This is a genomic window from Pararobbsia silviterrae, from assembly GCF_003628125.1.
Lineage (GTDB): Bacteria > Pseudomonadota > Gammaproteobacteria > Burkholderiales > Burkholderiaceae > Pararobbsia > Pararobbsia silviterrae.
The window spans coordinates 57,672-115,342 of the sequence record NZ_RBZU01000011.1 but is presented as its reverse complement, the minus strand read 5'-3'; the positions used below and the strand labels follow the sequence as shown (position 1 = coordinate 115,342).

Here is a 57,671-nt window from a genome sequence, read left to right as displayed (position 1 = left end):
CATCGCGCGCGGCCGCGCCGGCCTTCGACGCCGCGCGCCGATCGGTGGCCTCGCCCGGCACGCCGCGCTCGGCGCGGCTGCCGATGAACTGGCGCGCGATCGCGTTATCGGGATTCAGGTGGATGTGCTTGTAGATCGACAGCGCGAACAGCGGCCCCGCGACGATCGCGATCGGAATGCCGATCAGCAGCCCGAACGCGATCGTCTTGCCGATATCGGCATGAAACGCCTGGACCGCGAGCAGCGCCGCCGGGTGCGGCGGAATCAGGCCGTGCACGATCGACAGCCCCGCGATCATCGGCACGCCGATCAGCACCATCGACTTGCCCGTGCGCTGCGCGAGATTGAACGCGATCGGGATCAGCAGCACGAAGCCGACCTCGAAAAACACGGGCAGACCGACGATGATCGCGATGCACATCATCGCCCAGTGCACGTGCTCCTCGCCGAATAGGCCGATCAGCGTCGTCGCGATGCGCTCCGCGCCGCCCGACTCGGCCATCATCTTGCCGAGCATCGTGCCCAGGCCGATGACGAGCGCGATATGCCCGAGCGTGCCGCCCACGCCCGTCTCGAAGGCCTTGACGATCTTCTCCATCGGCATGCCCGCGGCGACCGCGAGCGCGAGCGAGACGACGAGCAGAACGATGAAGGGATTGATCTTGAAACGCGCGATCAGAACGATCAGCGCGACGATGGCGACGAGCGCCTCGATGAGCAACGGGGTCCCGTGTACGGCGCCCATGCGTGTCTCCTAGGGTCGCGGACGCGGAACGTCCGCCTTGTTATTGTCAGACCTTCAGTGGACCTGCCTAGACCTTCAGTGACCTGCTTTGACCTGCTCCTTCCTTGACACACCGCGCGGGAGCGCATGCGCGCCATTCGCACCATGCGCGCGCACCGGACGTCTCCGTGTCCGGCGCGCCACGCCATGCGAGACCGTCAGGCGGCCTTTTGCGCGTGGTGATGCGCGAGCTGGCTCGCGCCGCGCGCGAGGCGCGTGACTTCGGCCCAGTCCTTCGCCGCGACGGCCGACTTCGGCGTCATCCACGAACCGCCGACGCAGACGACGTTCGGCAGCGCGAGGAAATTCGGCGCCGTCTCGGGCGTGATGCCGCCCGTCGGGCAGAAGCGCAGCGTCGGGAACGGGCCGTAGAAGGCCTGCAGCATCGGCACGCCGCCCGCCTGTTGCGCCGGGAAGAACTTGACGATCTCGTAGCCGAAGCTCACGGCCTGCACGAGATCCGACGGCGTCATGCAGCCGGGCAGCAACGGCAGACCCGCCGCGACCGCGGCGTCGTGCAGCTCGCGCGTAAGGCCCGGCGACACGCCGAACTGCGCGCCGGCCTTCTTCGCGGCCGCAACCTGTTCGGGCTTCGTCAGCGTACCGACGCCGACCACGATGTCGTCGGCGATCTTGCTGGCCGCTTCGATGACGCCGAGACCGGCCTCGGTGCGCAGCGTGATTTCGAGCACCTTGACGCCGCCCTCATAGAGCGCGCGGCACACGGCCTCGCCTTCTTCGACCGATTCGAACGCGAGGACCGGGATAACGGGACCGATACGAACGATATCGCTGACTTTGATCATTGCTTGCTCCTTCGATGGATTCACTGTCTCGTACAGGGGCGGCGCATGCGGCCGCCCGGGCAACTGCATCGCGGCCGATGAACGCGGCGCCGGCATGCGCTTTCGCATACGCGGCGCGGCGCGCATCGGCCGCTCATGGGTCCGTCTACCGGCCGGCCGTCAGCGTCGCCGCCGCGCCCGCGGCAACCGAGGCGCCCGCGGCCGTCTTGGCCTGCTCGCCCGGCAGCTTGCCGAACACCGAGGCGCCGAATTCGGCGGGCATCGCCTGCGACCGGAACACGCCGAACAGCTCGCGGCCGAAGCCGACTTCGTTCTCGTCCTGATGCGGCGGCTGCGCGACGTCGCGTTGCGCCCAGATCTGCGCGTCGATCTCGACGTCGAGCACGCCGGCTTCGGCGTCGATGACGATCATATCGCCCGTGCGCACCTTGCCGAGCGGGCCGTTGAGCAACGCTTCGGGCGACACGTGGATCACGGCGGGCACCTTGCCCGACGCGCCCGACATGCGGCCGTCGGTCACGAGCGCGACCTTGAAGCCCTTGTCCTGCAGCACGCCGAGCGGCGGCGTCAGGCGGTGCAGCTCGGGCATGCCGTTCGCGCGCGCGCCCTGGAAGCGCACGACCGCGACGAAGTCCTGATTGAGCTTGCCCGCATCGAACGCGGCCTGCACTTCTTCCTGCGAATCGAACACGATCGCGGGCGCGCGGACCGTGCGGTGCTCGGGCGCGACCGCCGAGATCTTGATGACGCCGCGGCCGATCTTGCCCTGCATCAGACGCAAGCCGCCGTCCGCCTGGAACGGTTCGGCCGCCGGACGCAGCACCTTCGCGTCGAGCGTTTCGCGCGTGCCCTCGACCCATTCGAGCTTGCCGTCGATGAGCTTGGGCTCCTTCGTGTAGTGCGACAGGCCCTTGCCCGCGACCGTCGTCACGTCTTCGTGGAGCAGCCCCGCGCCGAGCATCTCGCGCACGAGGAACGCCATGCCGCCCGCGGCATGATAGTGATTCACGTCGGCCTTGCCGTTCGGGTAGATCTTCGCGAGCAGCGGCGTCGTTTGCGAGAGCTCGTCGAAATCGTTCCAGTCGATCAGCACGCCGGCCGCGCGCGCGATCGCCACGAGGTGCAGCGTATGGTTCGTCGAGCCGCCCGTCGCGAGCAGGGCCGCGATGCCGTTGATGATCGCCTTCTCGTCGACGACGTGACCGATCGGCGTGTACTGCGAGCCGTCGGCCGTCAGTTCGAGCACGCGATGCGCGGACGCGGCCGTCAGCGCATCGCGCAGCGGCGTGTGCGGATGCACGAAGGCCGTGCTCGGCAGATGCAGGCCCATGACTTCCATGAGCATCTGGTTGCTGTTCGCCGTGCCGTAGAACGTGCACGTGCCGTGGCCGTGATACGCCTGGGCCTCGGCTTCGAGCAGCTCGTCGCGGCCGCACTGGCCGGTCGCGAACCGTTGGCGCGTCTTCGCCTTGTCGTCGTTCGAGAGGCCGCTGGTCATCGGTCCGGCCGGCACGAAGATCGTCGGCAAATGACCGAATTGGAGCGCGCCGATCAGCAGGCCCGGCACGATCTTGTCGCAGATGCCGAGACACAGCGCCGCGTCGAACATATTGTGTGTTAGCGCTACCGCCGTCGACATCGCAATGACTTCGCGCGAGAACAGCGAGAGCTCCATGCCCGGATTGCCCTGCGTGATGCCGTCGCACATCGCCGGCACGCCGCCCGCGAATTGCGCGACGCCGCCCGCTTCGTTGGCCGCGCGCTTGATGATGTCCGGATACGACACGAACGGCGCATGCGCCGACAGCATTTCGTTATACGACGAGACGATGCCGATATTCGGCACGCGCACGGCCTTGATCTTCATCTTGTCGTCGCCGACGAGGCCCGCGAAACCATGCGCGAGGTTCGCGCACGAGAGCGCATTGCGTGCCGGGAACTTGCCCTGTGCATCGGCGATACGCTGGAGATAGGCTTCGCGCGTCGCGCGGCTGCGCTCGATCACACGGGCCGTGACCTTCTGCAAATTATGATGCGGGGATACCATCGAATGTGCTCCTTGCCGGCCGCCTTGCCGCGATCGATTTTTTGGTCTTTTTGGTGTGAGAGTTCGGAATTTTAACTCAAACCCCCCAGGCGGCCGCGCGCACGGCTGTGCGATTATGTCGCCGAAGCCATTTCCGCCGTGTGCGCCGTCTCGTCATGCCTATCTCCGCCGATCGTTCCCCATCGGATCTGCCCCCCGATACTTCCGACACGTCCGGCACGCCCGGTACTTCCGACACGTCCGACGGCTCGGCCGGCTCGAACCCGCCGCCCTCCGATGTCGCGACGGCCGCGCCGGCCGGCGCGGGCTGGGAGAGCGCCGACGATCCGTTCGTCTGGCTCGAACAGAGCGAGACGAAGCGCGTCTCGGCATGGGTGCACGCGCAGAACGCCCGAACGCTCGCCGCGTTCGCGCACGGCGACGCCTTCGAGACGCTCGTCCAACGCCTCGTCGACGACGCGCTGTCGCCCGATCAGCTCGTGATCCCGACGCGGCGCGGCGACTGGGCCTACGATTTCTGGCAGGACGAAGCGCATCCGCTCGGCGTCTGGCGGCGCGCGCGCTGGGTCGACTGGCTCGCGGGCACGGCCCAATGGCATGCGCTGCTCGATCTCGACGTGCTCAGCGAGGACGAGGAAGTCGACTGGGCCTGGCATGGCGCGAGCGTGATCGAGCCCGCCGGCGACCGCGCGCTCGTCCATCTGTCGCCGGGCGGCGGCGACGCCGTCGTCGTGCGCGAATTCGATCTCGCGACGGGCGATTTCGTCGCCGACGGCTTTCACCTCGAGACCGTCGGCAAGCACAGCGTCGGCTGGATCGATCGCGACACGATCTATCTCCAGTGGGATCCGAGCGAAGGCGACACGAACCATCCGAGCGTCACGCGTTCGGGCTATCCGCGCAAAGTCCGCCGCTGGTCGCGCGGCACCGCGCCCGCCGAGGCGCCCGTCGTCTTCGCATGCGACGCGAGCGACCTCTCGGCATCGGCGTCGTACGACATCGAATGCGGCCGGCACTTCGCGTACCGGAGCGTCTCGATGGAGGACGGCATCACGTATCGGCTCGACGGCGACACCTGGCGCGCGTACGACGTGCCGCTGCATGCCGATGTCTACACGTGGAAGGGCTGGCTCATGGTCGCGCCGCGCCGCGACTGGGACATCGGCGACACCGTGCATCGGGGCGGCGCTCTGCTCGCGATCCGCGAAGACGCGTTTCACGCGGGATCGCGCACGTTTCTCGCGCTCTTCACGCCCGATGCGAAAACCGCGCTGACGGGCTTCCAGACGGGCAAGACCTGGGCCGCGATCAGCTATTCGGACGACCTCGTGTCGCGCACGCGCTTCTGGCAACCGCCCGAGCTGCCCACGGGCCTCGGCTCGCCGACGGCGACACCCGCCGTCGAAAGCGAGCTTGTCCTGGGATCGGGCGCGCTCGCCTCGGGCATCGATCTCGGAATCGGCGTCGCGCGCGCACGGGACAGCGCGGCGCTCGATCCCGACGCGCACGCGCTGCGCGAGATGCCGGTCGTCGCGGGCAGCGAAACCTCGACGTGGTTCATCGACGACCTCGTCGACGACGCGGTGTTCGTACTCAGCAATCACTATCTCGAACCGCCGACGCTCTGGCGCGGCGACGCGCGCGCCGACGACCTCGGCGCGTTGGAGCGCATCCAGCAATTGCGCGCGTCGTTCGACGCCGCCGAGATGACGGTGATCCGCGCGGTCGCGCACGCGCCCGACGGCACCGCGATCCCGTATTGGGTCATCGGCCGGCGCGCGGTCATCGAGTCCGCGCATCGCACGCCCGCGCCGTGTCTGCTCTATGGCTACGGCGGCTTCGAAATCGCGCTCGAACCGTCGTATGCGACAAGCCAGGGTATGGGCTGGCTCGAACAAGGCGGCGTCTATGTCGTGGCCAATATCCGCGGCGGCGGCGAATACGGCCCGTCGTGGCATCAGGCCGCGATGCGCGAGAAGCGTCCGGTCGCGTTCGACGATTTCGTCAGCGTCGCGCGCGCGCTGATCGCCGAGGGCTTCACGACATCGGCGCAGCTCGGCATCCAGGGCGGCAGCAACGGCGGCCTGCTCGTCGCGGCGTGCATGGTCCGGCACCCCGAACTGTTCGGCGCGGTCGTCTGCGAAGTGCCGGTGCTCGACATGCAGCGCTATCACCGCTTGCTCGCGGGCGCCTCGTGGATCGACGAATACGGCGATCCGGACGCCCCCGAAGATGCGCGCTTCCTGTCCGCGTATTCGCCGTATCACCGCGTGGCGGCCGAGGTCCGTTATCCGGCCGTGCTGTTCACGTCGGCCGCCGGCGACGACCGCGTTCATCCGGCGCACGCGCGCAAGATGGCCGCGCGCATGCAGGCACAGGGGCATGCGGATATCTGGTACTACGAGGAGACGCAAGGCGGCCACGGCGCGACGCCCGATCCGCGCGACGGCGCGCGCAGCACGGCGCTCGTCTACGCGTTCCTATGGGCGACGATCGGGAAAAACGGCCGATAACGGCGGCGGCGGGTCCCTGCGAGGATGCTCCGCCACGCATTCCGTCGGTCGGATATTCCGTCGATAGGATGAGGCGCGGCGATCGCGCGCCTAGAAGGGCTTGACGACGACGAGCAGCACCGCGGCGAGCAGCGCGAGCACGGGAAGCTCGTTGAAGATCCGGTAGAAGCGATGCGAGCGCGTGTTTTCACCGCGCTCGAACTGCACGAGAATCCGGCCGCACAGCGCGTGATAGACGATCACGAGCACGACGACGCCGAGTTTCGCGTGCATCCAGCCCTGCCCCTGTCCGATCCCGAACACGACGAACAGCCAGAGCCCGAACACGATCGCCGGCACCGCGATGAACGTCATGAAGCGGAACAGCTTGCGCGCCATCAGCAGCAGCCGCGCGGTCGCCGCGGGATCGGTCTCCATCGCGAGATTCACGAAGATCCGCGGCAAATAGAACAGCCCGGCAAACCACGAAGCGACAAATACGATATGCAGCGCCTTGATCCAGAGCATCGTGTCGCGCGCCCTATTGCCGGACTTCGCCGTGCCCGAGCACGACGTACTTGAGCGACGTGAGGCCTTCGAGACCGACCGGGCCGCGCGCGTGAAGCTTGTCGTTCGAGATGCCGATCTCGGCGCCGAGGCCGAATTCGAAACCATCCGCGAAGCGCGTCGACGCATTGACCATGACGCTCGCCGAATCGACTTCGCGCAGGAAGCGCATCGCGCGGTCGTGGTCTTCGGTCACGATCGCATCGGTATGCGCAGACCCGTATTCGTTGATGTGATCGATCGCCGCGTCGAGGCTCGCGACGACCTTGACCGCGAGAATCGGCGCGAGGTATTCGGTCGACCAGTCTTCGGGCTGCGCGTCCTTGACGTCATCGAGACCCGACGCATGGAGGATCGCCTTCGACGCCGCGTCGACGCGCAACTCGACGCCCTTGTCGTGAAACAGCTTGCCGAGCATCGGCAGCGCGCGCGGCGCGATGCCTTCGGCAACGAGCAGCGTCTCCATCGTATTGCACGTGCCGTAGCGATGCGTCTTCGCGTTCTCGGCGATGCGCAGCGCCTTGTCCATATCGGCGCAGTCGTCGACATAGACATGGCAGATGCCGTCGAGGTGCTTGATCATCGGCACGCGCGCATCGGCGATCAGGCGCGCGATCAGGCTCTTGCCGCCGCGCGGCACGATCACGTCGACGTAATCGGTCATCGTGATGAGCTTGCCGACCGCGGCGCGGTCCGTCGTTTCGACGACCTGGACGACGTCGGCGGGCAGCCCCGCGGACGCAAGCCCCTCGCCGATCGCGCGCGCGAGCGCCGTGTTGCTTTCGATCGCTTCGGAGCCGCCGCGCAGGATCGTCGCGTTACCCGACTTCAGGCATAGCGCCGCAGCGTCGATCGTCACGTTCGGGCGCGATTCGTAGATGATGCCGATCACGCCGAGCGGCACGCGCATCTGGCCGACTTGAATGCCGGTCGGGCGGAACTTGAGGTTGCCGATCTCGCCGACCGGATCGGGCAGCGCCGCGACCTGGTTGAGGCCTTCGATCATCGTCTTGAGCGCCTTGTCCGACAACGTGAGCCGGTCGATGAACGCCGGATCCTGGCCGTTGCGCTTCGCGCGCTCGACATCGCGCGCGTTCGCCGCGCGCAGCGCGTCGACGTCGCGTTCGATCGCGTCGGCGATCGCCTTGAGCGCGGCGTTCTTCGCCGCCGTGCTCGCCTTCGCGATCGCACGCGACGCGGCGCGCGCGCGCTGGCCCACGCGCTCCATGTATTCGTCGATATCGCCTACGGCGCTTGCCTGCGCCGTCACCTGATCGTTCGCACCCATCTTCTTCACACCCAAGGATTGCGCCGGCAAATCGCGTCCAATCGCGCGCCGGCCGTTCATTCTATGCTGCCCGCCGCGGCGGCGTCATGGCCGTCATCGCGAGCTCGAACAGTCCCGCCCACGGGTCGGCCGGCGGCAACGCGACCGCCGCCGAGCCGCGCCGCGTCCCGCGCGTGCCCGTGAGTCCCTTGACCTGCCGGTCGAGTTTCGCGGCGAGTTCGAGTCCGCGCTCGAGCGCGGCTTCGCTGACGCGCGACAACGCGGGGCCGATCAAGCGCTCGCGCGGTCCCCAGACGCGGTTCTCGCGCAACAGCACCGCGAGCGGCTTGCCGCCCGCGACACCGCGTTTGACACGCAGCAGCGTGCGGATTTCTTCGGTCAACGCCCAGAGCACGAGAACCGCGGCCTCGCCTTCGCCGCGCAAGCCGTCGAGCATGCGCGCCGTACGCCCGACATCGCCCGCGAGCACGGCTTCGCTGAGCTTGAACACGTCATAGCGCGCGACGTTGAGCACGGCGTCCTGCACCGATTCGAGATCGAGCACGCCGTCGGGATGCAGCAGCGCGAGCTTCTGGATTTCCTGATGCGCGGCCAGCAGATTGCCCTCGACGCGCTCGGCGATAAAGTCGAGCGCGCGTCGCCCGGGTTCGCCGGGCGCAAGCCGCTGCCCCTGCGCCGCGAGACGTTGTCCGATCCACGCGGGCAGTTGCGCGCGTTCGACCTTGTCGATCTTGATCGCGACGCCGCCATCGACAAGCGCATTGAACCAGGCCGTCTTCTGCGTCGCCGCGTCGAGACGCGGCAGCGTGACGAGCGTCAGCACGTCGTCGTTGACCTCGCCCGCGATCCTCTGAAGCATCTCGCCGCCTTCCTTGCCGGGCTTGCCTGTCGGAATACGGACTTCGACGAGCTGCCGATCGCCGAACAGCGACATCGACTGGCTCGCGCCGAGCAGGCTGCTCCAGTCGAACCCGCGCTCGACCGTGAACACATTGCGCTCGGTGAACCCTTCGCCGCGCGCGCGCACGCGAATCGCGTCGACCGCCTCCTGGACGAGCAAGGGCTCGTCTCCGTAGACGGTATAGAGGCGCCCGAGGCCCTTGGCCAGATGAGCGCCGAGCGCATCGGCACGCAGTTGCATCGCGTCGATCCCGTCAGAGCGGCGGCGTCGGCAGCGGCGCGCGCCGATTGACCGCGGGCGCCGCCGGCTCTTCGCCGGGCTCGAGCGTATGCACGACCGCGAGCCGGCGCAGCAACTGATCGACCGCGTCGTGCTCCATGTCGCGATAGAGAATCTCGGATTCCGACTGCTTCGCGAGCGCGTACTGGTCGTCGTAGGTCATCGAGCGATTCAGCGCGATCGACGACGGCGGAATCAGCACGGTGCCGTTCTTCGCGACGAGCTGATAGCTGAGCGTGAGGTCGAGCTCGTACTCTTCGACAAGCCCCTCGGCGCTCAGGCTCAGCGTGCCCTGGCCGCGGCCCTCGCTGAGCATCAGAATCGCGTCGGCGCCCCCGGGCGATTGCAGCACGGTCGTGTCGGAACCCGTTTCGATCCGGCGCTTGAGCAACGCGCTCATCTCGCGCGAGCCGGTCGACTGGACATAGAGGTTCTTGAACGGAAAGTTGTCGCGCCCCTGCAGCTGGAAGCCGCATGCACTCAGCATGCACGCCGCGGTCACGGCACAAAACATAAGGCGAATCACTGTCACTCCCTCTCGTCACGCGCTGCGTTGCGCCTCGTACCGGCACGCGGCCGATACGATCCCATGCCCCGTCAGACGACGACGTTGACCAGACGACCCGGCACGACGATGACCTTCTTGGCCGCCTGACCGTTGCCGAAGCGCTCGAACATCTCATGCGCGAGCGCCGCCTGCTCGATGACGTCGCGCGTCGCGTCCTTCGCGACGGTCAGCGCGCCGCGAACCTTACCGTTGATCTGCAGCACGAGCTCGACCTCGGACACGTCGAGCGCCTTCTCGTCGACGCCTTGCCAGCGCGTATCGAGCAGATCCGTGCCGAACTCGGCGCGATACCCGAGTTCGTCCCAGAGCGTGACCGTGATATGCGGCACGACCGGGTACAGCAACTGCAACAGCACGCCGTACGTTTCGCGCAGCACGTTCGCGCCGTGTTCGCCCTCGGCGGCCTGCTTCGCGCCTTCGATCGCGTTGAGCATCTTCATCGCGGCCGAGACGACCGTGTTGTACTGGATGCGCTGGAAGTCGAATTCAGCCTGCTTGAGCACGCTGTGAATTTCGAGACGCAAGGCCTTCTGCGCATCGCTGAGCGTCGCCGCGCGCAGGGCGGCGCGATCGGCGCGACCGCGCTTGAGCACGTCGGCATGCGTATAGGCGAAATTCCAGAGGCGCCGCAGGAAGCGGCTCGCGCCCTCGACGCCCGAGTCCGCCCATTCGAGGCTCTGCTCGGGCGGGGCCGCGAACATCGTGAACAGACGCGCGGTGTCCGCGCCGTACGAATCGATCAGCGATTGCGGATCGACGCCGTTGTTCTTCGACTTCGACATCTTCTCGACGCCACCCGAGATCACGGGTTCGCCGTCGGTCTTGAGCACCGCGCCGTCCGCCGTCACGGTGACGTCGAGCGGGTTGTACCACGTGCGCTTGCCCGACGCGTCCTCGCGATAGTAGGTCGCGTTGAGCACCATGCCCTGCGTGAGCAGATTCGCCGCGGGCTCGCCAAACTTGATGAGGCCGAGATCGCGGCACGCCTTCGCCCAGAAGCGCGAATACAGCAAGTGCAGGATCGCGTGCTCGATGCCGCCGATATACATGTCCATCGGCATCCAGTAGTCGGTCCGCGCATCGACCATCGTCGTCGCGTCGGGGCTCGCATACCGGTAGAAGTACCACGACGAATCGACGAACGTGTCCATCGTGTCCGTCTCGCGGCGCGCGTCGGCGCCGCACGTCGGGCACTTGACGTTGAGGAACGCGGCCGATTTCGCGAGCGGATTGCCCGCGCCGTCCGGTACGAGATCCTCGGGCAGCACGACGGGCAGATCCTTCTCGGGCACGGGCACATCGCCGCAGTGCGCGCAATGGATGATCGGGATCGGCGTACCCCAGTAGCGCTGGCGCGAAATGCCCCAGTCGCGCAGACGCCACGTGACTTGCTTGTCGCCGAGGCCGAGATCCTTGAGATCGGTCGCGATCGCGTCGATCGCCTCCTTGCTCGTGAGGCCGTCGTACTTGCCGCTCTGGATCAAGCGGCCGTTTTCCTTGTCGCCGTACCACTCGGCCCAGACGGTCGTCGAATACGCGTTGTCGCCGACGGCGACGACCTGCTTGACGGGCAGCGCGTACTTGAGCGCGAACGCGAAATCGCGTTCGTCGTGCGCGGGCACGCCCATCACGGCGCCTTCGCCGTAGCTCATGAGCACGTAGTTGCCGATCCAGACCTCGATACGCTCCTGCGTCAGCGGATGCGTGACGTGGAAGCCCGTCGGCTTGCCCTTCTTCTCCATCGTCGCGACGTCGGCCTCGGCGACGCCGCCGCGCTTGCATTCGTCGATGAATTGCTGAAGCTCGGGCTTGTTGCGCGCGAGGCGCGTCGCGAGCGGATGCTCGGCCGCGACCGCGACGAACGTGACGCCCATGATCGTGTCGGCGCGCGTCGTGAACACGCGGAGCAGCTTCGATTCACCGTCGATCTCGTACGGGAAGCCGAAATTCACGCCGAAGCTCTTGCCGATCCAGTTCTGCTGCATGACCTTCACGCGCTCGGGCCAGCCGAGGCCGTCGAGATCCGCGAGCAGTTCGTCGGCGTACTGCGTGATCCGCATGTAGTACATCGGGATCTCGCGCTTCTCGACGGTCGCGCCCGAGCGCCAGCCCTTGCCGTCGATGACCTGCTCGTTCGCGAGCACGGTCTGGTCGATCGGATCCCAGTTGACGGTCCCGGTCTTCTTGTAGACGACGCCCTTCTCGAGCAGCTTGAGGAACAGCCACTGATTCCAGCGGTAGTAGTCGGGCTTGCACGTCGTGACTTCGCGCGACCAGTCGATCGCGAGGCCCATCGACTCCATCTGCTTCTTCATGTAAGCGATGTTGTCGTAGGTCCACTTGGCGGGCGGCACGTTGTTGGCCATCGCCGCGTTCTCGGCGGGCATCCCGAACGCGTCCCAGCCCATCGGCATCAACACGTTGCGGCCCTGCATGCGCAGATAGCGCGCCATCACGTCGTTGATCGTGTAGTTGCGTACGTGGCCCATATGGAGCTTGCCCGACGGATAGGGCAGCATCGACACGCAATAGAACTTGTTGTCCTGATCGGGCGTCTCGACGGCTTGGTAGACGTGATGTTCGCGCCACTGTGCTTGCGCGGCGGATTCGACGTCTGCGGGAACGTACTTTTCTTGCATGGCGGATGGTCGGGTGAAACGCGAGAGTCGCGCGCGTGCGTGCAGCGCGCGTGTCGATTTGAGAGCAAGCGGCGATTATACCGTCTGACGCGCGCGACGCCGCGGCGCGCGGCCGGCCCTCAGGGTAGGCTGCCCGCCGGAGCGCGATCGGCCGGATCGGGCAGCGTCACGAAGCCGATCCGCGAGACGCCGGCGCGCTGCGCGTCGGCCATCACGCGCGCGATCGTCTCGTAGCGCGTCGCGCGATCCGCGCGCAGATGCAGTTCCGGCGCGGGCGTCTGCTTCGCGGCGGCCGCGAGCTTGCCGTTCAGCGCCCGCTCGTCGACGCGCGCGCCGTCCCAGTAGAGCGCGCCCTGCGCGTCGATCGAGAGATCGATCGTGTGTCCCGTATCGGGCGCCGGCGCGGCCGTCGCGCGCGGCAGATCGAGCCGGACCGCGCGCGTGAGCAAGGGCGCCGTGATGATGAAAATGACGAGCAGCACGAGCATGACGTCGATCAGCGGCGTCATGTTGATGTCGGAAATCGGCGCATTGCGCTCGCCGTCGCTCAGTCCGCCAAATGCCATCGCGTGCGTTGCCTCGCGTTGAATGAGGGTCGGTTCAGCATCGGGGCACACGCGTCGTCGCGACGCGCGCAGCGCCGCTCGCGCACGCGTTCCGACGTGTTCAAACGCGTTCGCCCGAATGCGCGACCGCCGACGACGCGGTCGCGGCGGAGACGGCATGCGCCGACGAGCCCGCCTGCGCGGGTCGAGCGGATCCGGGCGCCGTCGCCCCGGTCGGGACGGGCGACAGCGCGAACGCATGCAGATCGCGCGCAAAGCCGTCCAGATCCTCGCCGAGCTCGCGTACGCGGCGACCGAGGATGTTGTAGGCCAACACGGCGGGAATCGCCACGACGAGCCCGAACGCCGTCATGATCAGCGTTTCGCCGACGGGTCCCGCGACGCTGTCGATCGAGGCTTGTCCGCTTTCGGCAATGCGGCCCAGTGCGTGATAGATGCCCCAGACGGTCCCGAGCAGGCCGACGAACGGCGCCGTGCTGCCGATCGACGCGAGCAGCACCTGCCCGAATTCGAGCCGGCGCTGCGAACGCTGCAAGGCGTGGCGCAACGCGCGCAGCACGCGATCGCCGCGTTCGACGCGCGCGAGCAAGGCGCCCGGCACATCGGCTTCAAGACTTTGGAGCGCCGCTTCGGCAAGCGGCGTGAAGATCCGTTCGGTATCGGCGCGGCGTAACGCCGCGACGCCGTCACGCAAGGTCGGCGCTTGCCAGAACGCGCCGATCGCGCGCGGTGCGCGACGTTTCGCGTGCGCGACGACCCAGGCCTTGACGAGCAGACAGCACCAGCTCAGCACCGACATCGCGAGCAGCAGCCACGCGACCGCCTGCGTGACCGCGTCGCCCGAGCGCAAGTAATGAATGACACCCGTCTCGCCCATCAACGGCTCCGTGAAGTCGAGTCAGTGAAGACCGCGCATCGCCGCCGGGAGATCCGATTCAGGCGAGGCCGAGCACGTCCTGCATGTCGAACAGACCGTTCGACTTGTCGGCGAGAAAGCGTGCAGCAACGATCGCGCCACGCGCGTAGCTCACGCGGCTCGACGATTTGTGCGAAATCTCGATGCGCTCGCCGATGCCCGCGAACAGCACCGTGTGGTCGCCGACGATATCGCCGCCGCGGACCGTCGCGAAGCCGATCGTCGACGGATCGCGCTCGCCCGTCACGCCTTCGCGTCCGTAGACGGCGACCTTCGAGAGTTCGCGTCCGATCGTGTCGGCGATGACTTCACCCATCCGGAGCGCGGTGCCCGACGGCGCGTCGACCTTGTGGCGATGATGCGCTTCGACGATCTCGATGTCGTAGCCCGTCGCGAGAAAACGCGCGGCGACCTCGAGCAGCTTGAACGTGACGTTGACGCCGACGCTCATATTCGGCGCGAACACGATCGGCAACGTCTTCGACGCCGCCTCGAGTTCGGCCTTCTGCGCGTCGTTGAATCCGGTCGTGCCGATGATCATGCGCACGCCATGCCGGCGCGCGATCGCGAGATGCGCGAGCGTGCCCTCGGGGCGCGTGAAATCGATCAGATAGTCGGACTTCGCAAGCACCGCGTCGACGTCGTCGGATAACGGCACGCCCGTCGATTTCCCGAGAAACGCACCGGCATCCTGGCCGACCGACGCACTGCCTTTCATGCACAGCGCGCCCGACAACGTGACGCCCGAGTCGGCGAGTACCGTCTCGATCAACATGCGGCCCATGCGGCCGTCGGCTCCTGCGATAGCGATGCGCATCAGTTCGAATTTCCCGATTGAGGCGGCGCCGGCGACGGCACCGGCGCGGGCGCGCCGCTGACGGCCGCATCGCTCGCGCTGAGCACGCGGTCGAGGCCGCTTGAATCCGGCACGGCGGCGTTATTGCCCTGCGTCGGCGGCGCCGGACGCTGGAGGCTGATCTGCGGCTGGCCCGTCGGCTGCTGGACGCCGCCGATGATCGGCTGCGGAATCTGCGAGCCGTTCGGCGCGGGCTTCGCCGGCGCCGCGTCGATCGACGTCGCGGCATTCGCGGCATTCGCGGCGGCGACATTCGGCGCAACGCCCGACGACGCAGCGTTCACGGCCGGTGTCGGCGCGGCATCGCTCGCCGCACCCGCCGCCGCAGCGGACGAAGCAGCAGCAGCCTTCGCGAGGCGCTCCTGGCGAAGCAGATTGCTTTGCTTGTCGTTGCCGTCGATCGCGGCGAGCAGTTCCTGCTCGCTCGGCAAATCTTCGGCGCCGGTCCAATGGTCGAGCGTGTCGCCCTTGAAATAGACGACGAGATCGCGTTGCTGGACGATTTCGCGCGGACCGCGCCGGAACGAGAACATATAGTCCCAACGGTCCTGATGGAAGATATCAGTCAACAGCGGCGTACCGAGCAGCGTCTTGACCTGATCGCGCGTCATCCCTTTCTGAAGCTGAGCCGCCGTTTCGCTCGACACGAAATTGCCTTGCTCGACCGTCAGGTGATACGGCGTAATCCAGTCGACGACCTCGTGCGACACACTGTTATAGGTCGAACAGGCGGCAAGTACGGTGGCACCCACGACGGCGACAGTCACTAAACCCGCGTGGCGAAGGCCACGATTGAAGAAAGTTGAACTCATTTCACCCATTGTTCCGCGTCCGATAACGCGAGATCTTTGATGCCGCCCAGGAAAACCCATTATGATTGGGGCCTCGTATTGTACTCTAGGGACGCAGTGCCATGACCAATCCCGCCGACCTGAAGAATATCGGGCTCAAAGCGACCCTGCCACGGCTCAAAATTCTCGAGATCTTTCAAAACAGCGACGTCCGACACCTGACGGCCGAGGATGTCTATCGACACCTGCTGCACGAAGAACTCGATATCGGCCTCGCCACCGTGTATCGCGTGCTGACCCAATTCGAACAGGCCGGGCTGCTGAGCCGGAGCAATTTCGAGTCGGGCAAAGCCGTCTTCGAACTCAACGAAGGCACGCACCACGACCACCTCGTCTGTGTCGACTGCGGACGCGTCGAGGAGTTCTATGACGCCGAGATCGAACGTCGCCAGCAATTGATCGCGAGCGAACGCGGCTTCGCGCTGCATGAACATGCACTGGCGCTTTACGGCGCGTGCACGAAGGCCAATTGTCCTCACAAGAAGCACTGAATCGAACGCGCTCGTACGCGTGCACCGGCTCGCACGGCACATGACCGCGTCGAGCCGCCGACAATACGAACCTGACGCCCGTCATTCCGAGCGGCGCACGCCGGCCATATTGGCATAAAGCGCTCGACCGGTCCCGCGCGCGGCGATACAGGTGCGACAGTTTGCCGCACGACGCCAATTCAAGATTTCGATTCGACTACGGTGGGTGCTCCTCAACCCACCGGAGATCGTCATGTTGACTCCCATCGCAAGCGCTTCGACCGCTCATACCCGTGCGCTTCAAATGCACGCGTCCGCGCAGGGACCGCAAGCCCGTCCCGCAGAGGCGCACGCGGCAGGTTCCGACGCCGAATTCAAGCAGCCCTCCTCGACCGAGACACTCGCCGAGTTGTTCAAACAACGCCTGAGTCGACCCGTGCGAGATACACCCGCAAATCGGGGCGCCCTATCGCAATCGATGTCGTATCGAGACATCCCGGCACTGCGGGCCGACGTCAAGTTGATGCTTCTCAAAGATGACGTCTTGTTTCCCCGCGATCTCGCCGGCTTGCGCAAAACCGAATTGCGATTGAACGCCGCTGGAACGGAGACACGTCCCAGCCATCGGCCGCTACGCGAAATCGTGTTCGTGAAGGCGCCCCCGGAGAGCGCATCGACATCGGGTACGCGAAGCGTGCAGATCCTCACGCAGGCAGGCAACGCGAACATCCTGGGGTTCGCGGCGTCGGCGAACGGGACGGATCGATACCTCGTCGCGCGAACCTCCTCCGACTGCGCGGGACTGACGATCCGATTCGGGCACGAAGCCCCCCACTGATCACACACGCGCGGAGGTCCGGATGCCGCATGCGTCGGCAATGCGGCCTCGGTAAAAAAAACGGGGCGCGTCCGCCGGACACGCCCCGTTTATCGTATGCCACGCATCGCGCCGCGCGTTCGGCGCGGCGCGTGAATGTATCGCTTACTTCGCGGTCGCGAGCGCCACCGTCGTATCGAGCATCCGGTTCGAGAAGCCCCACTCGTTGTCGTACCAGCTCGACACCTTGACGAGATTGCCCGACACCTTCGTGAGCGTCGCATCGAACACCGACGACGACGGGTTGTGGTTGAAGTCGTGCGAGACGAGCGGTGCCGACGTGTACTCGAGGATGCCCTTGAGCGCGCCTTCCGATGCGTTCTTGAGGATCGAGTTCACTTCGTCGACCGTCGTTTCGCGCGCGGCGACGAACGAGAGATCGACGATCGACACATTGATCGTCGGGACGCGGATCGCGTAGCCGTCGAGCTTGCCGTTGAGTTCGGGCAGCACGAGACCGACCGCCGAAGCCGCACCCGTCTTCGTCGGGATCATGCTTTGCGTGGCCGAACGCGCGCGGCGCAGGTCTTCGTGATAGACGTCCGTCAGCACCTGGTCGTTCGTGTACGAGTGGATCGTCGTCATGAGGCCCGACACGACGCCGAGCTTCTCGTGCAGCGGCTGAACGAGCGGCGCAAGGCAGTTCGTCGTGCACGATGCGTTCGAGATGACCGTGTGTTCCTTCTTCAGCGAAGCGTGGTTCACGCCGTAGACGATCGTCGCATCGACGTCCTTGCCGCCCGGCGCCGAGATCACGACCTTCTTCGCGCCGCCCTTCAGGTGGGCGCTCGCCTTTTCCTTCGTCGTGAAGAAGCCCGTGCATTCGAGCACGACGTCGACGCCGAGTTCGCCCCACGGCAGTTCGGCCGGATTACGGTTCGCGAGCACGCGGATCCGGTCGCCGTTGACGATCAGATAGTCGCCGTCGACCGAGATCGTGCCCGGGAACTTGCCGTGCACGGTGTCGTATTGCGTCAGGTGAGCGTTGGTGTTGGCGTTGCCGAGATCGTTGATCGCGACGATTTCGATGTCGTGCTTCTTGCCTGCTTCGTAGAACGCGCGCAGCGTGTTCCGGCCGATCCGGCCGTAGCCGTTGATTGCGACGCGAATTGCCATGTCCTTATCTCCTGAGGGTCAAAATCGGTGCGACGGCATCATGCGCCGGCCGCACCGCGAAATGCAACGTTCCTGCGTTGTGGGCGGGAATCAGCCGAGTACACGCTTCGCGGTCGCGACGACGTTGTCGACCGTGAAACCGAAATGCTTGAACAACTCGCCGGCGGGCGCCGATTCGCCGAACGTATCGATACCGACGACACCGCCTTCGAGGCCGACGTACTTGGCCCAGAAGCTCGTGACGCCCGCTTCGATCGCCACGCGCGCGACGCCCTTGGGCAGCACGTATTCCTTCCAGTCGTCGCTCTGACGGTCGAACACCGTCGTCGACGGCATCGAGACGACGCGCGCGCCGATCCCGACTTGCTTGAGCGCTTCGACCGACTTGACCGCGAGTTCGACTTCCGAGCCCGTCGCGATGAGAATCAGCTTGCGCGCGACCGTTTCCTCGTCCCAGTCGACGAGCACGTAGCCGCCCTTCGCGATCGCTTCGACCTGCGCATCCGTGCGCTCGTTATACGCGAGATTCTGGCGCGTGAAGATGACCGCGCTCGGACCCACGCGCTTCGCGGCTTCGACCCACGTGACCGACGTCTCGACCGTATCCGCCGGACGCCAGACGTCGAAATGCGGAATCAGGCGCAGGCTCGCGACGTGCTCGATCGATTGGTGCGTCGGACCGTCTTCGCCAAGACCGATCGAGTCGTGCGTGAACACGAACACCGAACGGATCTTCATGAGCGCCGCCATGCGCAGCGCATTGCGGCTGTAGTCCGAGAACGTCAGGAACGTGCCGCCGAACGGCAGATAGCCGCCGTGCAGCGCGATCCCGTTGAGCGCGGCGCTCATGCCGAACTCGCGCACACCCCAGTTCACGTGGTTGCCCCACTGGATCGCGCCGTCCTGGCCCGCGCGCACCGCCTTGCTCGCCTTCCAGTTCGTGAGGTTCGAACCCGTAAGATCGGCCGAGCCGCCGAGCAGTTCGGGCAGCGCCGCGGCGAGGCCGTCGAGCGCGTTCTGCGAAGCCTTGCGCGTCGCGATCGTTTCACCCTTCGCGACGGTCGCGTCGATGAGCGCCTTCGCCTTTTCGGCGAAGTCGCGCGGCAACTCGCTCTTCATGCGGCGCTCGAATTCGATCGCGCGCTGCGGATGCTTGCCCGCATACGTCGCGAAGCGCGCCGTCCATTCCTGTTCGAGCTTCGCGCCCGACGCCTTCGCGTCCCACGCGTCATAAACGTCCTGCGGAATCACGAACGGCTCGTACTCCCAGCCGATCGCCGCACGCGTCGCCGCGATTTCTTGCGCGCCGAGCGGCGCGCCGTGCGCGTCGTGGCTGTTCGCCTTCGTCGGCGCGCCCTTGCCGATGATCGTCTTGCAGCAGATCAGCGTCGGACGGTCCGAACGCTTGGCGGCCGCAATCGCCGCATCGACCGCGTCGATGTTGTGGCCATCGATCGCCGGAATCACGTTCCAGCCATAGGCTTCGAAACGCTTCGGCGTGTTGTCGGCGAACCAGTTTTCGACATGGCCGTCGATCGAGATGCCGTTGTCGTCGTACAGCGCGATGAGCTTGTTGAGCTTGAGCGTGCCCGCGAGCGAACAGGCTTCGTGCGAGATGCCTTCCATCAGGCAGCCGTCGCCGAGGAACACGTACGTGTGGTGATCGACGATCGTATCGTCGCCGTCATTGAATTCGGCCGCGAGCAGCGCTTCGGCGAGCGCCATGCCGACCGCGTTCGCGAGACCTTGGCCGAGCGGACCCGTCGTCGTTTCGACGCCCGGCGTGATGCCGTACTCCGGGTGGCCCGGCGTCTTCGAGTGCATCTGCCGGAACTGCTTGATCTCTTCGATCGGCAGGTCGTAGCCCGTCAGGTGCAGCAGCGAATAAAGCAGCATCGAGCCGTGCCCGTTCGACAACACGAAACGATCGCGGTCCGGCCAGTGCGGATTCGTCGGGTTGTGACGCAGGTGGCGGTTCCAGAGGGCCACTGCGATGTCGGCCATACCCATCGGCGCACCCGGGTGACCGGAGTTGGCCTTCTGGACGGCGTCCATCGAAAGCGCGCGAATGGCGTTGGCCATACGCGTGCTCGTGGTCGACTGGGGGGCGGAAGGGCTCAGAGACGTGGTCGTCATATCGGAAATCCCGAAACGGAACAGAGGACGGTGCGCGCGCGCCCGAAGCGCCGGACGCGGCAAAGACGGGGATTTTATCAGACAGCCCGTTCGACAGCCTTTGCACAAGTTCGCATGCCGTGTTGCATTTTTTGAGGGACAGGGCGACGCCCCCGCGCCCGCGTGGACGCGCGCCGGACCTTGTTCGCCCACGCGCTCAAGCGCATTTCAGGCAAGCCCTGTCCGTGGCATCGATCAAGACTTGGCTCTCCCCTTCCTTGAGACTCCGCCATGTCGATCAATTCCACGTTACCGCCTTCGCTCGTTTCACGAACCGATATTCGAACGAATGTCCGTGCTGCCGCCCGTCTGACCGCGCCGCGCGCCGACAGCCTCGTCCAGGACCGCGCCAAGCGCGCGACGGATGCGGACTCGTCGGCTGCCCCCGGCCCGGCCGTGCTGCGCAACGTCTTCGCACCGGCCGACGCGGTGCGGCAAACTCAGGGCACGGGCCTGCTGCCCGAGATGCTCGAGCACATCGGGATCTGGAACACGCCCAACGCCGCTTACGTCACGATGAGCGCTGCGTTCGCGCAGACGCACATGGCCCCGGGAAATCGTCCGGCCATCGGCCGCGAAACGCTGTATTTCGAGCCGCGTCGTGTCGGCGGCCAACTGCCGACGCCGGTCAACCTCTGCCAGGCGACCGTCAGCGCGCGCGGCGCATCGCCGGCTCGCGCCGAGATCCGCGCCGACCAGACGCTGTATCTCAAGGGCTGTCTGCAGGCGGGCCAACGGCTCGCGCCGCTCGAATTCCGTTCGGATACGCCGTTCGACTACTGGATCCAGGCCCGCGAACCCGATGGCACGATCCACGTCAAATCGAACGTGGGGCCGACAAAGCTTTTGCGATTCGAACTTCCGAGTGCGCCATCGCGCCATCTCGATGTGATCGTCATGATTCAGCCGCGCACCGCCGCGCAAGCTGCTTCCGATAGCCCGCGCGGCCCGACAGTCATCGAGTATTCGCGCGCGCGCTGATCGAACGTCCGCACGTCGATGTCGTCGACGTGCGGACGTCTCGATGTCTCGATGTCTCGATGTCTCGATGTCTCGATGTCTCGATGTCTCGATGTCTCCGATGTCTCCGATGTCGCGCGCAGCCGTGGCACACTACGGGCTCGCCCCAGCTCGAAGCATGCCGATGTCCGACTCCGCCGCGCCCAGCCCCCGCTCCGACGCCGTCAAACCGCCGGCGACCCCATGGCTTACCCCGTATCTCTGCGTGATCGACGCGGCCGCGAGTCAGGCCTTCTACGCGCACGCATTCGGTTTCGTCGCGCGCGAGACGGTCGCGGACGACGGCGTTGCACTGCACGTCGAGATGACCTACCAGGGCGAACTCGTCGTGATGTTCGCACCCGAAGGCGCGTTCGGCTCGACGGCACGCACGCCCCGGAGCGCGAAAACCGAAGCGCCGCATCTGTTTTATCTCTACGTCGACGACGTCGACGCGTGTCATGCACGCGCGATCGAGGCCGGCGCGCGCTCGCTGATGCCGCCGTCCGACCAGTTCTGGGGCGACCGCTTCTGCCAGATCGAGGATCTCGACGGCTATCGCTGGGGCATCGCGCGCAAGGCCGCGCCCGTCGGCGAGGCATGACCGCGATGCCGCGTTTCTTTATCGATACCCTTTTGCAGTCGATTCCGCCCGGCGTGCCGTTGACGCTGCCCGAGGACGTCGCACGGCATATCCAGGTCCTGCGGCTCGCGCCCGACGACGCGTTGACGCTGTTCGACGGCAGCGGCGGCGAATACCACGCGCGCCTCGATACGCTCGGCAAGCGCTCGGCAAGCGTCACGCTCGGCGAGCACGATCCGCGCGAAGCCGAAACCCCGTATGCGATCACGCTCGCGCAAGGCATCGCGGGCGGCGACAAGATGGACTGGATTCTCGAGAAGGCCGTCGAGCTCGGCGTACGCCGCATGGTGCCGTTGTCGACGACGCGGTCGGTCGTACGGCTGAACGGCGAACGCGCGCAGCGCCGCACCGAGCATTGGCGCGGGATCGCGCGCGCCGCGTGCGAACAATGCGGGCGCAATCGCGTACCTGAAGTCGACGCGCCGACCGATTTCGACGCGTGGGTCGACGCGCCGCGCACCGGAGATACGCTGCGCATCATGCTGTCGCCGCGCGCCGAGGGCGGACTCGAACGGCTGCCCGAGCAAGCGCCCCAACACGATGTCGAATTGCTGATCGGTCCGGAGGGCGGGCTGTCGCCCGAAGAAGAAACGGCCGCGTTGGCGGCCGGTTATCGGCCGCTCAGTCTCGGCCGCAGAGTGCTGCGCACCGAAACAGCCGGCCTCGCGGTGCTCGCGGCGCTCGCAACGCGCTGGAGCGGATGGTGAGAAAAACGGCCACCGGTCGACGCGCCTCGGTCAAGCACGTCCCGGTTGAGCGAGACTCGGTCTAGCAAGACGCGGTCGAGCGCGTCACTGAGGCACGCAACCCGGTCGAGCGCGACCCGGTCAAACGGCGTTCCCGACTCGGACGAACGAGACGCTCAGGCGAACGAGAAGAATACGCGGAACGCGACCTTGCGCTCGGCCCAGAACTCGGCGGCCTCGCGGAACACGTCGAGCATCGTCTCGCGCGCATCCTTGTCGAACTTGATGCCCGTAGGCACGCCTTCGAGCACGATCACGAAGCCCGGCTGCGTGCCCGCCTTCGCGATGACGTCGGTCAGACAGTCGTAGAGCGCGTCGTAGTTCTTGCCGTATTGCTTCGGGAACGTGAATTCGGTCGCGATCCGGTCGAGCACCTCGGCCTTCGACCCCGCGTTCGCGCACCATGCGTAAAGGAAATGGTGACCGAGCCGCTCGGCTTCCTCGGCAAGCTCCGGAACGCGAAACGCTCGGATCGATTGGACGATGTTCGGGCGGACGGTCTGGAAAAGCGTCATGGTCTGATCGTCGGACGGAAGGTCGCGCAGCGGCTTGTCACGGCCGCCCTCGCGCATCGACATTACACGCTGGAAAAGGTTGGTGTTGTCGCTCATCCCGTACACGTCGTTCGCGACACCGGCGTCTTGCGCTAGAACGTTGTCGCTCATGGTCATTCTGGAATCCGTTCAATAGTCTCGTCGTGGTCGACCATCGAGTCACGATCTTCGGGAAACGCGGCGGTTTGCCGCTTGCGATGCCCCGAGCGTCGCGACACCCCTGCGACGCCGTCGAAACGATACGGTCATGCCTGAGTCAGCCCGCAGGCAGCAGCCGTCAATATGAATGAAGACGGCGCCCTCTTCCGCGCACCGCGCGCCGCGTCGCCTCGGGGAACACTTGCGTCCCGCGCGGCACGCGCGCCGTGCTGCCTTGCAACCGCTTCGATCGTCTGTCCGACCGGTCCCGGCGGCGCCCGTGTCCCGCATCGCGCCGAACCGTGCGAATGCCCTCGCGAGCCTCACCGCACCGCGCACCAAGAAGGTGCCATGACCCAGCCGTCCAACCCGATTTCCCGAACACAATCGTGGCCGGCAACACATGCGTGCCACCACTGAAGGCGTAAGGTTATCCCTAACCGGGCGCGGAATCAACGTGCGATCGTGTCCATTGGCACGGATAAGGGTTTGACTTACAAGGATTTCGGCGACCGGATTCCACCGAAAATGAGGCGGGCCGCGGCTTGCGCCGAAACCCGCCGATGACGCTGATCCGACTATTCGCGGCTCGCCGCGAGCGCGTCGACGACAACGAGCGCCGCCATGTTCACGATCCGGCGCACCGTCGCGGTCGCCGTGAGCACGTGGATCGGGCGCGCCGCGCCGAGCAGGATCGGGCCGATCGCGACGTTATTGCCCGCCGCCGTCTTGAGCAGGTTGTACGCGATGTTGGCGGCGTCGACCGTCGGGCAGATCAGCAGATTCGCATCGCCTTCGAGCGTCGAATCGGGCATCAATTGCTTGCGCAGACGGCCGTCGAGCGCGGCATCGCCGTGCATTTCGCCGTCGATCTCGAGATCTGGAGCGATATCGCGCAGGATCGCGAGCGTATCGCGCATCTTTTGCGCGCTCGGCGCGGGGCTCGAACCGAAGCTCGAATGCGAGAGCAGCGCGATCTTCGGTTCGATCCCGAAACGCCGGACCTCTTCGGCCGCATGGACGGTGATCTCCGCGAGCTGCTCGGGCGTCGGATCGACGTTCACGTGCGTGTCGGCGATGAAAATCTGGCGGCCCGGCAGGATCAGCGCGTTCATCGCCGCGTAGACCGACGAACCCGCGCGCTTGCCGATGACCTGGTCGATGAAGTGCAGATGCCGGTGCGGCGTGCTGATCGTGCCGCAGATCATCCCGTCGGCCTCGCCCTTGTGGATCAGCATCGAGCCGATCAGCGTCGTGCGGCGCCGCATTTCGACGCGCGCGAGCTGCTGCGTGATGCCCTTGCGCGCGAGCATCTTGAAGTACGTCTGCCAGTAGTCGCGATAGCGCTCGTCGTGCTCGGGATTCACGATCGTGAAGTCCTTGCCGGGCTCGAGCCGCAGGCCGTAGCGCTTGAGGCGCTGCTCGATGACGGCCGGACGGCCGATCAGGATCGGCGTCGCGATGCCCTCGTCGACGATGATCTGCACGGCGCGCAGCACGCGCTCTTCCTCGCCCTCGGCGAACACGATCCGCTTCTTGGCCGCCTCGACGCTGCGCGCGACCTGGAAGATCGGCTTCATCATCGTGCCGCTCGCGTAGACGAACTGCTGCAGATGCTGGCGATACGCGTCCATGTCCTCGATCGGGCGCGTCGCGACGCCGCCGTCCATCGCGGCCTGCGCGACCGCGGGCGCGATCGTCACGATCAGGCGCGGATCGAACGGCTTCGGAATCAGATACTGCGGACCGAACGACAGATCGTGGATGCCGTAGGCGGTCGCCACGACGTCGCTCTGCTCCTGGCGTGCGAGCGCGGCGATCGCGTTGACCGCCGCGATTTCCATTTCCTTCGTGATCGTCGTCGCACCGACGTCGAGCGCGCCGCGGAAGATGAACGGGAAGCACAGGACGTTGTTGACCTGATTCGGGTAGTCGGTGCGGCCGGTCGCGAGCACGGCATCCGGACGCACGGCGAGCGCGTCTTCGGGCAGGATTTCGGGGGTCGGATTCGCGAGCGCGAGAATCAGCGGCCGCTCGGCCATCTTTTCGACCATCTCGGCCTTGAGCACGCCGCCCGCGGACAGGCCGAGGAAGATGTCGGCCTGCTCGATGACCTCGGCGAGCTTGCGCGCATCGGTCTTTTGCGAGAATCGCTCCTTGTCCGGATCCATGAGTTCGGCGCGGCCTTCATAGACGACGCCCGCGAGGTCGGTCACCCAGATGTTCTCGCGCGGCAGGCCGATGTCGATCAGCAGATTCAGACAGGCGAGCGCCGCGGCGCCCGCGCCCGACGTGACGAGCTTGACCTGCTTGATGTCCTTGTTGACGACCTTGAGCCCGTTGGTCACCGCGGCCGCCACCACGATCGCCGTGCCGTGCTGATCGTCGTGGAACACGGGGATCTTCATGCGCTTGCGGCACTCGCGCTCGACCGTGAAGCAATCGGGCGCCTTGATGTCTTCGAGGTTGATGCCCCCGAACGTCGGCTCGAGCGCGGCGATGACGTCGACGAGCTTCAGCGGATCGGTCTCGTTGAGCTCGATGTCGAACACGTCGATGCCCGCGAACTTCTTGAACAGCACGGCCTTGCCTTCCATGACCGGCTTCGACGCGAGCGGCCCGATATTGCCGAGCCCCAGCACGGCCGAGCCGTTGGTCACGACGCCGACGAGATTGCTGCGCGACGTGAAGCGCGCGGCGTTCAGCGGATCCGCGACGATTTCCTCGCATGCCGCGGCGACGCCCGGCGAATAGGCGAGCGCGAGATCGCGCTGGTTCAGCAGCTGCTTCGTCGGGGCGATGGCAATTTTGCCGGGGGTCGGGAACTCGTGATAATCGAGGGCGGCTTCGCGGAGTTTATCGGCGGGAGAGGACATGGAGGAGGCTTGAAGCTCGGCAGATTAGAATCGGTTTTCGAGGGGCATTGTAGCGCCGAAAAGGCGCGCATCCGCCTGCGGGGAAGTCCCCACCGTCATGCTGCAATGCCGCACAAAACCCCGCTGCGACGCTAATTTCTTCGAATGCTCAACGAATTCAGCCTCATTCGCCGCTATTTTTCGCGACATAAAAACTCTTCCGATGCGGCGATTTTGAGTGTCGGGGACGACTGCGCGCTGCTCGCGCCGACGCCCGGCAAAGTCCTCGCCGTGTCGACCGACATGCTCGTCGAGGGCCGGCATTTCTTCGCGGGCGCCGACGCCCGCGCGCTCGGCCACAAGACGCTCGCGGTGAATCTCTCGGACCTTGCCGCGATGGGCGCGACGCCGCGCGCGTTCACGCTGGCCCTCGCGCTGCCCGCGATCGACGAAGCCTGGCTCGCGGATTTCTCCGATGGCCTTTACGCGCTCGCCGAGCGTGCGGGTTGCGCGCTGATCGGCGGCGATACGACGAAGGGTCCGCTCACGCTCTGCGTGACCGTCTTCGGCGACGTCGATGCGCACACGGCGCTGCGCCGCGACGCGGCGCGCGACGGCGACGACATCTGGATCTCGGGCACGCTAGGCGACGCGCGGCTCGCGCTCGGCGCGCTGCGCGACGAGTGGCCGCTCGACGCGCACGCGCTCGACGCGGCACGCCGCGCGATGGATCAGCCCGAGCCGCGCCTCGCGCTCGGCGCGGCGCTCGCGGGCGTCGCGCACGCGGCGCTCGATATCTCGGATGGTCTCGCGGGCGATCTCATGCATATCCTCGAACGCTCGGACATGTCCGCGCGCGTCGATCTCGATGCGCTACCGCGCTCGACGCTGCTCGCGCGACAACCGGCCGACATCCAGCGCTTGTGCACGGCGGCCGGCGGCGACGACTACGAACTCTGCTTCACGGCCCCCGTCGACGCGCGCGCGCGCATCGAGGACGCGGGCGCGCGTGCTGGCGTGCGCGTCACGCGCGTCGGTACAATAACGGCCTTCAACGCGGAAGCTCACGCGAACGCCGGCGCGGCTCGTCTCGTCTGGACCGACGGCCGCGGCCAGCCCGTGACGCCGGCCCTGCGCGGATTCGATCACTTCAATGACTGACCCGAACGAAATACTCGACGCCGACCCCGAAAGTCAGGCTCAACGCGACGCCCAACGCGCCGCGCAGCTGCGCAAGCGCTTCGGCGGCCGCTTCGGCTATTTTCGCGATCGCAAACAGACGGGCGCGGGCGGTGAGGCAGGCGCCGACAATCCGGGCCCCGGAAGCACGCGTGCGTCGGGCATCGGGCCGCGCCCGCAAGCGGGCGCCGGATCGAAACGCGCGCGCCCCGACGCGGCGTTCATGCGCTCGCATCCGGCCCATCTGCTGTCGCTCGGCTTCGGCACGGGGCTTTCGCGCTTCGTGCCGGGCACGGTCGGCACGCTGTTCGGCTGGGTGTCGTTTCTCGTGCTCAATCCGTATCTGACGTCGGCGGGATGGCTCGCGCTGATCGTGCTCGGCTTCATCGTCGGCATCGGCGCGACGGGATACACGGCGCGCGCGATGGGCGTCGCCGATCCGAACGCGATCAACTGGGACGAAATCGTCGCATTCTGGCTCGTGATGCTGTTTGTCACGCCCGCGACATTTGGCGGTCAATTATTTGCGTTTATCGTGTTCCGGCTGTTCGACATGATCAAACCGCCGCCGATCCGCTGGTTCGACCGAACGTTCAAGGGCGGACTCGGCATCATGATCGACGACCTCGTCGCGGCGCTCATGACCCTGTTCGTGATCGCGCTCGTGCGGAACTACTATGGACACTGAAAACACGCTCCACCAGCTCGCGATCCGCGTCGGCAACCGGCTGCGCGAAGCGCGCCTGATGCTGACCACGGCCGAATCGTGCACGGGCGGCATGATCGCGGGCGCGATCACCGATATCTCGGGCAGCAGCACGTGGTTCGAACGCGGCTTCGTCACGTACTCGAATCAGGCGAAGACCGAGATGATCGGCGTGCCGAGCGAACTGATCGACCGGCACGGCGCGGTCAGCGAGGCCGTCGCGCGCGCGATGGCCGAGGGCGCGCTGCGCAATAGCCGCGCGCAGATCGCACTGTCCGTGACGGGCGTTGCGGGGCCGGGCGGCGGGACGGAGAAAAAACCGGTCGGCACGGTGTCGTTCGGCTGGAGCGATCGCGTCCACACCTTGTGCCAGACGATGCATCTGAAGGGCGACCGGCGTCAGATCCGGATCCAGGCCGCCGCGCATGCGCTGCGCGGCGTGCTCACGATGCTCGACGAGAGCGAATAGCCTGCTTCGGCGCATGCCGCGCAACAAGGGCGAACCGCCCCGCCGCCGCTCACTCCGCCTCACGCGAGCGTATCGCCCCGCTGCCGCACGCCCCGCTTCACGCGAGCGTCTCGCCCGCCTCAGCGGGCTGCGCTCGCGGCGGCCGCACGGGCGACGTTGATCGCGTCGCGCGTCTCGCGCGCGGCCGCGGCGGCGCGCTCGGCGTAATCCTCGCCCTTGCCCGCGTAGAGAATCGCGCGCGACGAGTTGATCATCATGCCCGTGCCGTTCGCCGTGCGTCCCGCGCGGACGGTCGCCTCGATATCGCCGCCCTGCGCGCCGATGCCCGGGATCAGCAGCGGCATCTCGCCGACGATCTCGCGGACCGCGGCGATCTCCGCCGGGAACGTCGCGCCGACGACGAGCGAGACCTCGCCCGACGCGTTCCACGTGTTCGCCGCCAGATCGGCGACGTGCTGATAAAGCGGACGGCCGCCCGTTTCGAGAAACTGCAGATCCGATCCGCCGGCATTCGACGTCCGGCACAGCACGATCACGCCCTTGCCCGCATGCGCGAGATAGGGCTCGACCGAATCGAAACCCATGTAGGGATTGACCGTCACCGCGTCCGCGCGATAGCGCTCGAACGCCTCGCGCGCATATTGCTCGGCCGTGCTGCCGATATCGCCGCGCTTCGCGTCGAGGATGACCGGGATGCCGGCATGGTGTGCGTGGATGTAGTCGACGAGCGATTCGAGCTGGTCCTCGGCGCGATTCGACGCGAAATAGGCAATCTGCGGCTTGAACGCCGAAACGAACGGCGCGGTCGCGTCGACGATCGCGCGGCAAAACGCGTAGATCGCATCGGGACGGCCCGCGATCGCGGCCGGAAAGCGCTTGGGTTCGGGATCGAGGCCGACGCACAGCAGCGAGTCGGTGCGCGCCCAGGCGGACGCGAGGCTACGAGTAAAGGACATGAAGATCGGATCGTGAAGACGGCCGCCGCGCATCGGGCGGCCGGAGACTGCGCATCGCGCGCACACGGCGACATTGTAACGAAGCGCCGTACGCGGCCGCGCGTCGCGGCGCGTTCGTGCTTTCATGCGTGCGTGCCGACAAGGTACGCGGCATCCGACCCGCACGCGCGCGATCGCGGATCGCGGCGCACGTGCCGGTCTTACCGTCCCGATCGCGGGACAGGCAGCGCGCCGAACAGATCGACCGAAAAGCGGAACCGCCGTTCGAGCCGCTGACCGGGCGCGAGCACGGTCATGCCGTGCGCGGCCGCGCCGCCGGGCAGGTTGACCGCGTTGATCGGATGATCGACCGGTTCGAAGCAGAACCAGTCCTTGCGCGCGGGCGTATAGAGCAGGTAGTGGTCGGCGTCCGACTCGATGTCGAGCGCGAGTCCGTGTTCGGGCCACAGCACGCGCGCGCGGCCGGTCCAGCCCGAGAACGCGTGGTTCGCGACCCCGCGCGGCAACGGATACGCGATGCCGTACCCATAGGCCGCGGGCGTGCGGATCGCGTGCGTCGGCAGCCAGTCGCGCCCCGACAGCCACGTGTGCGATGCGGGTGCGAGCAACAGCGTGCCCGGCGTACGCGGCAGATACGGATGCAGCCCGATGCCGAACGGCATGGCGAGCTTGCCCCGATTCTCGACTTCGAAACGGATCGTCAGCGACGTATCGACAAGCTCGATATGCTGCGCGGCATGAAACGCATAGGGCGTGCCGCGCGTCACGAGCGAGAGCGACGCATGCGCATCGCCGGCCGCGTCGACAGACCAGCGCGAGAGCCAGCCCGAACCGTGGATCGGGTACGGCTCGCCGTCGCGGTTCGGCGCGATGCGGATCGTGCGGCCTTCGAATTCGAAGCACCCGCCGCCGATTCGATTCGAGAACGGCACGAGCGGATAGCACGCGAGCTCGGTCGGATCCGCGAGGCGCGCGTGTTCGGGGGCACGGAAGATCGGTACCTGCCGGCCGCCGCATGCGAGATCGAAGCGCGCGATGCCGCCGCCGATCCCCGGCGCGAGTTCGAGACGCAAACTCGACGTCGCGAGGGTAATGCGCTCGGATGCGCGCGCACGCGCACCCGAGGATGAGACGGTCTTCAACGACTTGGAACGCAAAGCCCGACTCCGTTACGACGCCAGCGCGGGGCTCGCGCCGAACCGCGTATCGGCGAGACCGCGCGCGCCGCTCGCGCCGACCTGCGCGACATAGATGCCGCCCGAGGTCGGATCCGCCGCGAGCTGAGCCTCGCTCAGGTCCTCGCGCGCCGACGTGATGTAGAGCGTGCCGAAGTCGGCGCCGCCGAACACCGGGCAGCTCGGCTGCGGCACGGGCACTTCGATGCGTTCGAGCTCACGGCCTTCGGGGCTGTAGCAGATCACGCGACGGCCTTCCCACTGCGCGTTCCAGAGATTGCCTCGGGTGTCGATCGCCGATCCGTCCGGATAGCCGTCGGGGTCCGACAAACGAACGAACTCGCGATCGTTCGAGATCGTGCCGTCGAGTGCGTAGTCGCAGACGCGGATCGCGCGCGTCGGCGTATCGCAGTAGTACATCGTGCGGCCATCGGGCGTGAACGCGAGACTGTTCGAGATTTCGCAGGCCGGCAGCGGCAAGCGTTCGACCGACAGATCGAGATTGAGCCGATAGAACGCGCATTGCGTCTTGTGCTCGCCCGATTCGTCCTTCGTGCCGAACACGAAACGGCCTTCGCGATCGAGACGGCCGTCGTTGAGGCGCGTCGGCAGGCCGGTCTCGATCTCGGCGATCGTCTTCACGCGGCCCGTCGCGATCTCGTAGAACGCGAGCCGCGACTCGAGGCCGAGCAGCAGATAGCGGTCGTCTTCGCAAAGCGCATAGGTCGCGAGCCGCTCGGGCATCGCGAACGTCTTCAGATCGCGGCGCGCGGGGTCGTACCGGTACAGCACCGACTCGTAGATGTCGGTGAAGAACAACGCCTGCGCGCGCGCGTCCCAGACCGGGCCTTCGGCGAGCGTGCATTGCGTATCGAGCAGCAATTGCGCCTTCACGCCCAGCCTCCGTCGACGAGCAGGTGTTGCGCCGTGATCATGCTGCTGTCGTCGGCGGCGAGAAACAGCGCCATGCGCGCGAGATGCTCGGGCATGAGTTCGGCGTCGATGCATTGACCGCGCTTGATGTCGGCGCGGCCTTCGTCGGTCAGCCACATCTCGCGCTGCTTCTTCGTGAGGACCCAGCCCGGCACGAGCGCGTTGACGCGGATATTGAACGGGCCGAGGTCGCGCGCGAGCCCGCGCGTCAGACCTTGGACGGCCGCCTTCGCGGCTGCATAGACGGGATAGCCGCCGTTCTTGAGCATCCAGCTGATCGAGCCGAGGTTGATGATCGAGCCGCCCTTGAGCGCCTTCATGTCCTCGATGACCGCCTGCGCGGCAAAGAACTGGTGACGCAGATTGACCGCGATGCCCTTGTCGAAGCTCTCGGGCGTGACCGACTCGATCGAGTGACGCACGTCGTTCGCCGCGTTGTTGATGAGCACGCCGATCGGACCGAACGCCGCGCGGACGTCGTCCACGGCCTTGCGCAGCGCATCGATATCGGTCAGGTCGCAGCGCAGGAACAGCGGCTTGTGGCGTGCGTTCGCGAGGCGGGCGACGAGCGCCTCGCCGGCGGCCGCGTCGATATCGACGAAGCCGACTTTCGCGCCTTGCGCGACGAAGTGCTCGACGAACGATTCGCCGATGCCGGTCGCGCCGCCGGTGATCAGGACAGTGCGATCGACGAGGCTAGGAAACTGGCCATAAGGTGAAGACATCGGAATCCCTTGTTCGAAGTTTGGATCGGGGCCGGCCCGCGCATTGACGCGCGCGTGCGCGCCGGACGATAAAAAGCAGGAAGGTGAGGACCGGTCGAACGCGCCGGCTTCATTCCGGATGCTGGCAGGCATGCGGGACGCGCCTCTGCGGCGCGCGTCCCACGGAATTCAAAAAAAACTGGCGACATTATGCGTGCGCCGGCATCCGCCGGCGCACGCAAATCGATGATGCAGCGCAACAAACCGATGGGCAGCCGCGTCGTTGGGCCGGGTCCGCATGACGGCCGCGACCGCGCCGCCCTTGTGACGTCGCGATGGGCGCGTCGCGGGTGTTGTCACACGCCGGCTTCGGCCCGCGCCGCCGCGAGGCCCGCGATAAACGCGCGGGCGTTCGCGCCGACTTCGGCGGCCGTGTTGCCCGGCTTGTAGAGCGCCGAGCCCAGGCCGAAGCCCGATGCGCCCGCCGCGATGAACGGCCCCATATTCGTCGGCGTCACGCCGCCGACCGGCACGAGCGGCACATGCTTGGGCACGACCGCGCGCCACGCCTTGAGCACCGGCACGCCGAGCTGCTCGGCCGGAAACATCTTGAGCACGTCGGCGCCGTTGCTCAATGCCGCGAACGCTTCGGTCGGCGTCGCGACGCCCGGCGCCGCCGCGAGGCCCTTGGCCTTCGCGGCGCGCACGACGGCCGGGTCGCTATGCGGCATCACGATCAGATCGCCGCCCGCGCGCGCGACTTCGTAGACGTGTTCGACGCTGAGCACCGTGCCCGCGCCGACGACCACGTCCTTGGGCATCGCCGCGCGCAGCACGCGAATGCTCTCGAACGGGTCGGGTGAATTCAGCGGCACTTCGATGACGCGAAAACCCGCGTCGACGAGCGCTTCGCCGATCGCGACGATTTCGGCAGGCTGCACGCCGCGCAGGATCGCGATCAGCGGGCACGCCTGCATGGCCGCGTGCAGCGCCGCATGCGGATGGTAGGGAATGGCGTTCGTGGCGGGGGTCGTCATAAGGCGTCTACGTCCAAGGAAAGAGGTCAGGCTTGCGCGACGAGTCCGGCCTGGCTCGCAATCTGCCAGAGTCCGCGTTCGGTCGCGTTCTGCACCGTACGCGCATGCGTGCAGCCGAAGTGCGCGAGCACGAGCCGGTAGCGTTCGACGAGCTTCGCGTCACCGATCAGCAACACGGGCTGCGACGCCCACGTCGCGCCTTCGCGTTCGAGCAGCTTTTCGAGGCCCGCGATTTCGTGCCCGATCAACAGGCCCGACAGATAGTCGGGCTGCTGGGCCGCGTCGAGCTGTCCGGTCAGACCGAGCGCGCGCGTCGAGAAGATCGTCGCGAGCAGGCCCGCGTCCCACGCGCCGCGCGCGACCGACACGCCGCGCAGAAAGGCTTCGGTGTCGGGCACATCGGGCGTGCGCATCGTGCGGCCGAGTATCGTGTGATCGCGCAGCGCCGCGAACGCTTCGCCCGTCATGAACGTATGGAAACGTTCGATGCTGCGGCCTTCGACGATCGCCCATTTCGCATGCGAACCGGGCAAACCGACGAGCGTCTTGCGCGGCGCGGCGTCCTGCGCGCCGGGACCGGCCTCGAGCATCGCGCCGAGAATCTGCGTCTCCTCGCCGCGCATGACGTTCGGCAGCGTGCCGCGTTCGAGCACGCCGGGCACGATCCGGAGCACGGGGCCGCGTTGCGTGCGGACCTCGGCGAGCGACGACGCGAGACGATTCGCATCGGCCGGCGTATCGATATACGGGGCTTCGACCCAACCCTGCGCGCTGCCGACCATGCCGCACGCGATCAACGGCAGCGTGGGCCGTGCGTCGAGCCAGTCGCCGCAGGCGGCTTCGAACGCGGCGTCGAAGCCGCCCTCCGCCGCCGCGCGCGGCAACTTCATGATGCCCCACGGCAGCGAGCGCACCGCGAGCGCCCGTCCCTGCGCGTCGAACGCATAGGCGCGCAACGAACTCGTGCCCCAGTCGAGCGCGATCAGAACGGCCTGATTCAGGTCCGCCGGCGTATCGGGAATATCGTGCGCCACGGCCGTCGGTTCGGCGTGCGGCGCGGCGTGGCTGACTGCTTGATTCATCGTTTGATCCGTCGTGTCGTGAGTTGCGGCGCGCGCCAGCCGAGTTCTTCCGAGATCGCGCGCGCTTCGCGCTGGACCACGGGCACGAGCTCGTGCATGCGATCGACCGGCATATAGGGGATCGTGCTCGCGACCGAAAGCGCGGCGACGATCAGACCGGACGCGTCGCGCACGGGCGCGGCGACGCACCGGATGCTGGGTTCGTTTTCTTCGAGATCGAACGTGTGTCCGAGGCCCGCGTAGTTCGTCATGCGATCGATGAACGTATCGCGCGTGTAGGGCGTCGGCAGGTCCGCGTAATCGGGACTGCGGCGCGCGGCGTCCCAGAGCGCCTCCCAGGCCGTCGGGCTCAGGTCGAGCATGAGCGCCTTGCCGATGCCGGTCCATGCGAGCGGCATCCGATGGCCGACGCGCGAGCGCATCTCGAGCCCGCGCGTCCCTGGAATCTTGTCGATATAGAGCACGTCGCCGCCTTCGCGCACGCCGAGGTGGATCGTGTCGCGCGTCGCTTCGGCCAATCGTTCGAGATGAGGGCGCGCGACCGCCGACAGCGGCATCTGTTCGAGCGAGACCGCGCCGAGTTCGATGAGCTTCGGGCCGAGCAGATAACCGCCCTGGACCTGGCGCAGATAGCGCGCCTGGACGAGGCTGCTGACGAGCCGATGCGTGGTCGAGCGCGTCGTGCCGAGCGTGGCGCCGAACGTCTTGAGATCGCGCGCGCCCGCGGCGGCGGCTTCGAGAATCGCCAGGCCGCGCAGGAGCGTCTGCGTCCCCGCTTGCTGCGGTGTCGCGTCGAGCAGGGTCGACGGCGTCGGCACGGCCGATGCCGAGGTGACTTTGCCCGGTCGCGCCGCCGGCGAGGCCGAGGCGCCGCCCGGCTCGGCGTGCGCGACGTCGGCGCCCGTGTCGGGTTCGCGCGCGCCCGCTAGGGCGGGGTTCAACGATTTATCCATGATGATCCGCTGGTGCTCCGCATTCGCACGGCCGGATAGGGAGGCCGAATGGGTGGGCCGACTGCGCGAGCCCGAATATGGCTCGCGGCGTCCGCGTGCGGAGGTGTCTCCGATCCTCGTCGTGATTCACGCGGCGGGGCAGCCCGCCGCGCGACCCGCGTGAACACGGCAAGCCCGTCACGCTGGGGCGGATTGTAGGACCACGCGCGCCGCACGCTCAATATCTGAGTGTCTTTCTCATTTAATGGGAATCAATGCGACGCAACATTCGAGCACGACCGACGTGCACAGCGCCGTGGCCCGGCGCTCTTCGCGCGTTGCCGCGCGAGCGCTATCTCGCGGACCGGATCCCGATATCCGAACGGATAGCGGGGGCGCTGACGCGCGAAGCTCGGCGAAATGAAACGAGGCGAGGCGAAACGAGGCGAAACGAAACGTAACGGGAGAGGATCGGACGGCCGCGGCGGCGCGGCCGATGCGTCACTTGTCGGACGGCAGTTCGGCGGCGCCCATGCGGTGGGCGATGATCGCGGCGCGGCTCAGCAGATAGGCGCTCGTGCGGTGGTCGTCGTAGTACTTCGGACGCGGGAGCATGACCGCAAGGCGCGCGGACTGCCCGACCGAGAGCTTCGACGCGTCGGTCTTGTAGTAGTGGGCCGCCGCGGCCTGCGCGCCATAGACGCCCTTGCCCCATTCGACCGAGTTCAGGTAGATCTCGAAGATGCGTTCCTTGTCCATCCAGAACTCGAGCATCACCGTGATGATCAGTTCCTGACCTTTGCGGATATAGGTCTTCTCGGTCGACAGAAACAGATTGCGCGCGAGTTGCTGCGTGATCGTCGAGCCGCCCCACGCCATATGGCCTTTCTTTTTGTTTTTCTCCCACGCCTGCAGCATCGCGTCGACTTCGAAGCCGTTGTTGTTGACGAAGTCGGCGTCCTCGGACGCGATGATCGCGCGCTTCAGATTGCGCGAGACGCCGTCGTACGGCACCCATTCATGCACGAACGCGATCGATTGATCCTCGTGCCAGAACCGCCAGCGCGCCGCGCGCATGAACGCCGTATCGGACGGATTGACGAAGGTCCAGATACCGATCTGCACGAAGTAGAACACCTGCGTCGCGCACCACGCGAACACGATGAGGCCGAACAGATAGGCGCACCACCGGACGACGGGATGCCGGGCTTTTTTCGAGCGGGGCGCCGGGCTTGCGGGCGCCGCATCGACGACGACGGTCACGTCGCGTCACCCGGCGCGCCGAGCAGCGCGCGCAATTCGGCGAGCACGGGCGCGCCGTCGGGCCGCACGCCGCGCCAGATCGAGAACGACTCGGCGGCCTGCTCGACGAGCATGCCGAGCCCATCGGCCACGCGTGCGCCGCGCGCCGCCGCATCGCGCATGAAGACGGTCGGTTCGGCCCCATACATCATGTCGTAGGCGAGCGTGCCGGCCGCGATCGCGTGTGCGCCGTACTCGGGCACCTCGCCGCCGAGACTGCCGGCCGTCGCGTTGACGACCACGTCGAACGCCCCGCACGCGATATCCGCGCCGCCGCCGAGCACCGTGCCGCGCGCGCCGTACGCATCGCCTGCGTGATCGACAGCGCCCGTACGCCCGAACGCCGCCGCGAGTTCGGCGGCCTTGCTCGCCGTACGATTGACGATCACGACTTCGCGCACGCCCGCGTCGATCAGCGGCAGCACGACGCCGCGCGCCGCGCCGCCCGCGCCGAGCAACAGCACGCGCGTGCCCGCGAGCGCGACGCCGAGATTGACCTCGATATCGCGCACGAGACCGATGCCGTCCGTGTTGTCGCCCGTGACCGAACCGTCGGCCTCGACCTTGAGCGTGTTGACGGCGCCGGCCGATGCCGCGCGCGCCGACAACCGGTCCGCGAATGCGTGCGCGTCGAGCTTGAACGGCACGGTCACGTTGAGGCCTCGCCCGCCTTGCGCGATGAATGCGCGCACGGTCGGTTCGAATGCGTCGACGGCGGCGAGCAGGCGGTCGTAGGCGACGGGCTCGCCGGTCTGCTCGGCAAAACGCGCATGGATGAACGGCGACTTGCTGTGGGCGATCGGATTGCCGATCACGACATAGCGGTCGCGGTGCGCGACCTGCGCCGCCGAGGCGGCATCGGAGGAAGAAGCGGTGACGTTCATCGCGTTGCGTTCATCGAAATCGAAAAGAGACCGCGTGCGCGGTCGTGATCGGTTGACGGATCGAGGACATCGTCCGGGACATCCTCGGCGACGTCAGTGCGCGCGCGCGCCGTCGGTATCGACGGGCGGATCGGATGCGTCCGATGCCGCGGCGCCATCGGACGCGCCTGCGCCCTCGGCTTCATCGGCCGTCCGCGCGCCCGTGTCGTCCTCGCCCGGCTCGTCCGCCTCGCCTGCATTCTCGCTCTCGCCTTCGCCCTCGACGGCCGCGCTCGCCGCATCGTTCTCGTCGTCCTCGCCTTCGTCGAGATCGGCTGCATCGCCCGCGACGGGAGCATCGAGCACCTGCACGAGACGCGTCGACGCCTCGACCGTGAGTTCATCGATCGACACGACGTCGAGCATCACGCGCGTGCCTCGCGCATGCACGCCGAGCCCGGGCACGTGCAGCATCAGCGGAATCTCTTCGAGCCGCACGAGATCGCCCTTGACGACCGTCGCGACGACGCGGTCGCGCTTTTCCTGCTGGAGCCAGCGCAGACACCAGAACGTCTCCATCTTGTTCTGATAGTCGGCATAGGCCGCGTACGTCTCGTCGAAGCTTTGGAGCGCCGCGTACAAATCCGCGTCCTTCGGCTTGAACGGCGCGACGAGCTTCGCCGCGACGCCATGCTCGGCGCACGCGAGCAATTGCCATTGATTCACGAGATCGACGTAGCGGCGCAGCGGCGACGTGCTCCACGCGTACTGATTGACGCCGAGGCCTTCGTGCGGCGCGGGCGACGTCTGCATGCGCGTACGGTTCGGGCCGAACGAGCGTTGCGCGCGATAGATGCCGGGCACGCCGTAGTCGCCGAGCATCGCGCCCCAGGTGCTGTTCGCGATGATCGCGAGTTCGGCGACGATCGAATCGAGCGGCGAACCGCGCCGGCGCGGCGTGATCGTCACATGCTCGCCGTCGACGTAGAAGTTGAAGTCGTGATTGCGCTGGACCTCGCGCTTGAGCCCGAAACCGATGCGCGCCTGCTGGCGCTTCTCATGCAACACCTTCGCGAGCGGCCAGAGCATCGCGATCTCTTCCTTGTGCGGATACTCGCCCGTGCCGGCTTCGAGCGCTTCCTCGGTCACGATGTCGTCGAGGTGGTTGTGACGCAAATTGCTGCGCACAAAAATCCGCTCGGCGCGCGTTTCGGTCGTGACGGTCTCGTAGGTCGTGCCGTTGACGATCAGATAGAGCGACAACGCGGGACGTAGACCGCCTTCCTTGAGCGTGAACACATCGACGACGGCGTCGGGCAGCATCGTGATCTTGTCGCCGGGCATATAGACCGTCGAGAGCCGCGTGCGCGCGATCTGGTCGACCGCGTCGCCGCGCGCGATGCCGAGCGCGGGCGCCGCGATGTGGATCCCGATGCGAATCCGGCCGTCGGGCAGACGGCGCACCGAGAACGCATCGTCGATTTCGGTCGTCGTGACGTCGTCGATCGAGAACGCTTCGACATCGCCCTCGGGCAACGCGCCGAGGTCCGGCGCGAACGCGATCGGCGCAAACCCCGTGCCGTACGGAAAGTATTCGGCGAGGAACTTCGCCTCGTGGAGCATGCGCGGCGACGCGACGCCGCCGACGTCGAGCATCAGGCGCGCCGGCGACGTGCCCAACGCGGCCGAGGCCGCCTCGAGCGCCTTGTATTCGATCGAATTCTTGTCGGGCCGCGTGAGCAGGCCGATGACCTTGCCCGCGAAGGCCTCGGGCAGTTGGCGCGCCTTGAGCGTGTCCTCGTACCCTTGCTGGACGAGCGCCTGCTGACGACGGCGCTCGAGCCCGGCGAGCGCCGCGCGCAATTGCTCCTCGGGCGCGCGTTGATACTGGCCGCGGCCCTTCTTGCGGAAGTAGACCGGCGACGCGTGGATACGCAGCAGCAGACCCGCTTGCTTGACCGCGCTCGGCTTCGTGCCGAAGTAGTCGTCGGCGAGCGCGCCGAACGTGAACTCGTCAGCCGGTGCGCATTCCCACAGGAACTCGGGATCGATGTCCTGGGATTCGGCATCGGCCTGCTGCATGAGTTCGGCCGGCGCGGGCGCCTCGAATTCAAGCAGCACTTCCTTGCCGCGGACCTTGACGCGGCGGCCGCCCGGCAATTCGACTTGAAACGCGTCGCCCTGCTTCGACAGGACGGTGCCGGCCTTGAAACTACCGGATTCCTCGAAAAAAACGTTCACTCAAGACTCTCTAGACAATGCCGCAGAACGCGAGCGCCCGGTCGCAATACGCGCCGAAGTCGCTGAGGCCGTGATCGCCACCGTCAATCAGCGTCGTCTTGGCTCCAGCATAGAACTTCAACATGTCGCGGTAATCGAGCACTTCGTCGCCGGTCGCCGCAATCAGGTAATACCGTTCAGGCCGCGTGATCGACGCGACCGCCAATGTTTTGAATTCGTCGAGATGACGCGCCTCGACGACGATGCTGCCTCCGCCGTGCCAGAGCGGCTGTTCGCCGAGATAGCGCGACAGATCGCGACCGGGATCGGTCGCGGGATTCACCAGTACCGCGCGATATCCGTGACGCTCGGCCAGGTAGGTCGCGTAGTAGCCGCCGAGCGAGCTGCCGATCAGGCTGACCTGATCGGCCGGCACGCCGCGGAGCTCGCGCTCGACGAGCGCGATCGATTCGGCCGGCGACACGGGCAACGCGGGACACCGCCATCGATCGGCGTGTCCGAGTTCGGTCAGACGGTGCGCGAGCAGCCGCGCCTTGAACGACTGCGGCGACGAGCGAAACCCGTGCAGATAGACGATCACGCGGCGGCTCCGCTGCGCATGGCCGCATCGAGCGCCTTGAGCAGCTTCTCGTGGACGCCGCCGAAGCCGCCGTTGCTCATGACGAGCACGTGGTCGCCCGCGCGCGCGTCGCGCGTGACGGCCGCGACCAGCGCGTCGAGATTGTCGAACGCCTGCGCCGTCTCGCCGAGCGGCGCGAGCGCCTCGCCGAGATCCCAGCCGAGCGCGTCGCGCCCGGCCGGCGCGCCGTATCCGTAGACGCGATCCGCGTCGTGCAGACTCTCGGGCAACTGCGCCTTCATGACGCCGAGCTTCATCGTGTTCGAGCGCGGTTCGAGCACCGCGAGTATGCGTCCGCCGTGCGGACCGAGCCGCCGGCGCAAGCCGGCCACCGTCGTGCGGATCGCGGTCGGATGGTGCGCAAAGTCGTCGTAGACCGTCACGCCGTGCACCGTGCCGCGGACTTCCATGCGCCGCTTGACGCTCTGGAAGCGCGACAGCGACTCGGCCGCCTGCGCGGGCACGATGCCGATATGGCGCGCCGCCGCGATCGCCGCGAGCGCGTTCATCCGGTTGTGCGCGCCCTGCACGGTCCAATCGACCTCGCCGACCGTCTGGCCCGCGAACGCGACGCCGAAGCGCGTGTCGATCGCTTCGCTCGCCTGAGCGTCGAGCGCAACGGCCTGCCATCCGTCGGCCACGCCGAAGCGTTCGAGCTCGCTCCAGCAACCGCGCGCGATCACGCGATCGAGCGCCGCTTCCGTGCCGTTGACGACAAGCCGCCCGATGCGCGGCACCGTACGGACGAGATGGTGAAATTGCGTTTCGATCGCACCGAGATCGGGAAAGATGTCGGCGTGATCGAATTCGAGATTGTTCAGGATCGCGGTGCGCGGACGGTAGTGGACGAACTTCGAACGCTTGTCGAAGAACGCCGTGTCGTATTCGTCGGCCTCGATGACGAAGAAATCCGAGTCGGTCAGCCGCGCCGAGATGCCGAAATTGAGCGGCACGCCGCCGATCAGAAAGCCCGGGCGGTATCCGGCGTCTTCGAGCAGCCACGCGAGCATCGACGCGGTCGTCGTCTTGCCGTGCGTACCCGCGACCGCGAGCACCCATTTGTCGCGCAGCACATGTTCGCCGAGCCATTGCGGACCCGATACGTACGGCAGGCCGCGATCGAGGATCGCTTCCATGAGCGGATTGCCGCGCGAGACGACGTTGCCGATCACGAAGAGGTCGGGCGCGAGCGCGGTCTGGTCCTCGCCGTAGCCCTCGATGAGCTCGATGCCCTGCGCTTCGAGCTGCGTGCTCATCGGCGGATACACCCCGGCGTCGCAGCCCGTGACGCGATGGCCGCGCTCGCGCGCGAGCACCGCGAGGCCACCCATGAACGTGCCGCAAATGCCGAGGATATGAATATGCATGTGAGCCTGAAAAGCGCGCGCCGAAATCGTGGCATTGTACCCGAGCGATCCGTGAAGCCGGACCGCGACGGCGCGTCTGCCGGCCCCGTCTCGCGCGACGTATTGCGCGTCGTTGCAAGCGATTCCGTCGGTGCCCGGACGTGTAACCGGCATCGACAGACCAGTCGGGTATCATCTCGCCATGTCTCGCAAACCCTATCTTGACCCCCGACGCGTACGCGATGAAGTCGCGGCGGTCGCGGCGCGCTTGATCGCCGAAGACGGTCACGACTACGCGACCGCGAAGCGCAAGGCGGCGCGCCAGATCCTCGGCGACACGCGCATCGCGGGCGAATGGCTGCCCGACAACGAGCAGATCGAGGAAGCGATCCGCGAATACCAGGCGCTGTTCCAGTCCGACAGCCAGCCGCGCACGCTGCAGGCGCTGCGCGGCGTCGCGCTCGAATGGATGCACCGGCTCGCCGAATTCCAGCCGTATCTCGTCGGCGCCGTGCTCAACGGCACCGCGAACCAGCACTCGGACGTGCATCTGCAAGTGTTTTGCGACAATGCGAAGGACGTCGCGATCTTCCTGCTCAATGCCGGCATTCAGTACGAAGTCTCGGAAACGCGTCATTTCAACGGCCGCGGTCAGGTCGAAACGCTGAGCTTCGCCTGGCACGATCCCGTGGTTCCGGAACGAATCTGGATCCATCTCGCGCTCTACGACACGGACGATCTGCGCGGCGCGGTGCGCGCCGACGGCCGCGGCCGTCCGATGCGCGCGAACGAAGCGGCGCTCCATGCGCTGCTCGCGTCCGAGCCGGTGTCGGGCGCCCCCCACGACGGCCCGTCCGAAGGCGCGGCGCGCTGAGGCGCCGCGATGCGCGACGTTTTTTTGTTTCTTGAGGTTCGATTCACATGGCTCGACGCTTTCTTGTCCCAGGTTTGCTTGCGTGCATCGCGTTGCTGACCGGCATCTTCGCCGGTCCGCGCCTCGTCGAATGGGCGAGCGGCGCCGAACATGGCCCCGATAACGCCGTCGCGACGCTCTGGGCCACGACGCTGCCGGCGCCCGACAATACGGCGCAGGCGCTCGCGCAGTTCCGCGGCAAACCGCTCGTCGTCAATTTCTGGGCCTCGTGGTGCGGTCCGTGCATCGCCGAAATGCCCGCACTCGCGACGCTGCACAAGCACTACGCGGCCAAAGGCATCAACTTCGTCGGGATCGCCGTCGATACCGCGCCGAACGTCCAGGGCTTCGTGCATCGCGTCAACGTCGACTACCCGCTCGTGATCGCCGGATTCGGCGGCGGCGACCTCGCGCGCCAGTTCGGCGACGAACAGGGCGCGTTGCCGTTCACGGTCGTCATCGACGCGTCGGGCAAAGTCCGTTCGACGACGCTTGGTCAGGTAAAACCCGAACAACTCGCGCGAACGCTCGACGCCCTGTAGTCATCTCGCTATCCTCCAATGCCACCCGCGTCGAATCGCGGGTCGATCGGGCCGCCGCACCACGAATGCCGGCCTGCCGCAACGATGCAAGCGCCTACATGCTTGCAACTTCGGTCTATCTGCACGTTTCGTACTTTTAGCGACCGGGTATGCCACGATCCGGCGCGATTCCGCGACAAAGACGCGAATTCGGCCCGCCAAAACGGTCCGAACGACCATCCGTTTTCTTCTTCTGCTGGACAACTTCTTTCTTACAGCGGTAAAGTGCGGCCAACTTCGCGGAACCGAAAATTAGTATGACCCCTCGAATTCTCGTGCTTCATGGTCCGAACCTGAACCTGCTCGGCACACGCGAGCCGGCTGTCTACGGACACCAGACGCTCGCGGACGTCAACGCGGCGCTCGTCGCGCGCGCGCAGCAGGCGGGCGTCGAGATCGCGACGTTCCAGAGCAATCACGAGGGTCAGTTGATCGACCGCATCCATGCCGCGCGCGAACAGCGTGTCGAGTTCGTCGTGATCAACCCGGGCGCGTTCACGCACACGAGTGTCGCGCTGCGCGACGCGTTCGCCGGGACCGCCATTCCGTTTGTCGAAGTGCACCTGTCGAACGTTCATCGTCGGGAGCCTTTCCGGCATCACTCGTTCTTCAGCGATATCGCAGAGGGCGTCATCGTCGGGCTCGGCTCGAAGGGCTACCTCTACGCACTCGAGTTCGCATTGGACCGCATCGCCGCGACGCCGCGGACCTGATTGCCGCGACGCGTCCGACCGCGCGGCGCTCCGTGAGAGCGCCGCAATTCGTATATAGCGATTTGTATCTGGGGATATTCGATGGATCTTCGTAAGCTCAAAACCTTGATCGACCTCGTGTCCGAGTCCGGCATCTCCGAACTCGAAGTGACCGAAGGCGAAGGCAAGGTTCGCATCGTCAAGAACGCCGCGCCGGTCATCCTGTCGCAAGCGGCCCCGATGCAATACGCTCCGGCACCGGCTGGCGCACCGCTGCAAGCGGCCGCGCCGGCGCCCGGCGCGCCGGTCGACGCAGCGACCCCGGCTGCCGCGATCGCCCAGGGCCATGTCGTGACCTCGCCGATGGTCGGCACGTTCTACCGCGCGCCGTCGCCCGGCGCCGACGCGTTCGTGCAGGTCGGCGACACCGTCAAGGAAGGCGACACGATCTGCATCATCGAGGCAATGAAGCTGCTCAACGAAATCGAGGCCGACAAGGCCGGCGTGATCAAGGAAGTCCTCGTCGAGAACGGTCAGGCGGTCGAGTACGGCCAACCGCTGTTCGTGATCGCCTAAGCGAGCCGGACTCGCCATGTTTGAAAAAATCCTGATCGCCAACCGCGGTGAAATTGCCCTGCGGATCCAGCGTGCCTGCCGTGAGCTCGGCGTCAAGACAGTCGTCATCTATTCCGAAGCCGACAAGGAAGCGAAGTACGTCCGCCTCGCCGACGAAGCCGTCTGTATCGGACCCGCGCCGTCGCCGCTGTCGTACCTGAACATGCCCGCGATCATCAGCGCGGCCGAAGTCACCGACGCCGAGGCGATTCACCCCGGCTACGGCTTCCTCTCGGAAAACGCCGACTTCGCCGAACGCGTCGAGCAGTCGGGCTTCACGTTCATCGGGCCCAAGCCCGACACCATCCGCATGATGGGCGACAAGGTCAGCGCTAAGCAGGCCATGATCAAGACGGGCGTGCCCTGCGTGCCCGGTTCCGAGGGCGCGCTGCCCGACGATCCGAAGGAAATCATCCGGATCGCGCGCGGCGTCGGCTACCCGGTCATCATCAAGGCCGCGGGCGGCGGCGGCGGTCGCGGCATGCGTGTCGTGCATACCGAGGCCGCGCTCGTCAACGCGGTCAACCTGACCAAGGAAGAAGCCGGCCGCGCGTTCGGCAATCCGCAGGTCTATATGGAGAAGTTCCTCGAGAACCCGCGCCATATCGAGATCCAGGTCATGGCCGACCAGTTCAAGAACGCGATCTGGCTCGGCGAGCGCGACTGCTCGATGCAGCGGCGCCACCAGAAGGTCATCGAGGAAGCGCCCGCGCCCGGCATTCCGCGCCGGCTCATCGAGCGCATCGGCGACCGCTGCGCCGAGGCCTGCAAGAAGATGGGCTACCTCGGCGCCGGCACGTTCGAGTTCCTCTACGAGAACAACGAGTTCTACTTCATCGAGATGAACACGCGCGTGCAGGTCGAGCATCCGGTGTCGGAGCTCATCACGGGCGTCGATATCGTGCAGGAACAGATTCGCGTCGCGGCCGGCGAAAAGCTCCGCTATCGTCAGCGCGACATCGAGTTCCGCGGCCATGCGATCGAATGCCGGATCAACGCCGAGCATCCGTTCAAGTTCACGCCGTCGCCGGGCCGCATCACGTCGTGGCATACGCCGGGCGGCCCCGGAATCCGTGTCGACTCGCATGCGTACAACGGCTATTTCGTGCCGCCGAACTATGACTCGATGATCGGCAAGCTCATCGCCTATGGCGCGACGCGCGAGCAGGCGATCAACCGGATGCGCATCGCGTTGTCGGAGATGGTCGTCGAAGGCATCGACACGAACATTCCGCTGCATCGCGAGATGATGATCGACGCGAAGTTCGTCGAAGGCGGCACGAGCATCCACTATCTCGAGCACCGGCTCGACGAGCGCAAGAACGCGGTGTCCGAGGATGTCTGAGTCAGCCAGCTACCGCGAGCTCGTGATCGAGATCGGTCGCGAGCACGCTGAAGCCCTGTCGGACGCCCTGCTCGATCTCGGCGCGTTGTCCGTGTCGGTCGAAGACGCCGACGCGGATACGCCCGACGAGCAGCCGCTGTTCGGCGAACCCGGCCTGACGCCCGAGCGCGAGGCGTGGACGCATTCGCGCGTGATCGCGCTCGTCGATTCCGACGCGCAGCCCGATGTCCTGCTCGCCGCCGCCGCGAACGAACTCGGCCTTGCGCATACGCCCGCGTACACCGTGCGCGACGTGGCGGACGAGGACTGGGTGCGTCTGACGCAGTCGCAATTCGATCCGATTCCGATCGGCAAGCGGATCTGGGTCGTGCCGTCATGGCACGATGCGCCCGACCCCGATGCATTGATCCTCGAACTCGATCCGGGTCTCGCATTCGGCACGGGCAGCCATCCGACGACGCGCCTGTGCATGGAGTGGCTCGAACAGACGATCACGGGCGCGCCGAGCGTGCTCGACTACGGCTGCGGCTCGGGGATCCTCGCGATCCTCGCGCGCAAGTGCGGCGCGCAGCGCGTCGTCGGCGTCGATATCGACCCGCAGGCGGTCGACGCCGCGCGCCAGAACAGCGCGCGCAATCAGGCGAGCGTCGAGTACGCGCTGCCCGACGATGCACCCGACGGCACGTTCGATATCGTCGTCGCGAACATTTTGTCGAACCCTCTGAAGCTCATGGCTTCGATGTTGAGCTCGCGCGTGCGGCCCGGCGGCCGGCTCGCGCTCTCGGGCGTGCTCGCGCGACAGGCCGATGACGTCATCGCCGCGTACGCACCGTACATCACGCTGAGCGTTTGGCGTGAACACGAAGGATGGGTTTGTCTGAGCGGCGTCGCACACGCTGCATGACAAGTTTTCGATGAACACGGCGTGGCGCGAATCGTTAGTAGAATAGCGCCATTGCTCACCGACCGGCCTCCGGCTACATGGCTTCTATGGCGCTCGCGACCCGCTGCCCTCATTGCCAGACCGTGTTCAGGATCGTCCCTGATCAGCTCAAGCTGCATCGCGGACTCGTCCGTTGCGGACATTGCCGCGAAGTATTCGACGGCGTGCTTCATCAAGTCGAACCGCCCGCGCGGACGACGCCCCCGGCCGCGCCTGCGCAGCCGCACGCGGCCGAAGACGCGCATGCCGCGGCGAGCGCGCCCGTGCATGAGCATGAGCATGAGCATGCGCCCGTCGCACCCGAAGCCGATGCCTCGCACGCGGAAGACGATGCGCTCGCCGACCACGAAGGCGCGCACACGGACCACGACGCATCCGCCGCTGAAGCCGCTGAAGCCGCCGAGGATCGCACCGCGGTCGAGGCATCGCATGCGGATCTCGACGAGCATGCGATCGCGGCCGCATCCGAGACACCCGACGCGTTCGCGGGACACGACCTCTCCCATTCGCACGACGACGCCGCCGACCACGCATCGGCTTCCGACGAACGGCAGTCGATCGAGGCCTCGCATGCGACGGTCGACGAATATGAAGTCGAACACACGCCGGTCGATCCGATCGATCCGCCGATGGACGCCCTCGCGGACGTGCATCGCGAACACCGGCCGGATTCGCTGGGCCGCGCGGAACCGCATCTGCCGCCCGACCTCGACGAAAGCAATCCGTTCGCCGCGGCCACGCCGGCCGACGAGGCACGCGACGATCTGCACGCACCGCGCACCGCACCCGCGCTGCCGCCCGACTGGGATCCGACCGGCGAGCTTCCGCCGGGTGCGCCGCGCGAGCCGTTTGCGCCGCGCACGGAGTTCGGTCACGACACGGCCGATGCAGGCCACGCTTCGGCAGCGATCGAGACGCATGAACACGCGATCCATGCCGAATACACGTCGCATACCGAATACTCGTCGCATGCCGAAGACGCACACGCGAACGAAGCGCGGCACGATGGACACGACATCCACGACGATGTGATCGACGTCGAACCGAGTTCGACGACGCCGAATTACGGCGCGACCTCGCAGAGCGATCCGTGGGCGGCGCCGTCCGATGCGCGCATGGATCCGGCGCTCGCGTTTCCCGTGTCGTCGACGGGCGCGGCCGAAGCCGGCGAAGACACCGAGCACGTCTTCGCGCCGCTCGCCGACGAGAAGAACGAAGACTTCCGCATCCGCGTCGAACCGCACGACGAGCACGTGGCCGAGCTGCACCCCGCGCGCCGCATCCTGGGCTGGATCGTCGCGCTGCTGTTGCTCGTGCTGCTCGCGGCCCAGCTCGCGTGGTGGCAGCGCGAGCCGATCATGGCGCGCTGGCCGAACACCGTCGCGACGTATCACAGCGCATGCGCGAAACTGGGATGCCTGGTCACGCCGCCGCGCAATATCGATCAATTGCAGATCGAGACCTCGACGCTCGCGCAAAGCACGGCCGCGAATCAGTTCGATCTCTCGATGAGCCTGCACAATCGGGCGGGGCTCGCGCTCGCGTGGCCGTCGATCGAGATCTCGCTGCTCGATCAGCAGAATCAGCTCGCGATCCGGCGTGTCGTCACGCCGGCGCAATATCTGCCCGCGAATGTCGATGTCAGCGCCGGTATTGCGGCTGACGGGCATCAGCCGGTCAATCTGCGACTGACGACGACGGGCACGGCGCCCGCCAATTACAAAGTACTGATTTTCTATCCCTGAACAGACGCGGAGCATCAGCAATGAGCCAAGTGACCCTCGGCGGTAACCCGATCGAAGTAGGCGGCGCATTCCCGGCCGCCGGGCAGCAAGCACCCGGTTTCTCTCTCGTCGGCAAGACGCTGGCCGACGTCAAGCTCAGCGATTTCGCCGGTAAGCGCAAGGTCCTCAATATCGTGCCGAGCCTCGACACGCCGACGTGCGCGACCTCGACGCGCAAGTTCAATGAATCGGCCGGCAAGCTCGCGAATACGGTCGTGCTCGTGATCTCGGGCGACCTGCCGTTCGCGGCGTCGCGCTTCTGCACGACCGAAGGCCTCGAAAACGTCATCACGCTGTCGACGTTCCGTGATCCCGCGTTCAAGTCGGCCTATGGCGTCGACGTCAAGAACGGACCGTTGACGGGCCTGACCGCGCGCGCCGTCGTCGTGCTCGACGAGGACGACAAGGTGCTGCACGCCGAGCTCGTATCCGAAATCAAGAACGAGCCGAATTACGACGCGGCGCTCAACGCGCTCAAGTAATATCCGGTCAGATCCGATAGACACGGTAACCGGCGCAAATCGCGATAATGGCATGGCGTGATCGTCATGCCGATGCCCTCCGAGGGGGGCGCGATGCGTCGGAATATCGATTCACGCCGCGGTTTCCGCGGCTTTTTCATATTCAAGAGGTTCGATTTTGGCTTCGCTCATCTGTGGCTCGATCGCCTACGACACGATCATGACGTTCGAGGGGCGCTTCAAGGACCATATCCTGCCCGATCAGGTACACATCCTGAACGTCAGCTTTCTCGTCCCGACGATGCGCCGCGAGTTCGGCGGCTGCGCGGGGAACATCGGATATGCACTCCACATGCTCGGCGGCGACGCGCGGATCATGGGCACGGTCGGCGAGCACGATGCGCAACCCTATTTCGACCGGCTCGCGACGCTCGGCCTGAGCGCCAAGCATGTGCGCGCGCTGCCGGGCCAGTACACGGCGCAAGCCATGATCTCGACCGATCTCGATAACAATCAGATCACCGCATTCCACCCGGGCGCGATGATGCAGTCGCACCTGAACACGATCGCGGCGGGCGACGGCGTCACGCTCGGCATCGTGTCGCCGGACGGCCTCGACGGCATGCGCGAGCACGCCGAGCAGTTCGCGGCGGCCGGCATCCCGTTCATCGTCGATCCGGGCCAGGGCCTGCCGATCCTGAGCGGCGACGACCTGCGGCGCATGATTGAACTTGCCACTTACGTGACAGTCAACGACTACGAGGCCAAATTGCTCAGCGACAAGACCGGCTGGTCGATCGACGAGATCGCGGCCAAGGTCGACGCGGTCGTCGTGACGCTCGGCGAGCACGGTGCGCAGATCTATCATCACGGCAGTGTCGAAACGATTCCCGCAGTCAAGGCCGAACGCGTCGTCGATCCGACGGGCTGCGGCGACGCTTTTCGCGGCGGCCTGTTGTACGGCATCGAGCGCGGCTGGGATTGGGCCACGACGGGCCGGCTCGCGAGCCTCATGGGCGCACTCAAGATCGCCGAGCAAGGTCCCCAAAATTACGCATTCTCACGTGAAGAGATCGCGGAACGCTTCGAGCAAGCGTTCGGCTATGCTCTGCCGTGATCATCTGGCAATGGAGAAGGGTATGAAAAGCATGGTGCGCGCGGCGCTCGTGATTTCGCTGCTGAGCATGGCAACGCTGCAAGGCTGTGCGAACTACAGTACGTCGCCCGATGTGTATACGGCGACGGCCGCGCAACGCGAAGAGTCGGTCCGCTTCGGCACGCTCGAAAGCGTGCGTGCGGTGAAGATCCAGTCGAACGGCGGTCAGCCGAGCGGTCTCGGTGCAATCGGCGGCGGCGCGGTCGGTGCGGTCGCGGGCAGCACGATCGGCAACGGCACGGGATCGGTGCTTGCGGCAATCGTCGGCGGCATCGCGGGTGCGGTCGCGGGGAACGCGATCGAGAACGGCGTCGCGACGCGTGACGGGCTCGAACTGACCGTGCGTCTCGACAACGGCGATCTGCGTGCGATCACGCAAGAGCAAACCGGCGAAGTGTTCCGCGCGGGCGACCGCGTGCGCTTGTTGTCGAGCGGCGGCACGACGCGCGTGACGCACTAAGGTCGTTGCATCGGCTTCACCGTCCTCGCGGGGCGTCCTCGGGCGCATCTTCGCGAGGTGCGATCTGAAGGGATCGAATGCAATGCACGCACATCGATGCGTCGCATGACGCGATCCAAATAAAAATCCCGCCGTCCGGCAAGCCGGAGGCGGGATCGGATTGAGTAGGCCTACTCAACCAAAGACACGCTCAAGCGTGTCGGCGACATGCACGCAACGCTTACGGACGGCTGCCCGTCGGGAACGGCCATGCCGCTGCCGGGTTCAGTGCGGTCTTTGCGTTGCTAGCCGGCGCAGCGGGTGCGACGGTGGCTGCCGACGCTGCAGGCGCAGCGGCAGCAGGAGCAGCGGCTGTTTTCTTCGCAGCCGCCTTCTTAGCAGCAGGCTTCTTCGCAGCGGGCTTCTTCGCAGCGGGCTTCTTGGCAGCAGGCTTCTTCGCCGCAGCCTTCTTCGCAGGCGCAGCCTTCTTGGCAGCAGCCTTCTTCGCGGGTGCAGCCTTCTTCGCCGCGACCTTCTTCACCGCGACCTTCTTGGCTGCAACCTTCTTCGCCGGTGCGGCCTTCTTCGCTGCAACCTTCTTGACCGCGACCTTCTTCACAGCGACTTTCTTCGCTGCAACCTTCTTCGCCGGTGCGGCCTTCTTCGCTGCAACCTTCTTGACTGCAACCTTCTTCGCAGCGACCTTCTTCACTGCAACCTTCTTCGCCGGTGCGGCGGCCTTCTTCGCCGGCGCTGCCTTCTTCGCTACGACCTTCTTCACGGCGACTTTCTTCGCCGGCGCCTTCTTCGCTACAGCTTTCTTAGCGGTGACCATTAGATGCTCCTTCAGGTTTCAAGTAAGAGTCGAACAAACCACACCCTTCATCAAAACCCGCTTCCCGAGGGCGCGCGCAAGCACACCCGCTACGAAGCGGGCCATTCATCGGCGTACGCGTTTCGACGTGCTTACGCTAATGAATACGGCAAGGCGCGCACGGCCAATTCGGGCCGTGCGCGCCAAATACGTACCGGCAATCGGGCCGGCAATCGTCGTTTGATCAAGCCGTCGGCTTTGCCGCCGGCTTTATTTCGGGGGTAGTTGGCCCGTCCCACTGAAGGGCTCGCAAAGTGCTTGTCATCGTCGTGCGGGGCTCTTAAGCCACTCGGCGCGCTTTGCATTCAGGCGACCATGCTCCACAAATTCTGTTTGCATCGGCATCGCGAATTCCGGTGTCGCGATACCGACGCATTCAAACTCCCCAATCTTCTTTCTTTTCGAGTCGCGTGAGCTTATTCCCAGCTCAGAGCGCCACCCGTTTGATATTCAATCACGCGCGTCTCGAAGAAGTTGCGTTCCTTCTTCAAGTCGATCATCTCGCTCATCCACGGGAACGGATTTTCTTCGTTCGGGTACAGCGCATCGAGACCGATCTGCTGGCAACGGCGATTCGCGATAAAGCGCAGATAGCTCTTGAACATCGATGCATTGAGCCCGAGCACGCCGCGCGGCATGGTGTCCTCGGCATAGCGATACTCGAGATCGACAGCCTTCTGGAACAGCGCCGAAATCTCGGCGCGGAACTCAGGCGTCCAGAGATGCGGATTCTCGAGCTTGACCGTGTTGATCAGGTCGATGCCGAAATTGCAGTGCATCGACTCGTCGCGCAGGATGTATTGATATTGCTCGGCCGCGCCCGTCATCTTGTTCTGACGACCCAGCGCGAGAATCTGCGTGAACCCGACGTAGAAGAACAGGCCTTCCATGATGCACGCGAACACGATCAGCGACTTGAGCAATTGCTGGTCGGTTTCCGGCGTGCCCGTCTTGAACGACGGATCGGTCAGCACCGTGATGAACGGAATCAGGAATTCGTCCTTCGCGCGAATCGAATCGACTTCGTGATACGCGTTGAAGATTTCGCTCTCGTCCAGCCCGAGCGACTCGACGATGTATTGATAGGCGTGCGTGTGAATCGCTTCCTCGAACGCCTGGCGCAACAGGAACTGCCGCGCTTCGGGCGCCGTGATGTGGCGATACGTGCCGAGCACGATATTGTTCGCGGCGAGCGAGTCGGCCGTGACGAAGAAACCGAGGTTGCGCTTGACGATCCGGCGCTCGTCTTCGGTCAGACCGTTCGGGTCTTTCCAAAGCGCGATGTCGCGCGACATATTCACTTCCTGCGGCATCCAGTGATTCGCGCAGCCGGCGAGATACTTCTCCCACGCCCACTTGTACTTGAACGGTACGAGCTGATTGACGTCGGTCGTGCCGTTGATGATGCGCTTGTCCGCCACGTTCACGCGTTCGGTCGACGTGTGATCGGCCGCGGCCGCATGTGAGGTCGCGGGCTTCGCCAACGGAGGCGTCGCGATATCGCGCGCGAAGATGTCTTGCGGAAGGGAAGCGTGCTGAGCTGCAACTGAAGGCGTTGCAGTGCGAGGAGCAATGACTGCTCCGGCGGGTGCGCGCAATGCGTTCGATTGCTCGCCGCTCGCGGGAGTTACGGCAGTGATCTCGTCATCCCAGTTGAGCATGAATGTTCACCTTCAAGTTAGATCGGTTTGTACCATCTTTTCTTCAGCGATAAAAGACTTCGCTGAAGAAAATTCGAGAATTTGTTCGCATGCTGAGACCTCCATACAACACTCGCAGTCACACATCGCGAATCGAAGTGAGTGCAGAGAATCGAGTCGGCATATCGAGCATCGCGAAGCCACGTCGTTTCATGCGTGGCATGTGCGTGTCGCGGATCACATCGAAGCGCGCGACGACATCGAATGTGTCGTACGCGGAGATCGAAACACGCGTGATCGGATATTGCTTGCGTGTCATGCGAGTCGCTCGGCGCGACTCGCTTGGCCGAAGACGCGCGACGCGTCGCGTCTTCTATATATAGAGCATGCTGCGTGATCGGGTGACGCTCGCGCGTCACCCGACGCGTTGTGTTACTGGCAAGCCTCGCACTCGTCGAAGCCCGGATCGCCGGGACGCATCATGCAGACCGGACCCGCGATCTCGTCATCGCTTGCGGTCGATGCCGCAACCGAAGTCGTCGCAACGATCGGCGCCGCATCAACCGTACCCGCCGCTGCGGCCGGTGCGCTGGCAAGCACACCGCCGAACGACGACGTCGACGACGATCCGATACCCGAGCCGCCGGCGCTCGCGCCGCCGACACCGCCCGCGCCGCCCGCACCGCTCGTCGGCACGGCGTTCAACGCGCCGTGCGCGACCGTCGACTTCTCGACGTGCGTCGCCGCCATCGTGCGCAGGTAGTACGTCGTCTTGAGACCGCGCAGCCACGCAAGCTTGTAGACCTCGTCGAGCTTCTTGCCTGACGCGCCTGCCATGTAGATGTTGAGCGACTGCGCCTGATCGATCCACTTCTGACGACGCGATGCCGCTTCGACGAGCCACTTTGGATCGACTTCGAACGCGGTCGCGTAGAGGTTGCGCAGGTCGGCCGGGATCCGGTCGATCCGCGACAGCGTGCCGTCGAAGTACTTGAGGTCGGCGACCATGACTTCGTCCCAGAGGCCGCGCGCCTTCAGATCACGCACGAGGTACTCGTTGACGACCGTGAATTCGCCCGACAGGTTCGATTTCACGTAGAGGTTCTGATACGTCGGTTCGATGCATGCCGACACGCCGATGATGTTCGAGATCGTCGCCGTCGGCGCGATCGCGACGCAGTTCGAGTTGCGCATGCCGTGCTGCGCAATCCGACCGCGCAGCGCATCCCAGTCCATCGAGCTCGACGTGTCGACCTCGACGTAACCGCCGCGCGCTTCGGCGAGCAGGTTGAGCGTGTCCTGCGGCAGGATCCCGCGATCCCAGAGCGAACCGCGGTAGCTCGAGTAGCGGCCGCGCTCTTCGGCGAGCTCGGTCGACGCCCAGTACGCGTAGTAGCAGACCGACTCCATCGAACGATCGGCAAACTCGACCGCCGCGTCCGACGCGTACGGCGTACGCAGCAGATGCAGCGCGTCCTGGAAGCCCATGATGCCGAGGCCGACCGGGCGATGCTTGAGGTTCGAGTTACGCGCCTTCGCGACGGCGTAGTAATTGATGTCGATCACGTTGTCGAGCATGCGCATCGCAACCGAGATCGTCTTCTTGAGCTTGTCCTGGTCGAGCACGTACGAGTCGCCGGCCTTCTTGAAATGCGCGACGAGGTTGACCGAGCCCAGGTTGCAGACGGCGATTTCCGCGTCGCTCGTGTTCAGCGTGATCTCCGTGCAGAGATTCGACGAGTGAACGACGCCGACGTGCTGCTGCGGCGAACGCACATTGCACGGATCCTTGAACGTGATCCACGGATGGCCGGTTTCGAACAGCATGCCGAGCATCTTGCGCCAGAGTTGCGCCGCGGGCACCTTGCGGAACAGCTTGAGCTCGCCGCGCGCGACCTTCTCTTCGTAGCCGACGTACGCCTTTTCGAATTCGGCGCCGAACTTGTCATGGAGATCCGGGCACGTCGACGGCGAGAACAGCGTCCATTCCGCGTTCTCGTGGACGCGCTTCATGAACAGGTCGGGAATCCAGTTCGCCGTGTTCATGTCGTGCGTGCGGCGACGGTCGTCGCCCGTGTTCTTGCGCAGCTCGAGGAACTCTTCGATATCGAGGTGCCACGACTCGAGGTACGCGCAGACCGCGCCCTTGCGCTTGCCGCCCTGGTTGACCGCGACGGCCGTGTCGTTGACGACCTTCAGGAACGGCACGACGCCTTGCGATTTGCCGTTGGTTCCCTTGATGTGCGAGCCGAGCGCGCGCACGCGCGTCCAGTCGTTGCCGAGACCGCCCGCGAACTTCGAGAGCAGCGCGTTTTCCTTGAGCGCCTCATAGATCCCGTCGAGATCGTCGGCGACCGTCGTCAGATAGCACGACGAAAGCTGCGAACGACGCGTGCCCGAATTGAACAGCGTCGGCGTCGAGCTCATGAAATCGAACGTCGACAGCACGTTGTAAAACTCGATCGCGCGCGCTTCGCGGTCGATCTCGTTGAGCGCGAGGCCCATCGACACACGCATATAGAATGCCTGCGGCATTTCGATGCGCACGCCGTCGTGATGCAGGAAGTAGCGGTCGTAGAGCGTTTGCAGACCGAGGTAGCCGAACTGCAGGTCGCGCGACGCGTCGAGCGCGGCGCCCAGACGCTTGAGGTCGAACTGCGCGAGCTTCTCGTCGAGCAGTTCGGCATCGATCCCGCGCTTGATGAACTGCGGGAAATATTCGGCGTAGCGCGAGGCCATCTCGTCCTGCGCGACTTCCTCGCCGATGATTTCGCGGCGGATCGTGTGCAGCAGGATGCGCGCGGTCGCCTGACTATACGCCGGCTCCTTTTCGATCATCGTGCGCGCCGCGAGAATCGCCGAGTCGTAGACCTGGCTCAGCGGCACGCCGTCGTACAGATTCTTGACCGTCTCGGCGACGATCGGCTCGGCCTTGACGGCTTCGCCGAGATTCGAACACGCGGCTTCGATCAGCGCCTTCAGTTCGTTCAGATCGAGCGGACGCTTGACGCCGTTGTCGACGACATGGATGCCGCTGCCCGGCTGGACTTCGGGCTCGTGCGAACGCTCCTGCGAACGCTTCTCGCGATAGAGCACGTAGGCGCGCGCGACGTTGTGCTCGCCTGCGCGCATCAGCGCGAGTTCGACCTGATCCTGGATGTCTTCGATATGGAACGTGCCGCCGCTCGGACGGCTGCGCACGAGCGCGCGCACGACGCTCTGCGTCATCTGCTCGACAAGCTCCCGCACACGCGCGGAAGCGGCGCCTTGACCGCCGTTGACGGCGAGGAAGGCCTTCGTGACGGCGATCGCAATCTTCGAGGGTTCGAATGCGACCACGGAACCGTTACGGCGAATGACCTTGTAATCGGCATAGGCCGACGACGGCGCGAACGGCTGTGCGCCCGGCGCATTGCCGAGACGGCCGGCGTCTTCAGCGAGCAATGGGCCTGGCGACGTCGTCGTCACGTTTTCGGTTTGCATGTGCAAAGCTCCTGGTCTGTATTCACTGTGTGCGGTCGAACCGCGATGGATATGAAGGACGGCCGATTACCGCCCCCGTTGGCCGTGAGCGCCGTGCACCGACGCCGCGCGACCGACATGCGCCGCAGCGTTGTCGATTCACGCGCCTCACGCCCGGCCGTCCCTTGACGCTTGATGCGAGTACTGCGTTCGAATGCCCGACTCCGACACCCGAAAGACTCAGCTCTGAAAACCAAAGGCGCCCGTTACGCGATCTGCTCAGGGCGCCAGCCGGCGGACGTTCGAACCGCGAAAGCGAGGCCGGAAACAGGTCCAGGCCGGTGCCGCGCATATCTCGAATGGGGGCAAAGATTCGACGCACACATACAACATCTAGTGCCCCGCCCGTCCGCATGCACAAAGTATAGTGTCGGCCGTGTGCGCTTTCAAACAGAAAAATTGGCCAGACGGCCTTGACTTTCGCGGTGGTCGGACTGGCCGGGGTCGCGCGGGTGGCGCGTTCAAAAAAACGGCCGTTAACCATCCGGCGAGCGAGGTTGAAGACGCTTGCGTGTCGCGGCTTCCGACGAAGACGAACGCGATCGGTCACGCCACGCGATCGCCATGCGCTTCGTCGTCGCGCTTAGCCTGCGTCGGACTGGTCCGCTGCGAGGTAGGGAAAATACTCAGCGGACAGCCCGAGCATCCGGCGCACGCGCGGCCAGTCGAACATCGGTCCCGGGTCCGTCTTGCGGCCCGGCGCGATATCCGAGTGACCGGCAAGCGCCGTCAATGCATATCGCTCGATCAACGCGGACGCGAGGTTCGCGAGGGGCGCGTATTGTGCATCATCAAACGGGCATTCGTCACTGCCTTCGAGCTCGATGCCGATCGAAAAATCATTGCAGCGCTCGCGACCGAAGAAACTCGATACGCCCGCATGCCATGCGCGATCGTCGCAGGAGACGAACTGGATGACCGCGCCGTCGCGGCGGATCAAAAAGTGGGACGACACGCGCACGCCGCGAATCTGCGTGTAGAACGGATGCGCATCCCAGTCGAGACGATTCTGGAAGAATTCGATGACGG

51 protein-coding genes and 1 pseudogene (2 of these 52 cut by a window edge) are annotated in these 57,671 nt (G+C 66.0%); 19 read left to right on the top strand and 33 right to left on the bottom strand.

The features are described 5' to 3' along the window. From D7S86_RS21480 to edd, 3 genes are all read right to left on the bottom strand, one after another. On the bottom strand, positions 1–745 hold the 5' portion of the coding sequence (locus D7S86_RS21480) for a GntT/GntP/DsdX family permease (RefSeq protein ID WP_121089145.1). Its footprint begins 728 nt before the window's first position; the window shows 745 of its 1,473 coding nt (coding positions 1–745); it begins with the start codon at positions 743–745; its stop codon lies beyond the left edge, outside the window. A gap of 197 nt (positions 746–942) precedes the next feature. Then, positions 943–1,590, bottom strand: coding sequence for a bifunctional 4-hydroxy-2-oxoglutarate aldolase/2-dehydro-3-deoxy-phosphogluconate aldolase (eda, locus tag D7S86_RS21475; protein ID WP_121089143.1), 648 nt, complete (start codon positions 1,588–1,590; stop codon positions 943–945). 145 nt (positions 1,591–1,735) lie between these two features. Continuing rightward, on the bottom strand, positions 1,736–3,637 hold the full coding sequence (edd, locus tag D7S86_RS21470; RefSeq protein ID WP_121089141.1) for a phosphogluconate dehydratase: 1,902 nt from the start codon (positions 3,635–3,637) through the stop codon (positions 1,736–1,738). A 155-nt stretch (positions 3,638–3,792) separates the two neighbouring features. On the opposite strand from edd, the gene D7S86_RS21465 reads away from it, so the two are divergent. Beyond that, on the top strand, positions 3,793–6,150 hold the full coding sequence (locus tag D7S86_RS21465) for a prolyl oligopeptidase family serine peptidase (protein WP_147432417.1): 2,358 nt from the start codon (positions 3,793–3,795) through the stop codon (positions 6,148–6,150). Positions 6,151–6,240: 90 nt separating this feature from the next. On the opposite strand, the gene D7S86_RS21460 is transcribed toward D7S86_RS21465, so the two are convergent. From D7S86_RS21460 to D7S86_RS21420, 9 genes are all read right to left on the bottom strand, one after another. Continuing rightward, a complete protein-coding gene (locus tag D7S86_RS21460; RefSeq protein WP_121089137.1) occupies positions 6,241–6,657 on the bottom strand; it encodes a CopD family protein in 417 nt (138 codons plus the stop codon). Between the two features lie 13 nt (positions 6,658–6,670). After that, positions 6,671–7,984, bottom strand: coding sequence for a glutamate-5-semialdehyde dehydrogenase (locus tag D7S86_RS21455; RefSeq protein ID WP_121089396.1), 1,314 nt, complete (start codon positions 7,982–7,984; stop codon positions 6,671–6,673). 61 nt (positions 7,985–8,045) lie between these two features. Continuing rightward, positions 8,046–9,125, bottom strand: coding sequence for a DNA polymerase III subunit delta (gene holA / locus D7S86_RS21450; RefSeq protein WP_121089135.1), 1,080 nt, complete (start codon positions 9,123–9,125; stop codon positions 8,046–8,048). Positions 9,126–9,138: 13 nt separating this feature from the next. Further along, the gene (locus D7S86_RS21445; RefSeq protein ID WP_420813297.1) at positions 9,139–9,690 is read right to left on the bottom strand and encodes an LPS-assembly lipoprotein LptE; all 552 of its coding nucleotides are present in this window, start codon (positions 9,688–9,690) and stop codon (positions 9,139–9,141) included. Positions 9,691–9,761: 71 nt separating this feature from the next. After that, entirely contained in the window at positions 9,762–12,371 is a 2,610-nt protein-coding gene (leuS, locus tag D7S86_RS21440) for a leucine--tRNA ligase (protein WP_121089131.1), read from the bottom strand. A gap of 119 nt (positions 12,372–12,490) precedes the next feature. After that, positions 12,491–12,937, bottom strand: a complete 447-nt coding sequence (locus D7S86_RS21435; protein ID WP_121089129.1) for an ExbD/TolR family protein — start codon at positions 12,935–12,937, stop codon at positions 12,491–12,493. A gap of 100 nt (positions 12,938–13,037) precedes the next feature. Further along, positions 13,038–13,814, bottom strand: coding sequence for a MotA/TolQ/ExbB proton channel family protein (locus D7S86_RS21430; protein ID WP_121089127.1), 777 nt, complete (start codon positions 13,812–13,814; stop codon positions 13,038–13,040). A 58-nt stretch (positions 13,815–13,872) separates the two neighbouring features. Next, a complete protein-coding gene (dapB, locus tag D7S86_RS21425; RefSeq protein ID WP_121089125.1) occupies positions 13,873–14,670 on the bottom strand; it encodes a 4-hydroxy-tetrahydrodipicolinate reductase in 798 nt (265 codons plus the stop codon). After that, a complete protein-coding gene (locus D7S86_RS21420; RefSeq protein WP_240648332.1) occupies positions 14,670–15,461 on the bottom strand; it encodes an outer membrane protein assembly factor BamE in 792 nt (263 codons plus the stop codon). Before D7S86_RS21420 ends, dapB begins: the two co-directional genes overlap by 1 nt. Before the next feature lie 161 nt (positions 15,462–15,622). On the opposite strand from D7S86_RS21420, the gene fur reads away from it, so the two are divergent. Both fur and D7S86_RS21410 read left to right on the top strand, forming a co-directional pair. Continuing rightward, positions 15,623–16,051 carry a ferric iron uptake transcriptional regulator gene (gene fur, locus D7S86_RS21415; protein WP_121089123.1) on the top strand — a complete coding sequence of 143 codons (429 nt, stop codon included), beginning with the start codon at positions 15,623–15,625 and terminating at the stop codon, positions 16,049–16,051. A gap of 151 nt (positions 16,052–16,202) precedes the next feature. Then, complete coding sequence (locus D7S86_RS21410) at positions 16,203–16,868, top strand: hypothetical protein (protein ID WP_147432416.1); 666 nt, start codon at positions 16,203–16,205, stop codon at positions 16,866–16,868. 144 nt (positions 16,869–17,012) lie between these two features. On the opposite strand, the gene gap is transcribed toward D7S86_RS21410, so the two are convergent. Further along, entirely contained in the window at positions 17,013–18,023 is a 1,011-nt protein-coding gene (gene gap, locus D7S86_RS21405) for a type I glyceraldehyde-3-phosphate dehydrogenase (RefSeq protein ID WP_121089118.1), read from the bottom strand. Between the two features lie 90 nt (positions 18,024–18,113). Next, the gene (tkt, locus tag D7S86_RS21400; protein ID WP_121089392.1) at positions 18,114–20,159 is read right to left on the bottom strand and encodes a transketolase; all 2,046 of its coding nucleotides are present in this window, start codon (positions 20,157–20,159) and stop codon (positions 18,114–18,116) included. Positions 20,160–20,429: 270 nt separating this feature from the next. On the opposite strand from tkt, the gene D7S86_RS21395 reads away from it, so the two are divergent. From D7S86_RS21395 to D7S86_RS21385, 3 genes are all read left to right on the top strand, one after another. Beyond that, the gene (locus D7S86_RS21395; RefSeq protein ID WP_121089117.1) at positions 20,430–21,179 is read left to right on the top strand and encodes a hypothetical protein; all 750 of its coding nucleotides are present in this window, start codon (positions 20,430–20,432) and stop codon (positions 21,177–21,179) included. Between the two features lie 163 nt (positions 21,180–21,342). Next, positions 21,343–21,801 (top strand): VOC family protein, encoded by a 459-nt coding sequence (locus tag D7S86_RS21390; RefSeq protein ID WP_166444147.1) that lies wholly within the window; start codon positions 21,343–21,345, stop codon positions 21,799–21,801. Continuing rightward, positions 21,798–22,547, top strand: coding sequence for a 16S rRNA (uracil(1498)-N(3))-methyltransferase (locus tag D7S86_RS21385; RefSeq protein ID WP_240648331.1), 750 nt, complete (start codon positions 21,798–21,800; stop codon positions 22,545–22,547). Before D7S86_RS21390 ends, D7S86_RS21385 begins: the two co-directional genes overlap by 4 nt. Before the next feature lie 155 nt (positions 22,548–22,702). On the opposite strand, the gene D7S86_RS21380 is transcribed toward D7S86_RS21385, so the two are convergent. Together D7S86_RS21380 and D7S86_RS21375 are read right to left on the bottom strand one after the other, a co-directional pair. After that, complete coding sequence (locus tag D7S86_RS21380) at positions 22,703–23,251, bottom strand: barstar family protein (RefSeq protein ID WP_121089113.1); 549 nt, start codon at positions 23,249–23,251, stop codon at positions 22,703–22,705. 605 nt (positions 23,252–23,856) lie between these two features. Beyond that, positions 23,857–26,154, bottom strand: coding sequence for an NADP-dependent malic enzyme (locus D7S86_RS21375; protein WP_121089111.1), 2,298 nt, complete (start codon positions 26,152–26,154; stop codon positions 23,857–23,859). Positions 26,155–26,298: 144 nt separating this feature from the next. On the opposite strand from D7S86_RS21375, the gene thiL reads away from it, so the two are divergent. The 3 genes from thiL (at position 26,299) to D7S86_RS21360 (ending at position 28,487) form a co-directional block, all read left to right on the top strand. Beyond that, positions 26,299–27,294, top strand: coding sequence for a thiamine-phosphate kinase (thiL, locus tag D7S86_RS21370; protein WP_121089109.1), 996 nt, complete (start codon positions 26,299–26,301; stop codon positions 27,292–27,294). 241 nt (positions 27,295–27,535) lie between these two features. After that, the gene (locus D7S86_RS21365; protein ID WP_121089388.1) at positions 27,536–28,000 is read left to right on the top strand and encodes a phosphatidylglycerophosphatase A family protein; all 465 of its coding nucleotides are present in this window, start codon (positions 27,536–27,538) and stop codon (positions 27,998–28,000) included. Then, entirely contained in the window at positions 27,990–28,487 is a 498-nt protein-coding gene (locus D7S86_RS21360) for a CinA family protein (RefSeq protein ID WP_121089107.1), read from the top strand. Before D7S86_RS21365 ends, D7S86_RS21360 begins: the two co-directional genes overlap by 11 nt. A gap of 119 nt (positions 28,488–28,606) precedes the next feature. On the opposite strand, the gene pyrF is transcribed toward D7S86_RS21360, so the two are convergent. The 12 genes from pyrF to mpl all read right to left on the bottom strand — a co-directional run bounded on the left by pyrF (position 28,607) and on the right by mpl (position 41,725). Then, the gene (gene pyrF / locus D7S86_RS21355; RefSeq protein WP_121089386.1) at positions 28,607–29,443 is read right to left on the bottom strand and encodes an orotidine-5'-phosphate decarboxylase; all 837 of its coding nucleotides are present in this window, start codon (positions 29,441–29,443) and stop codon (positions 28,607–28,609) included. A 200-nt stretch (positions 29,444–29,643) separates the two neighbouring features. Beyond that, the gene (locus D7S86_RS21350; RefSeq protein ID WP_240648330.1) at positions 29,644–30,600 is read right to left on the bottom strand and encodes an aldose 1-epimerase; all 957 of its coding nucleotides are present in this window, start codon (positions 30,598–30,600) and stop codon (positions 29,644–29,646) included. Positions 30,601–30,612: 12 nt separating this feature from the next. Next, positions 30,613–31,512 (bottom strand): SMP-30/gluconolactonase/LRE family protein, encoded by a 900-nt coding sequence (locus D7S86_RS21345; protein WP_240648329.1) that lies wholly within the window; start codon positions 31,510–31,512, stop codon positions 30,613–30,615. Continuing rightward, positions 31,509–32,276 (bottom strand): SDR family NAD(P)-dependent oxidoreductase, encoded by a 768-nt coding sequence (locus D7S86_RS21340; RefSeq protein WP_121089103.1) that lies wholly within the window; start codon positions 32,274–32,276, stop codon positions 31,509–31,511. Before D7S86_RS21340 ends, D7S86_RS21345 begins: the two co-directional genes overlap by 4 nt. A gap of 335 nt (positions 32,277–32,611) precedes the next feature. Next, on the bottom strand, positions 32,612–33,292 hold the full coding sequence (locus D7S86_RS21335; protein ID WP_121089101.1) for a 2-dehydro-3-deoxy-6-phosphogalactonate aldolase: 681 nt from the start codon (positions 33,290–33,292) through the stop codon (positions 32,612–32,614). A gap of 26 nt (positions 33,293–33,318) precedes the next feature. Beyond that, on the bottom strand, positions 33,319–34,374 hold the full coding sequence (locus tag D7S86_RS21330; protein ID WP_121089099.1) for a 2-dehydro-3-deoxygalactonokinase: 1,056 nt from the start codon (positions 34,372–34,374) through the stop codon (positions 33,319–33,321). Beyond that, positions 34,371–35,315: an IclR family transcriptional regulator gene (locus D7S86_RS21325; protein ID WP_240648328.1), complete on the bottom strand. Its 945-nt coding sequence runs from the start codon at positions 35,313–35,315 to the stop codon at positions 34,371–34,373. The genes D7S86_RS21330 and D7S86_RS21325 overlap by 4 nt, the downstream gene beginning before the upstream one ends. Positions 35,316–35,807: 492 nt before the next feature. Continuing rightward, positions 35,808–36,569 (bottom strand): monofunctional biosynthetic peptidoglycan transglycosylase, encoded by a 762-nt coding sequence (gene mtgA / locus D7S86_RS21320; protein ID WP_121089095.1) that lies wholly within the window; start codon positions 36,567–36,569, stop codon positions 35,808–35,810. Continuing rightward, positions 36,566–37,492: a shikimate dehydrogenase gene (gene aroE, locus D7S86_RS21315; RefSeq protein WP_121089093.1), complete on the bottom strand. Its 927-nt coding sequence runs from the start codon at positions 37,490–37,492 to the stop codon at positions 36,566–36,568. The genes mtgA and aroE overlap by 4 nt, the downstream gene beginning before the upstream one ends. Before the next feature lie 93 nt (positions 37,493–37,585). Then, positions 37,586–39,712 (bottom strand): ribonuclease catalytic domain-containing protein, encoded by a 2,127-nt coding sequence (locus D7S86_RS21310; protein ID WP_121089091.1) that lies wholly within the window; start codon positions 39,710–39,712, stop codon positions 37,586–37,588. Between the two features lie 10 nt (positions 39,713–39,722). Then, the gene (locus D7S86_RS21305; protein WP_121089089.1) at positions 39,723–40,292 is read right to left on the bottom strand and encodes a YqiA/YcfP family alpha/beta fold hydrolase; all 570 of its coding nucleotides are present in this window, start codon (positions 40,290–40,292) and stop codon (positions 39,723–39,725) included. Beyond that, positions 40,289–41,725: a UDP-N-acetylmuramate:L-alanyl-gamma-D-glutamyl-meso-diaminopimelate ligase gene (mpl, locus tag D7S86_RS21300; RefSeq protein ID WP_338069193.1), complete on the bottom strand. Its 1,437-nt coding sequence runs from the start codon at positions 41,723–41,725 to the stop codon at positions 40,289–40,291. The genes D7S86_RS21305 and mpl overlap by 4 nt, the downstream gene beginning before the upstream one ends. Before the next feature lie 154 nt (positions 41,726–41,879). Between mpl and D7S86_RS21295 the strand changes: the two genes are divergently transcribed. The 10 genes from D7S86_RS21295 (at position 41,880) to D7S86_RS21250 (ending at position 50,627) form a co-directional block, all read left to right on the top strand. Continuing rightward, on the top strand, positions 41,880–42,551 hold the full coding sequence (locus D7S86_RS21295; RefSeq protein ID WP_121089087.1) for a UDP-N-acetylmuramate--alanine ligase: 672 nt from the start codon (positions 41,880–41,882) through the stop codon (positions 42,549–42,551). Between the two features lie 47 nt (positions 42,552–42,598). Continuing rightward, positions 42,599–43,132 carry a TlpA family protein disulfide reductase gene (locus D7S86_RS21290; RefSeq protein ID WP_121089085.1) on the top strand — a complete coding sequence of 178 codons (534 nt, stop codon included), beginning with the start codon at positions 42,599–42,601 and terminating at the stop codon, positions 43,130–43,132. A 296-nt stretch (positions 43,133–43,428) separates the two neighbouring features. Continuing rightward, positions 43,429–43,884 carry a type II 3-dehydroquinate dehydratase gene (gene aroQ / locus D7S86_RS21285; RefSeq protein WP_121089083.1) on the top strand — a complete coding sequence of 152 codons (456 nt, stop codon included), beginning with the start codon at positions 43,429–43,431 and terminating at the stop codon, positions 43,882–43,884. A gap of 81 nt (positions 43,885–43,965) precedes the next feature. Further along, complete coding sequence (gene accB, locus D7S86_RS21280; RefSeq protein WP_121089081.1) at positions 43,966–44,439, top strand: acetyl-CoA carboxylase biotin carboxyl carrier protein; 474 nt, start codon at positions 43,966–43,968, stop codon at positions 44,437–44,439. A gap of 16 nt (positions 44,440–44,455) precedes the next feature. Further along, positions 44,456–45,823, top strand: a complete 1,368-nt coding sequence (gene accC / locus D7S86_RS21275; RefSeq protein ID WP_121089079.1) for an acetyl-CoA carboxylase biotin carboxylase subunit — start codon at positions 44,456–44,458, stop codon at positions 45,821–45,823. Further along, complete coding sequence (prmA, locus tag D7S86_RS21270) at positions 45,816–46,727, top strand: 50S ribosomal protein L11 methyltransferase (protein ID WP_121089077.1); 912 nt, start codon at positions 45,816–45,818, stop codon at positions 46,725–46,727. Before accC ends, prmA begins: the two co-directional genes overlap by 8 nt. A gap of 86 nt (positions 46,728–46,813) precedes the next feature. Then, positions 46,814–48,511 (top strand): DUF3426 domain-containing protein, encoded by a 1,698-nt coding sequence (locus D7S86_RS30305; protein ID WP_121089075.1) that lies wholly within the window; start codon positions 46,814–46,816, stop codon positions 48,509–48,511. 20 nt (positions 48,512–48,531) lie between these two features. Next, positions 48,532–49,032: a thiol peroxidase gene (gene tpx / locus D7S86_RS21260; RefSeq protein WP_121089073.1), complete on the top strand. Its 501-nt coding sequence runs from the start codon at positions 48,532–48,534 to the stop codon at positions 49,030–49,032. Between the two features lie 157 nt (positions 49,033–49,189). Next, on the top strand, positions 49,190–50,128 hold the full coding sequence (locus tag D7S86_RS21255) for a carbohydrate kinase family protein (RefSeq protein ID WP_121089071.1): 939 nt from the start codon (positions 49,190–49,192) through the stop codon (positions 50,126–50,128). 22 nt (positions 50,129–50,150) lie between these two features. Beyond that, positions 50,151–50,627: an outer membrane lipoprotein gene (locus D7S86_RS21250; protein ID WP_121089380.1), complete on the top strand. Its 477-nt coding sequence runs from the start codon at positions 50,151–50,153 to the stop codon at positions 50,625–50,627. A 220-nt stretch (positions 50,628–50,847) separates the two neighbouring features. Here D7S86_RS21250 and D7S86_RS21245 read toward each other — a convergent pair whose 3' ends face one another. The 5 genes and pseudogenes from D7S86_RS21245 to ampD all read right to left on the bottom strand — a co-directional run. Then, positions 50,848–51,441, bottom strand: coding sequence for a histone H1-like DNA-binding protein (locus tag D7S86_RS21245; RefSeq protein ID WP_121089068.1), 594 nt, complete (start codon positions 51,439–51,441; stop codon positions 50,848–50,850). Beyond that, positions 51,428–51,785 (bottom strand): annotated as a pseudogene (locus tag D7S86_RS30300) (hypothetical protein). Before D7S86_RS30300 ends, D7S86_RS21245 begins: the two are co-directional and overlap by 14 nt. 111 nt (positions 51,786–51,896) lie before the next feature. Further along, on the bottom strand, positions 51,897–53,141 hold the full coding sequence (locus D7S86_RS21235) for a ribonucleotide-diphosphate reductase subunit beta (protein WP_121089066.1): 1,245 nt from the start codon (positions 53,139–53,141) through the stop codon (positions 51,897–51,899). 411 nt (positions 53,142–53,552) lie between these two features. Beyond that, positions 53,553–56,603 carry a ribonucleoside-diphosphate reductase subunit alpha gene (locus D7S86_RS21225; RefSeq protein ID WP_121089063.1) on the bottom strand — a complete coding sequence of 1,017 codons (3,051 nt, stop codon included), beginning with the start codon at positions 56,601–56,603 and terminating at the stop codon, positions 53,553–53,555. Between the two features lie 622 nt (positions 56,604–57,225). Next, positions 57,226–57,671 carry the 3' portion of a 1,6-anhydro-N-acetylmuramyl-L-alanine amidase AmpD gene (ampD, locus tag D7S86_RS21220; protein ID WP_121089061.1) on the bottom strand. The gene runs 148 nt beyond the window's last position, so 446 of the gene's 594 nt are visible here — the last part of the coding sequence; the start codon falls outside the window, past its right edge — the gene reads right to left on this strand; the stop codon is at positions 57,226–57,228.

What these genes read in the sequence shown, in the direction of transcription:
- fur (WP_121089123.1), top strand. Translation starts at nt 15,623, where the DNA reads ATGACCAATCCCGCCGACCTGAAGAATATCGGGCTCAAAGCGACCCTG.
- D7S86_RS21250 (WP_121089380.1), top strand. Translation starts at nt 50,151, where the DNA reads ATGAAAAGCATGGTGCGCGCGGCGCTCGTGATTTCGCTGCTGAGCATG.
- accB (WP_121089081.1), top strand. Translation starts at nt 43,966, where the DNA reads ATGGATCTTCGTAAGCTCAAAACCTTGATCGACCTCGTGTCCGAGTCC.
- D7S86_RS21435 (WP_121089129.1), bottom strand. Translation starts at nt 12,937, where the DNA reads ATGGCATTTGGCGGACTGAGCGACGGCGAGCGCAATGCGCCGATTTCC.
- thiL (WP_121089109.1), top strand. Translation starts at nt 26,299, where the DNA reads ATGCTCAACGAATTCAGCCTCATTCGCCGCTATTTTTCGCGACATAAA.
- gap (WP_121089118.1), bottom strand. Translation starts at nt 18,023, where the DNA reads ATGGCAATTCGCGTCGCAATCAACGGCTACGGCCGGATCGGCCGGAAC.
- prmA (WP_121089077.1), top strand. Translation starts at nt 45,816, where the DNA reads ATGTCTGAGTCAGCCAGCTACCGCGAGCTCGTGATCGAGATCGGTCGC.
- leuS (WP_121089131.1), bottom strand. Translation starts at nt 12,371, where the DNA reads ATGCAAGAAAAGTACGTTCCCGCAGACGTCGAATCCGCCGCGCAAGCA.
- dapB (WP_121089125.1), bottom strand. Translation starts at nt 14,670, where the DNA reads ATGCGCATCGCTATCGCAGGAGCCGACGGCCGCATGGGCCGCATGTTG.
- D7S86_RS21340 (WP_121089103.1), bottom strand. Translation starts at nt 32,276, where the DNA reads ATGTCTTCACCTTATGGCCAGTTTCCTAGCCTCGTCGATCGCACTGTC.
- D7S86_RS21335 (WP_121089101.1), bottom strand. Translation starts at nt 33,292, where the DNA reads ATGACGACCCCCGCCACGAACGCCATTCCCTACCATCCGCATGCGGCG.
- tkt (WP_121089392.1), bottom strand. Translation starts at nt 20,159, where the DNA reads ATGACGACCACGTCTCTGAGCCCTTCCGCCCCCCAGTCGACCACGAGC.
- edd (WP_121089141.1), bottom strand. Translation starts at nt 3,637, where the DNA reads ATGGTATCCCCGCATCATAATTTGCAGAAGGTCACGGCCCGTGTGATC.
- accC (WP_121089079.1), top strand. Translation starts at nt 44,456, where the DNA reads ATGTTTGAAAAAATCCTGATCGCCAACCGCGGTGAAATTGCCCTGCGG.
- D7S86_RS21465 (WP_147432417.1), top strand. Translation starts at nt 3,793, where the DNA reads ATGCCTATCTCCGCCGATCGTTCCCCATCGGATCTGCCCCCCGATACT.
- eda (WP_121089143.1), bottom strand. Translation starts at nt 1,590, where the DNA reads ATGATCAAAGTCAGCGATATCGTTCGTATCGGTCCCGTTATCCCGGTC.
- D7S86_RS21365 (WP_121089388.1), top strand. Translation starts at nt 27,536, where the DNA reads ATGCGCTCGCATCCGGCCCATCTGCTGTCGCTCGGCTTCGGCACGGGG.
- D7S86_RS21245 (WP_121089068.1), bottom strand. Translation starts at nt 51,441, where the DNA reads ATGGTCACCGCTAAGAAAGCTGTAGCGAAGAAGGCGCCGGCGAAGAAA.
- D7S86_RS21390 (WP_166444147.1), top strand. Translation starts at nt 21,343, where the DNA reads ATGTCCGACTCCGCCGCGCCCAGCCCCCGCTCCGACGCCGTCAAACCG.
- aroE (WP_121089093.1), bottom strand. Translation starts at nt 37,492, where the DNA reads ATGAACGTCACCGCTTCTTCCTCCGATGCCGCCTCGGCGGCGCAGGTC.
- D7S86_RS21290 (WP_121089085.1), top strand. Translation starts at nt 42,599, where the DNA reads ATGGCTCGACGCTTTCTTGTCCCAGGTTTGCTTGCGTGCATCGCGTTG.
- holA (WP_121089135.1), bottom strand. Translation starts at nt 9,125, where the DNA reads ATGCAACTGCGTGCCGATGCGCTCGGCGCTCATCTGGCCAAGGGCCTC.
- D7S86_RS21330 (WP_121089099.1), bottom strand. Translation starts at nt 34,374, where the DNA reads ATGAATCAAGCAGTCAGCCACGCCGCGCCGCACGCCGAACCGACGGCC.
- D7S86_RS21460 (WP_121089137.1), bottom strand. Translation starts at nt 6,657, where the DNA reads ATGCTCTGGATCAAGGCGCTGCATATCGTATTTGTCGCTTCGTGGTTT.
- D7S86_RS21225 (WP_121089063.1), bottom strand. Translation starts at nt 56,603, where the DNA reads ATGCAAACCGAAAACGTGACGACGACGTCGCCAGGCCCATTGCTCGCT.
- D7S86_RS30305 (WP_121089075.1), top strand. Translation starts at nt 46,814, where the DNA reads ATGGCGCTCGCGACCCGCTGCCCTCATTGCCAGACCGTGTTCAGGATC.
- D7S86_RS21385 (WP_240648331.1), top strand. Translation starts at nt 21,798, where the DNA reads ATGACCGCGATGCCGCGTTTCTTTATCGATACCCTTTTGCAGTCGATT.
- D7S86_RS21235 (WP_121089066.1), bottom strand. Translation starts at nt 53,141, where the DNA reads ATGCTCAACTGGGATGACGAGATCACTGCCGTAACTCCCGCGAGCGGC.
- D7S86_RS21295 (WP_121089087.1), top strand. Translation starts at nt 41,880, where the DNA reads ATGTCTCGCAAACCCTATCTTGACCCCCGACGCGTACGCGATGAAGTC.
- D7S86_RS21360 (WP_121089107.1), top strand. Translation starts at nt 27,990, where the DNA reads ATGGACACTGAAAACACGCTCCACCAGCTCGCGATCCGCGTCGGCAAC.
- D7S86_RS21375 (WP_121089111.1), bottom strand. Translation starts at nt 26,154, where the DNA reads ATGTCCTCTCCCGCCGATAAACTCCGCGAAGCCGCCCTCGATTATCAC.
- aroQ (WP_121089083.1), top strand. Translation starts at nt 43,429, where the DNA reads ATGACCCCTCGAATTCTCGTGCTTCATGGTCCGAACCTGAACCTGCTC.
- pyrF (WP_121089386.1), bottom strand. Translation starts at nt 29,443, where the DNA reads ATGTCCTTTACTCGTAGCCTCGCGTCCGCCTGGGCGCGCACCGACTCG.
- D7S86_RS21455 (WP_121089396.1), bottom strand. Translation starts at nt 7,984, where the DNA reads ATGGGTGCGAACGATCAGGTGACGGCGCAGGCAAGCGCCGTAGGCGAT.
- D7S86_RS21380 (WP_121089113.1), bottom strand. Translation starts at nt 23,251, where the DNA reads ATGAGCGACAACGTTCTAGCGCAAGACGCCGGTGTCGCGAACGACGTG.
- tpx (WP_121089073.1), top strand. Translation starts at nt 48,532, where the DNA reads ATGAGCCAAGTGACCCTCGGCGGTAACCCGATCGAAGTAGGCGGCGCA.
- D7S86_RS21395 (WP_121089117.1), top strand. Translation starts at nt 20,430, where the DNA reads ATGTCGATCAATTCCACGTTACCGCCTTCGCTCGTTTCACGAACCGAT.
- D7S86_RS21430 (WP_121089127.1), bottom strand. Translation starts at nt 13,814, where the DNA reads ATGGGCGAGACGGGTGTCATTCATTACTTGCGCTCGGGCGACGCGGTC.